The sequence below is a fragment of the Shewanella aegiceratis genome, from assembly GCF_019457495.1.
GTDB lineage: Bacteria > Pseudomonadota > Gammaproteobacteria > Enterobacterales > Shewanellaceae > Shewanella > Shewanella loihica.
Genome location: NZ_CP080416.1, coordinates 173,015 through 229,641, shown reverse-complemented (window position 1 = coordinate 229,641; position 56,627 = coordinate 173,015). Strand labels below are relative to the sequence as shown.

Here is a 56,627-nt window from a genome sequence, read left to right as displayed (position 1 = left end):
GGCGATGGCATAGGTAAGTGCTGTCTCGTCCAGCGACTTCAGCGCCTCGACGTTCTGCTCTAACCAACTGAAAAATGAGCCATCCCAGATGATGCCATACTTAATCACCTCGGCCATGCCAGCGGCAAATTCTCGGGCCGGTAAGGTATGCAGGCATGCCGTGTCTATCGCCACCATCTTAGGCTGATAGAAGGCACCTATCATATTTTTACCCATGGGATGGTTGACGGCAGTCTTGCCCCCCACGGAGGAATCGACCTGTGATAACAGAGTCGTTGGGATCTGAATGAAATCTACACCGCGTTGATAACAGGCGGCGGCAAAGCCTGTCATGTCACCGATAACACCACCACCCAGAGCAATCAATACGGAATCACGCCCCATGTTCTGCGCCAGCAGTGAGGTAAAAATCGCATCCATCTGCGACAGTGTCTTGTATTGTTCGCCATCGGGTAGGATGACAGGATCGGCACATTGGTAGGAAGCCAATAGCGCCTGTACCTTAGCGAGATACAGAGGCGCTATTGTGTCATTAGTCACGATAAGAATTTTTTTGCCTTGAAGATAGCTTGAGAAGTGTTCGCTATTTTCGAGGAGATTCTGGCCAATAAAGATAGGGTAACTGCGTACGCCAAGTTCAACCTGAATCTGTTCCATTCTACCGCCTAATGTTTAGAAGCCTAATTGGTCAATAATTTGATTTGCAACAACTTTTGCGCTTTGCTCGTCAGTTTTGACTATGACATCGGCAATCTCTTCGTACAGTGGATTACGGATCTCAGCAAGCTTTTCTAACACTTCTCTTGGGTCGTCAACCTGAAGTAGTGGACGACGCTTGTCGCGCTGGGTACGCGCAACCTGCTTATCGATAGTGGTTTCCAGATAGACCACGATGCCACGGGCAGACAAGTTGTTACGAATATCTTTACTCTGAATGGAGCCGCCGCCAGTCGCTAAAACAATGCCTTGTTTTTCGGTTAAATCGGCAACAACTTGTGTTTCGCGACGACGAAAACCTTCTTCGCCCTCAACGTCAAATACCCACGCGATATCAGCACCGGTACGGTTTTCAATCTCTTGATCTGAATCGTGGAACTCTAAATGAAGCATCTGCGCCAGATGACGGCCTATAGTGCTTTTGCCAGCCCCCATAGGACCTACTAGGAAAATATTACGTTTTTCAGCCATTGCTTTACGTCTGAATCTTATATGGAAAGTTTGCCTACGCCAGCCAAAAAATCAGGCCGACCTTAAATGTTACCTTGCTCTAATGAGACTTGACCACGGATTATCTCAGCTATCTCCCCCCAAAGGCAAGTAGGGTGAGTAAATTCTGTGAAATTATACTCAGGCACAAAAAAGCCAGCGTTCATACGCTGGCTTTATCGGATAGGTGCTTAGAACTAGAGTTGCTCGGAGATGATCTTAGGTGTCACGAAGATCAACAGCTCTTGGCGCTCATTCTTGTCGGTAGTGTTTCTAAAGAGGTAACCCAAGAAAGGAATATCCCCCAGTACAGGGACCTTACTGACACGATTGATCAATTGTTGCTGGTAGATGCCACCGAGCACAATCGTCTCACCGTGATCGACTAACACCTGAGTACCGATACGCTGAGTATCGATAGAAACCGCCTGACCAAGTGGTGTGTCGACCGTCTTACCCTGAGAATCCTGGGTGATCTCAAGATCTAAGATCACGCGATTATCAGGTGTGATCTGTGGCGTCACGCGCAGCGACAATACCGCCTTCTTAAACTGCACCGTAGCCGCACCACTGGAAGCCGATTCAACATAAGGGATCTCAACACCTTGCTCGATGTAGGCCGCCTTCTGGTTCGAAGTGGTAATACGTGGGCTAGCGATGATCTCACCCTTGCTCTCTTGCTCCAGTGCACTCAGCTCTAGATCCAACAAGGTACCGTCGGCCAACTTAGCCACATGGAAGGCAATACTGGTTGGGTTAGCTACCGCGGCCGGCAGGTTAACATTCAATCTGTCACCGATATCTGGCACGACACCATTGGCGATATCGTTTGCGCCTTCCAGACTACCAGAAGTTCCCTTACTGCCCTGCTGATCTGTGATCCCCCACTTGATACCGAGATCTTCAGACACGTCGTCCTTCACGGTCACCATACGAGATTCGATCAATACCTGACGAATCGGGATATCCAACACCTCCACCAAGCGGTGAATGTTTTCCAGACTCTCTTCGGTATCCTTCACCAATAGAGTGTTAGTTCTGTCGTCTACGGCAACTGTGCCTCGAGCCGATAACAGAGACGCATCGTCGCCTTTAAGCAACTCGGCAATATCTGTCGCCTTGGCATAGTTGATCTGTAGATACTCAGAATAGAGCGGAGCAAGTTCTTTCACTTCCTGTTGGTTCTTCAGCTCTTGGCTCTCGCGAATTGCGATCTCTTCGGCAGGTGCCACCATCAAGATGTTGCCTTCGATACGCTTATCCAGTCCCTTAGTCTGCAGAATCAGATCTAAGGCTTGGTCCCATGGTACATCGTCGAGTCTCAGGGTGATATCCCCTTCGACTGTATCGCTGGTCACCAGGTTGAAATTGTTATAATCGGCGATGATCTGCAGCACTGTACGTACCGAGATGCTCTGGAAGTTAAGAGAAAGCGAACGGCCTTCATACTTCTTCTCTTCTTTAACAACCGCAGCACGCTCAGCCTTACGCACGTTGAGTCTGAACAGGTTGCCTTCCTGCTTGTAGTTGTACTCGTATTGACCCGAGACATCCACCAATACGCGCGCCGTCAACTCATCCTTGAAGGTCTCAAAGCTCTTTACTGGCGTCGCAAAGTCTTGAACATCCATGACATAGAGAAGATCTGTGCCTATATCTGTGTTGTAAAGCTTAAGTTCTAGCTTGGCACCCACCTGTTCCACATTGGCGGCCACCGATGAGTTATTAAGTTTGACCAACAACTCGCCACCACCATCGCCGGTGCGGTGGAAGTCGATGTTTTTGATACCGTTAACAAAAGGATTTGCGGCGACGTCACTGCGACTGGCAACCTCATCGTTAATGGTCAGGCGATAGGTGTTACCCATCACCTTGCCTTGATAGGCCTTTACCTTAGCCAGATCCACCAGCACCTTAAGCTGTTCGCTTTCCTGCAGCGTGGACATGGACTTAACACCGACGTTATTGATCGGTAGGACATCTTTTTCCAGCCCAGATAAACTATCGTCGAATCCAAGGATGATCTGCGCCGGTGAAGCATTGAGATTGATCTCAGGCTCCTTCACGGCGTCCTCAAACACCAGTTGTAACTCTAACTGATGATCGACAATCGAGTGGTATTTGACATCAATCAGACGGTTCGCAGCTGAAGAATACGGCGCCACACCCAATAATAAAGCCAAGCCAAAGGCCACTTTAAACAGGGGCGACTTTTTTAATAAAACGCTTTTCGCGGCAGAAGATTCCATTATTCCCTCATCCTTCGCTTTGTTATTCACCAGTCAGTTCCATGTTGCTCATTCTTTCAGCCCAGCAACCTGTCCCATCTGGAATTAATTCAACTATTTCGACCATTTGCTGTGTAACTTTAGCAATTCGCCCGTGATACAAACCTACGTATTCGCCCACACCTAGACGATATACGCTGCCATCATTAGTCTCGATTAAGGCCCAAATATTCTTATCTTCGCTCAAGGTACCGCGCATCTTTAAATTGTCCAGCGCATAGGTTTCTAGACGGCCCTTGCGGCGTTGCAGATCTGGCTGTAGACAATCTTTGGTCGTATCGACCACCTCTTCGGTGAGTTCTCTCGAAGGCGGTACGAAGGGACTGCGCATCAACTCTGCCTGATAGGCAAAATGTTCAAACTTAGGGGGCTCCTTCAAGGGGGGCACGCGCGCGACATGTTGAGCCTTAGTGGTTGTCACAAATAACTCAAGATCGCTGCGATCCCCCATACAACCTGCTAGCATCAAGCCCACGAATAGCAAAGGTAGCTTCTTCATTTCTTCGCCCCCTTCGCCGCATTATCTTTCGGGAGCTGGGCTCCCTCTTTGAAACGATAGGTCTTGGCCAAGATCTCCATGGCGAGCTCACCGCTATCACTGCGCTTGATAACGAAGTCATGCAGGCTCACGATACGCGGCAATTTAGCCACGCCACTGACCAGGTGGCCCATCTCATGATAATTTCCCGTTACCGACATGCTGATAGGAAACTCAATATAGAAATCGCGCTGTATCTCTTCTTGCCACTCCAGGCTCTGAATCCCCAGTCCCGAATCAGTCGCGACAAAGGTTAAATCGTCGAGCAGGCCAGGCATCTCATTCTGCGACGGCAACATTTTTAGCAGCTCGGCAAACTGAACTTCCATGACTGCCAGTTGCTCCCGATACAACTTAAGATTAGCCGCTAACTGATATTTCGCTTTAAAATCATCCCGCAAGGTGATCTCTTTGTCTTGCTCACGCTTAAGCACATCGATGGCATCCGAGACAAAAAGAAAATATCCTGCGACGAAGATAATGATGGCCAGGAAAGACGCGAATACCACCTTAACCTGGGTAGGCCAACCGCCAATGTTCTCAAAATCGATATCATTGAATTCACTCAGATCGAGTTTCATTTGCTCGCTCCTTGTGTCGCTTTGGCATTATCTGCATCTTCTTCACCGATAGAGACCCTTAAACTGAAACGCTGTAGCTGACGCATCTCATCATTCTGCGAGACGATCGACTGCATGTTGGGATCGTGTAACCACATTGAGGCCTTGATCTTGCGCATCATGTTGGCGACGTTGTTGTTAGACTCACTACGCCCCTGAATCCACAGCAAGCTGCCCTTCTTTTCGATGCTGGAAAGATATATTCCCGGCGGTACGACACGCACCAACTCATCCAATACATGGGTGGGTAAGTTTCTTGCCTGTTGCAGGTTTAATATGATCTCGGTACGACGCTCGATATCTTTCTTGCGCTCGCGAATCTTTTTAATTTCGGCAATTTGTTTTTCTAACAGCTGAATTTCACCCTGCAGATAGGCATTTCTTCCTCTCTGCTCCTCGGTCATCATATCGAGAACCGTTAAGGCTAAATAAACGACTAATGCCGCGCCGATAAATACAGCAGCTAATATGCCCAGATAATCGCGTTTTTGTTTTTCTCTTGCTTCTTCGCGCCAGGGCAATAAGTTTATGTTCGCCATTGAGAGTAACTCCTCAGCGCTAATCCACACGCGACCATGTATTTATTAATATTGGGCTGTAGTTGTGTCTTCACTTGCTCGTCCGCATGCAAGCAACCCAAGAAAGGGTCGGCAATGATGGTATGAACGCCGAGTTCATTCGTGAGCAGATTAGCCATGCCTTCCAGCTTTGAGGTGCCACCACACAAGACAATATGATCCACCTTATCCTTGCCACTCGAAGTACAGTAAATCTGCAAGGTGCGCTTAATCTGTTGTAGCAGTTGCGTCTGGAAGGGCGAGAGTACCTCGAACATATAGTTGCGTGGCAAATCGCCTTCGAGCTTGGCCTTCTCGGCCTGCTCGTGCGACATGCCGTAGAAAGATAGGATGGACTGGGTAAACTGCTCACCACCAAAGGCCTGTTCGCGGATAAAGGTCGTCTCGCCCTTCTCCACCACGGCAAAGGTAGTCATGTTCGCGCCGATATCAACCAGCGCAACCACCTTATCTTCGGCGCCATCGGGCAACTGAGCGGCGACCAACTCGAAGGAGCGTCCCAGCGCATACCCTTCAACATCAATCACTTTGGCTTCGAGATTGATATCGTCTAGGCTATCGACTCTAGCATCGATATTCTCGGTGCGACAGGCACTCAGCAGCACATCCACCTTGGAGGGGTCGGCGCTGTTAACACTTAGTGTTTCAAAATCTATGCTGACTTCATCAAGCGAATAGGGGATAAGGTTGTCGGCTTCGATCTCGATCTGGGTCTCCATCTCCTCTTCACTCAGTGAAGCATCCATGTAGATCACCTTGGTCATCACAGCCGATCCCGAAACCGCAGCCGCCGCATATTTTACGCTCTTAGGCAAAGATCGTTTGATCAATCTTAAGGACTCCAAAACTGCGTCTGAATCTCTTATCTCATGATCATTAACGGCGCCTTTTTTAACGGGCACCGCTGCGTGACTCAAAATTTTATAACCATCAGCAGTCTTACTCAGCAGTATTGCTTTTATCTCGTGGGAACCGATATCGATCCCGACCATCTGCGGAGCCTGACGCTTCCATAAATTTGAAAGCATAGTCCATCGTCACTTTTGTTATAGTTTCAGGAATTAGATTAGCACAAAATCAACTCGTTATAGATATTTGTACAAAATGTTTGTAACTTTTACAATTGCCATTTTTTTGACAACCATTTTTGCTTCACCAATAGCTGCTCGCCTTATATACTATTGTGCCTGCTAAATTTATTGGAATTATCTGGTGAAGTGGTTTAAACGAATTACCATCGCTCTATTTAGCCTAGCCCTTTTGGGAATAGGTGCAATTGCTGCGGCCTATTTTTATGTGCTGCCGGACCTTCCCGATGTTACCACTCTTAAAACCGTAAAATTGCAAACTCCATTACGAATTTACAGCGCTGATGGCAAATTAATTTCACAATTTGGCGAAAAACGCCGCATTCCAGTCGAATATGAGCAGGTACCGCAACAATTGATTAATGCGGTGCTCGACACAGAAGACGCACGCTTCTTCGAACATAAGGGGATCGACCCCATCGGCATCATACGTGCCGCAGTGATTCTGGCTACCACAGGTAAGAAGAGCCAGGGAGCGAGTACCATCACCCAGCAGGTTGCCCGCGGCTTCTTCCTCTCCAGAGAGAAGACCTACATTCGTAAGATAAAAGAGATCTTTCTGGCCCTGAAAATCGAACAGGCCCTGAGTAAGAAAGAGATCTTAACCCTCTATCTCAACCGCTCTTTCCTGGGTAACCGCGCCTACGGTGTCGGCGCCGCCGCACAGGTCTACTATGGCAAGGAACTCGAAGAGCTTACCCTGCCAGAGATGGCCATGATTGCCGGTCTGCCACAGGCGCCTTCTGCCGCCAACCCTATACGTAATCCGGCCCGCGCGATGAATCGTCGCAACTGGGTACTCAGCCGTATGCTGGAGAAAGAGAACATTACCCAGGACGAGTACCAGGAAGCGATAAGAGCGCCTATCACCGCCAAGTACCATGGTGCCGAGGTAGAGCTCTATGCACCTTATATCTCAGAAATGGCTCGCGACTATCTGGTCGAAAAACTCGGTGAAGAGGAAGCCTATACCGGCGGTTACAACGTCTATACCACTGTCGACTCTCGCCTGCAGATGCTGGCCCAGGATGCACTGCGCAACAACGTCTACGCCTATGACGAGCGCCACGGCTATCGCGGCGCGACTAAGGTGTTATGGGACGCAGAAGGCGCGAGCAAGCTAGATGAGGCCCAAATCGTCACGCAGCTAAAGCAGACTCAAAGCTTCCAAGGGCTCGAGCCCGCCGCCGTGATCGAGGTTGCCGAGCAGAGCGTCAAGGTCATCAATGCGAAGGGCGAAACCCTCACCCTAGAGTGGGAAGGACTCAAGTGGGCGCGCAAGTTCATCAGCAACAAGCGTCAGGGCAAGGCGCCTAAGACGGCTGGCGAGATCCTCAAGGCAGGCGAGCAGGTCTGGATCCGCAACAACGGGAACATCTGGCAGCTATCGCAAATTCCTGAGGTGGCCAGCGCCATCGTCTCGCTGGATCCTAAGGACGGTGCCATCAGGACCCTAGTGGGCGGCTACAGCTTCCACACCAGTCAATACAACCGTGTCACCCAGGCCAAGCGTCAGCTAGGCTCCAACATCAAGCCCTTCATCTATACAGGTGCGCTGGAGAAAGGCTATACCCTGGCGACGCTGATCAACAACGCGCCGATCAACAATGCCGACATACGTCAGGGCACAGCATGGCGACCCAAGAACTCGCCCGACAAGTATACTGGGCCGACACGCCTGAGAGTCGGTCTAGCACAGTCTATTAACGTCATGTCGGTACGCGCCATGCGCTATACCGGGCTAGAAAGTGCTATCGACACCCTAGTCAAGTTCGGTTTCGACCGCGACGATCTGCCACAAAACGAGTCCCTGGCGCTGGGCTCACCTTCGGTGACGCCGCTGCAGGTGGTCACCGCCTTCTCGGTATTTGCAAATGGCGGCTACCGCGTCGAGCCTTACTTTATCGACCATATCGACAATGCCTACGAGCAGACGGTAGAAGAAGCTAGCCCTACGCTAGCCTGCACACCTGAGTTAGCCGAGCCACAGACGCTGCCAACTGACGATCCTTTCGCGGCGATGGCGCAGGAACTGCCTAAGCACGAAGTGGCAAATCAAGAGGAAGAAGGCCTAGAAGTCGCGAGCCAGGAGGCTAACGCCGAAGATCCTAGCTGTCCGAGCACGGCTCGCCACGCACCGCAGATCATCAGCAAACAGACTGCCTTCCTGATCACCGAAGCCTTGAAGAGCGTTATCTGGGGCGGCGGCGACTGGAGCAAGGGCACCGGCTGGAACGGCACCGCCTGGCGCGCCGCCCGTGTGGTGAACCGCCACGATATCGCGGGTAAGACAGGTACCACCAACGAATCGAAAGATACCTGGTTCAGTGGCTTCACACCGACGCTGGCAACTACCGTATGGGTCGGCTTCGACGATCACAGCATCGAATTGGGCCGCACCGCCTGGAACACCAACGGCGCGAAAGATCAGATCTCGGGCGCCGAGGCCGGTGCCAAGACCGCCGGCCCAGGCTGGAACGAGTTTATGAAAAACGCCCTCCAAGGCACGCCTGAGCTACCTTCTCCTCCACCGGAAGGGATAGTCTCGGCCCGTATCGACCTGGCCACAGGCAAGTTAAGCCGTAAGACAGACTACACCACCAAGTTCGAGTATTTCATTCAGGGTACCGAGCCGAAGGAGTTTGCCACCGAGGCGCAGACTCAGGAAGATATCTTTATCGACGATTCGGTCGAAGATCTGTTCCAATAGCCTTCAGATGGGCTGGTGTCACTCACCACCAGCCCAGTCAATTCCACTGGCCTTTCGCTATTTTTCAGTGAATTCATAGCGCCAATTTTTTGGTGCGAATAAAACTTTAGATGTAAAAAAACCTGCGACTGCAGGTTTTTTAATCGATTGATTAGACAGAATTTATCTAAACTAGCCCTTGGCAGCCAACGCAGCCTTCACCTGACTGAGTGAGGTACCACCCAGAGCCTCACGTTTAGCCAGGCAAGAGTCTATTGTCAGACATTGATATACATCTTCCTGGATGACACTGGCGAACACCTGCAGGCTAGCCAACTCAAACTCTTCGATAGGCTTCTTCTGGGCGATCGCCTCGACCACGACCTCACCCACCACATGATGCGCCTCTCTAAACGGCATGCCTTTGGCTACCAGGTAATCAGCAAGCTCGGTCGCATTGGCATAACCCTGCTGGGCCGCCGACAGGGTATTCTCTCTGTTGACCTTTAAGCCAGACAGCACCAGAGCGGCCATCTCCAAACAGATAGACCAGCTGTCCATCACGTCAAACAGGCCTTCTTTGTCTTCCTGCATATCCTTGTTATAAGCCAGAGGCAGAGCCTTCATGGTGGTCAGTATACCCATCAGGCTGCCATAGACACGGCCCGTCTTGCCACGGATCAGCTCGAGTGCATCCGGGTTTTTCTTCTGCGGCATCAGCGATGAACCCGAGGTAACCTGATCGTCCAATTCGATAAAGCCCGCCTCACCACTGTTGAAGAAGATCAAATCTTCGGCCATGCGGCTCAGGTGCATCATGCTGATGGCAGCGTCTGAACATAACTCGATAACATGATCCCTGTCAGACACAGAATCTAAGCTGTTAAGAGTTGGCGAGGCGAACCCCAATGACTTAGCCAGCGCGTATCTGTCCATGGGATAAGCGGTACCAGCCAGCGCGCCCGTGCCCAGCGGACAGCTATCGAGACGCTGCAGACAGTCTTGCAGACGGCTGATATCACGCTCAAACATCTCCACATAGGCCAGGCACCAGTGACCGAAGGCCACAGGCTGTGCCCGCTGCAGATGGGTATAACCCGGCATGACGGCGTCCAGCTCACGCTCAGCAAGTGACAGCAAGGCTGCCTTTAACTGTGCTAGCAGTTCGAGCAGGGCCTGACCCTCCTTCTTGCACCAGAGCTTAAGATCGGTCGCCACCTGGTCGTTACGCGAACGGCCTGTATGCAACTTCTTACCCAGGTCACCGACCTTGGCGATCAAGGCTTGCTCAACGAAACTATGAATATCTTCGGCGCCGGAGGCCAGGATGGTCTCAGGCTTATCCTTCACCTCGGCCAGCAGTTCCTGCAATGCCTGTTTGAGCGACTGACACTCTTGCTGGGTGAGAATGCCCACACCTGTGATGGCATCGGCCCAGGCAATGGAACCAACAATATCTTCTTCCACCAGCCGATAATCGACCGGCAGGGAATCGTTGAAAAGTTTAAACAGTGCGCTGCTCTCTTGGCTAAATCTTCCGCCCCATAACGCCATCTCACTATCCTCTATAATCAGCTCTTAATTCAGCTCGTAAATCTGCTCTTAAAATAAAGGAGCGTTCGCCGCTCCTTTATTAGCTAGTCGACTCTACTTAACGTTTAGCGCCCGGATACGGCTCGCCAATGAATAGAGACGAATGAAGCCTTCCGCATCTTTCTGGTTATAGACTTCGTCTTCACCAAAGGTAGCAAACTCCTCGGAGTACAGGCTATTAGGAGAACGTTTCTTCACCGCCTGTGCCTGGCCCTTATAGAGCTTCAGCACCACTTCACCGTTCAGCAGGTTCGCCAGTGGCTGAGAGGCGCCCAGCAGCGATTCACACAATGGGGTAAACCAACGACCGTCATACACCAGATGCGCCATCTTGGCACCTACCTGCTCACGCCATTCGCGGCTGGTCTTGTCCAGTACTAGCTCTTCGATCGCTCTGAGCGCGGCAAACATTACCGTGCCGCCAGGAGTTTCGTAACAACCACGAGACTTCATGCCCACCAGACGGTTTTCGGTGATATCGATACGACCCACGCCATGGGCGCCGGCAATCTCATTAAGGGCCATCAGGGCACCATAAGGAGTGTATGACTGGCCATTAACCTTAGTAATACGACCGGCTTCCATCTCTACCGACACATACTCAGGCTCATCGGGCGCGTCTTCCGGCGCAACCGTCATGGTCCATACTTCTTTGCTTGGCTCGTTCCACGGATCTTCCAGCTCACCACCTTCGTGGGAGATGTGCCAGGCGTTGGCGTCACGGCTATAGATCTTAGTGGCCGATGCTGTGGTCTTGATGTTGCGCTCTGCCAGATAGTCCAGCAGATCTTCACGGCTCACCATGCTCCACTCTCGCCAAGGGGCGATCACGGTCAGATCCGGTGCCAGGGCGGCGAAACAGCCCTCAAAACGCACCTGATCGTTACCCTTACCGGTACAACCGTGACATACGGCGTCGGCGCCCACTTTACGTGCCACTTCCACCTGAGCCTTGGCGATGATAGGTCTAGCCATAGAGGTGCCCAGCAGGTAGGTGCCTTCGTAGATGGCGCCTGTGGCTATGGTGGGATAGATATAATCGGCCACCAGCTCCTCTTTCAGATCCACGATATAGCACTCAGACGCACCCGAGGCGATCGCCTTCTCATGCAGCCCTTCAAGCTCGGCCTCGCCCTGACCCACGTCGGCGCAGAAGGCAACTATCTCACAGTTATCATAGGTCTCTTTCAGCCAAGGAATGATCGCCGATGTATCCAGACCACCCGAGTAGGCCAGTACCACTTTTTTCACCGATGCTTTGTTGTTTTCGATAGACATTTCGTTTTCCTAAATACTCAATTCGTTGGCCCAATCACCATTGGGAAGATTCGTTAACTCAGTAGGGTCACTAACACGGCATTTTGCGCATGCATGCGGTTCTCTGCCTGTTGCAAGATCAGTGAGCCGGCCCCATCGACCACCTCTGCAGCCACCTCAACACCACGATAGGCGGGTAGGCAGTGCATAAAGAATTTGGCTCCCGCCTTGTTCATCATGTCGGTATCTACATGATAAGGCGCAAATTTGGCTTTGATCTCATCTAGACTGGCCTTGTCTCCCATGGAGATCCAAGTATCAGTATAGATGGCATCATGGCCGGCGATCGCCTCGACATCTGAGCTCAATACCAACTCACCACCGTGGGCCTCGGCAATGGCTTGTGCCTCGAGCACCACTTTGCCGTCGGGGAAGTGGCCCTGCGGGCAGATCACCGTCATCTTGGCACCCAACAGCGCCGCGCCATACATGAGCGAGTGGGTCACGTTGTTACCATCGCCAACATAGGCCAGCTTTACCTTGCTGACATCATCGAACTGCTCCGCCAGGGTCAGAAAATCCGCCAGCCCCTGACAGGGGTGGTACATATCCGACAGCGCGTTGATCACAGGCACAGTGCCATGTTCGGCGAGCTGCTCTATGGTCGAATGGGCAAAGGTTCTCGCCACGATGGCATCGGCCCAACAAGAGATGTTGGCGGCAAAGTCAGATACCGGCTCACGCTTGCCTAGGGCACCATTTTGCTGATCCAGGTAGAGACAATGACCACCTAACTTATTGATACCGATATCGAAGCTTACGCGAGTTCGCAGCGATGGCTTCTCGAATAACATCACCACACTCTTACCGTCGAGTGCCTTGCGATAGTCTTCTGGGTTGGCCTTGATCGTCTTCGCCAAGGCGAGTAAGTCGATCAGCTGCTGCTGGGTAAGCTCTTTTATCGATAGTAGGTGATTCATATATCTACTCCTAGATGAATACTCTTCTCATGTTCCGTTTAATTAATGTGGCATAACCTGTGTGCCGATAGACTCGCCCTTCTCCAGCGCGCTCAACTGCTCGGCGTCGCGCCATGAGGCGACCTGTACCGGTTGTCCCATCCACTGGGCAACCTCTAGTGCCGCCTCTACCTTGACCTTCATCCCCTTCTCGATGACGCCTAACTTGGTTAGTTCATCGGCGTGGGCCTTATCCAGGGTCTTGATCAGCTGTCCCTTACCGTCGAGCACACCGCTCACGTCGGACAACAGCACCAACTGGCCTTCCACCAGCTTAGCAATAACGGTCGCCGCCTGATCGGCGTTGACGTTCAGCAAGTTGCCCGCATCATCTACGGCAATCGAACTGACAATCGGCATCCAACCTTGGGCCAACAGGAAGTTCAGATAAGTCGGGTCATTGGGCGACACTTCACCCACGAAACCGAGCTGCTCATCTTTGATGCTGCCTTTCACAATGGCACCATCACACAGGCTCATGCCCACACTCGTGATACCCGCCTTGATGGCACTGGCCTGCAAGATCTTGTTAGAGGTACCCGCCAGCGCGCCCACCACAATTGGCACCTGCTCTTCGGGGGTGACACGCAAACCGTCCAGCTTGACCGTCTCCATGCCATTGGCCTTGAGCTGCTCGTCTACCAGGCAACCGCCACCATGAACCAAGATGACAGATTGGCCCGACTTAATGATGTTGGCCGCGCTCGCCATCAGGCGTGCCAGCCCCATCTCACACTGCATCAGGGCGCCACCCACTTTAAGCACTAAGGTTTTCTTATTCGCCGACATAGCTACTTCTCTCTCACAGGTGACAATATTAATAATTGAAATGAATCTTTATGCATTGATGCGCCTGACTGGCAGCACCTTTCATCAGATTGTCGATAGCGCTCGCCACCACCAGGTAGCCATTGAGGGGATCGTACTTCCATCCCAGCAGGCAGTTAGGGGTATGCACCACGTCGTCAACCTTAGGAAATTGATTATGGTACACATTCACCAGAGGTGCCGACTCATACACTTCATAGGCCTTGGCAATATCGGCTTCGCTCACCCCGGGCTTCATCTGCACGGTAATGGTAGCCAGGATGCCACGCTTAAAGTTGCCCAGGTGAGGGGTGAAGATCACCTGCTGCCCCAGCTGAGTCGCGATCTCAGGTTGATGTCTATGACCCAGGACACCGTAGGGTGTCAGGCTCACCTCGCAGAAGCTGGTGTGCAGCTGCGCCTTTCTGCCTGCACCGGTCACACCACTGACGGCGTTGATCACCGGCAGGCTGTCTGTCATCAGATCTTTCAGGGGTTTTAACGCCGTAAGTGAAGCCGTGGGATAACAGCCAGGCACGGCAATCATCTTGCTGGCGGCAATCGCCTCGGTGTTCCACTCCGCCAGGCCATAGACAGCCTCGGCCAACACCTCTGGGTAGATATGCTCGAAACCATACCATTTGGGATACTGTTCGCTATCGGAAAAACGGTAGGCGCCGGAGAGGTCGAACACCGCCAGACCCGCCTGATAGAACCAGGCCGCCAGGTGCAGGCTCACGCCATGGTCCGTCGCCAACACCACGGCATCGGCCTCATCGACTATAGTCTGCTTAGCCTGTTCGGTCAGTGGCGCCAGACTAAGATCGATATGGCTGTAAACCGGATACAAACTAGCCAGAGTTTTGCCTTTATCCAGACTGTTTTCAGAAACATAGAGGCCTTGAATCTTAAGCTGATCATCGGCCTGGATCAGTGAAGTAACCTGAGCACCTGTGTAACCACTGGCGCCAATTATCGCTATGCTTTTCATACTTTATGACTTCTATATTGTGTTAACGGTAAAAAAGAGAGGGGCACTGCTTAAGCCCTGGTATAGATACCAATATGACAAGATTATCGTCGCAGGAAGTGATTACAGCTAACCTTATATGCAAAAAGTAAGAAGAAATTGTTCATTTTTTATCTCTAAGTTAAGCCTTTAATAATGGCGCTCGTTTTAGCTGTTTGATAGACTAACACAACAAACTAATTATGCAATAATATTGAATAGATATTTTTAAATAAAATTGGTGATTTGAGTCAAATGATGAAAACCTTTCCCGACATCAAGCAATCCTTCCGCGAGCTGATCGCCACGCCGTCCATCAGCGCCCTCGAAGCCGAACTCGACATGAGCAACCAAGGCGTGGTGACCCTGCTAAGTCAGTGGCTCACCGATCTGGGCTTCGACTGCCAGATGCAGGCCGTCCCCGACACCCGTGGTAAACACAACCTGCTGGCCAAGATAGGTCTGGGGCGCGGTGGACTGCTGCTGGCGGGACATACGGATACCGTCCCTTTCGACGAGGGACGCTGGAGTCAGGATCCCTTTACCCTGACCGAGAAGGATAATCGCTGGTATGGGCTAGGCAGCTGCGATATGAAGGGCTTCTTCGCCCTGATTATAGAGGCGGTGCGCCAGATGCCGACCCAAGACTTCGTGCGGCCGCTCTACATACTCGCCAGCGCCGATGAAGAGACCACAATGAATGGCGCCAAAGCCTTCGCCAAGTCTAAGGCCATCGCCCCCGAATACGCTTTGATCGGCGAGCCCACCGGCCTTAAGCCTGTCTACATGCATAAGGGACACCTGGCCCAGGGCATCCGCATCACGGGGCGCAGCGGTCACTCTTCGGATCCGGCTAAGGGACTCAACGCCATAGAGATCATGCATCAGGTGATCGGCCAGCTCCTCAAGCTGAAACAACACCTGGCGGAGCACTACCGCGAAGAGGCCTTCAGCGTGCCCTACCCCACCATGAACTTTGGCCATATTCACGGTGGCGACGCCGCCAACCGCATCTGCGGCTGCTGCGATCTGCACCTGGATATCCGCCCCCTGCCCGGCCTGCCGTTAGAGGTCTTGGAGCAACTACTGACCCAATATCTGGCCGAACTGAGTCAGCGCTATCCAGGGGCCATCAGCATAAGCCAGCTCTATCCCGGTTCTCAGCCCTTCGCGGGACAGGCGGATGCTCAATGGTCACAGCTGGTCGCACAACTGTCGAATCAGGCTCCCGAGGTGGTCAACTATGCCACCGAGGCCCCCTATATTCAGCAGCTGGGCTGTCAAACCTTGGTCTGGGGACCTGGCAGCATAGAGCAGGCACATCAGCCAGATGAGTACCTGGACACCGCCTACATCAACAAAACCGTCGACTTGCTAAAACAGCTGATTTACCACGCCTGCATAAAGGCGCCATAAAAAATTCATGCAAGGTGATATAGAACACATAAGCATACGATATGAAGATATGCCGTATTGACCTAAACCTGATAGCCTAGGTATGGTGATTGATTAACTCGTGGGTATGGAGCATTTATGACAGATATGTACGCGTCGCTGCGATCCAATGTGGGCACATTAGGCCAAATATTAGGCGATACTATTCGCACACACATGGACGAGCCCTTTTTAGATAAGATTGAACAGATCAGACACCTGGCCAAGAGCTCACGCCAAGGCAACGATACCGCCAGGGAACAGATGCTTACCCTACTGGCCGCCTTACCCGACGAAGAGTTGGTACCATTTGCCAAGGCCTTCAACCAGTTTCTCAACCTGGCCAATATCGCCGAGCAGTTCCATACCATCAGCCGCAACTGTGACGAGCTGGTCTGCGTGCCCGATCCTGTGGATCAACTCCTGGGGCGCATGCTCAATGGGCGCATTGACCAAGATAAGATGCTCGAGTGTCTGCAGACACTGGATATCGACCTTGTGCTTACGGCGCACCCGACCGAGATCTCGCGTCGCACCCTGATCCAGAAATACTCCGCTGTGGTCGATTGTCTCGCCACCATGGAAAACCCACAGCTCACCGAGCGCGAGAAGAAACAGAATCACCTCAGACTCAGACAGCTTATCGCCCAGATCTGGCACACCAACGAGATACGCCACGAGCGTCCAACACCGGTGGACGAGGCCCGCTGGGGATTGAGCACCATAGAGGCCTCACTCTGGCAAGCCATTCCCGACTTTCTGCGCCAGCTCAACGAACAGGTCGAAGAGCGCACCGGCAAGCAGCTACCCAGCGACATAGCCCCCATCCGCTTCTCCAGCTGGATGGGCGGCGACCGCGACGGCAACCCCTTCGTCACCGCCAAGGTTACCCAGGAAGTATTGGATCGCAACCGTCACACGGCGGCGCGCCTCTATCTCAAGGATGTGGTCTTGCTGGTCAACGAACTGTCGATGGAGGAGGCCAACGAAGAACTGCTGGCCCTCACAGACAACAGCCACGAACCATACCGCGTGGTGCTGCGGGAGCTAAGACAGAAGCTACGCGACACCATAGATTACCTAAATGCCCGCCTCGAGGGGCATTCACCCGAGGTGGATCTCGATAGCCTTATCTGGCACGAGGATGACCTCAAACAGCCCTTGACCCTGCTCTATCGCAGCCTGACCGAATCGGGTATGAGCCTGATCGCCAATGGTCTGCTGCTGGATATGCTGCGTCGTCTGGCCTGCTTCGGCATCCATATGCTGCGCCTGGATATCCGACAGGATGCCCAGCGCCATAGCGATGTCATCGCCGAGCTGACCCGTTACCTGGGCCTTGGCGACTTCGACCACTGGGACGAGCATGAGAAGCAGGCCTTCCTGCTGCGGGAACTGAGCGGTAAACGCCCGCTGATCCCCCATAACTGGGAACCGAGTGCCGAGGTCGCCGAGGTGATCAGCACCGTCAGATTGATCGCCAGCCAGTCGCCTAAGGCCCTGGGCTCCTATGTTATCTCCATGGCCAGTCAACCGTCGGACGTGTTGACTGTGCTCCTGCTATTGAAAGAGGCGGGATGTCAGCATCCGATGCGGGTTGTGCCACTGTTCGAGACCTTAGAAGATCTCAACAACGCCGCCAGCTGTATCTCGGCGCTGTTTGCCATCGACTGGTACCGCGGCTACTGCAAGGGCAGCCAGGAGGTGATGATAGGCTACTCAGACTCGGCTAAAGATGCCGGCGTGATGGCGGCCGCCTGGGCACAATACAGTGCGCAGGAAAAACTGGTTAAGGTCTGTAACCAGGCAGACATCAAACTCACCCTGTTCCACGGTCGTGGCGGCACCATAGGCCGTGGCGGCGGACCAGCCCACAAGGCAATTCTGTCGCAGCCACCCGGCTCGGTAGATGGCCGCATCAGGGTGACGGAACAAGGCGAGATGATCCGCTTCAAGTTCGGCCTGCCTAAGCTGGCGGTGCAGAGCCTAGCGCTCTATACCTCGGCCGTGATGGAGGCCACCCTGTTGCCGCCGCCAGAACCTAAGCCAGAGTGGCGTGAGGCGATGGAGCGACTCGCCAGTGATTCGGTTACTGCATACCGCGCCATAGTGCGTGAGGAGCCAGATTTTGTCGCCTACTTCCGCGCGGCCACCCCTGAAGTCGAGCTAGGCAAGCTACCGCTAGGTAGTCGCCCCGCGAAGCGTCGGGTGGATGGCGGTATTGAGAGCCTGCGTGCGATCCCCTGGATCTTCGCCTGGTCGCAAAACCGCTTGATGCTCCCCGCTTGGCTGGGCGCCGGCGAGGCGCTGCAACAGGCTGCCGACCGTGGCGAACTCGCCCTGTTAAGGGAAATGGAGCAGCAATGGCCCTTCTTCGAGACACGCATCTCCATGCTAGAGATGGTCTACGCCAAGGCCGAGCCTAACCTGGCGAAGTACTATGAGACCTGCCTGGTGCCGAAAGAGCTACATCACCTCGGCGAAGCCCTACGTAGCCGTATGGCAACAGGGATCAAGGTGGTCTTGGAGCTGACCCAGTCCGACGCCCTGATGTCGCATACCCCATGGAATCGTGAGTCGGTAGAGCTGCGCAATCCCTATATCGACCCGCTCAACTTCCTCCAGGCCGAACTCCTGGCGCGTACCCGTAAGGAGCAGGCGGGATCAAGCAATGTAGAGCTGGCACTGATGCTCACCATCGCCGGTGTGGCGGCGGGCATGAGAAACACGGGTTAATGAGAAGCCTAGCCCTAATAGGCGTGCTGATGCTGAGTTTGACTGCATGTGTCAGTCAATACAGCATCAGCGAGCGCCAGCTCACCAACTACCTGAACGACGAGATGCATTTCGAGGTCAAAGAGGGCAATCGCTTCTTTGGCATAGAGATGAAGATCAATGATGTGAAGGTTAAGCTTGGCCATAAGGCCGACACCATGGCGATCACGGCGAGCAGTCTGATCAAGGTGGCCAACCCGCTAATGCCGCTCAATGCCACCATGACGGCCGAGTTTGAAGCCAAGCCTTGGTATGATGCCGACCAGCACAGCCTCTATCTTAAGGACCTTACCCTAGTCAGCCTGAGATCTGATCCTAAGGATCTCGAGCAGGCCATAGGCCAGGTGAGTCCTCAGATCATGGGATTCATGACCCACTTCCTCGAGACCCAGCCCGTGTATGTGCTCGATACCCAAGAGGGTAATCAGGCGCTTGTCGCCGAGATGACCAAACGTATCCAGGTCGTTCCGGGCAAGATTAACCTTATCTTTAAAGATTAACCTCACCACATAATCAACTCTATTTAAGGCGCCATTATGCTTGGCGCCTTATCTAGTCTATCTTGCAAATCGCGGATAAGAGGAATAGTCCACGAGAACGGGCGACTCCTGCAGCTCACGCCTTAGCATATCCAAGGCAACAGCCGTGCTCAGCTGCCGCACCAACTCGCGGGAACGCGCCGGGAACTTAAGCATCTGGCTATAGACGCCTTGCCGAGTCGCCAGGGCGATCGCCACAGTGCCAACCGGCTTTGCCTCGCTGCCGCCATCGGGCCCGGCAATGCCACTGGTCGCCAGCGCATAGTCGCTGTCCAGCAGGCTTCTTGCCCCCTTGGCCATCTCCTCAACCGTGGCAATAGAGACCGCCCCGTGGTCATCCAGAGTCGCAGCTTTAACCCCCAATACGCGCACCTTAGACTCATTGCTATAGGTCACCAGCCCCTGATCCAGGTAATTGGAGCTGCCGGCAAAGGCCACCAGGTTGTTGGCGATCATGCCACCAGTACAGGACTCGGCAATACTCAAACGCTTACCCGAAGCCAGCAAGCCGTTGTGGATCACCTGTGCCAGTGAGGTAACGTTGTGGCCGACCACCGCATCGCCTAGACGAGCGAACACCTCGCCCTTCACCCTGTCTAATTCGCCAATGGCTGCTTCCCCTCGGGCAAACAACTTGATCTCGATATAGGGCATGAAGGAGCGATAGCCCAGGGTCATGCCATCCGGTAAAGGCATACCCTCGAGCTTATCGGCCAGTGCCGATTCCCCCTGACCTATGGTCAGTAGCTTCTGCACCTCGACTTCGACATGGCTATCGGCGATCTGCTCCACAAAAGGAATGAACTGCTCGGTCACCATCTTCTTAAATTCGAAAGGTACACCGGGAGTAAAGAAGAGCCAGGCGCGATTGAGCTGCACACGAAAGCCACAGGCCGTGCCCACAGGATTGTCGACCATGATAGCCGATGCGGGTAACATCGCCTGTTTCAGATTGCTCTCTGGCATGTGTCGACCGTTACGGGTGAACCACTCTTGAATACGCTCCCGCCACAGGGTGCACTCAACTAGAGGTTCGCCCTTGGCAATCGCCATCGCCTCGGAAGACATATCATCGCTGGTCGGGCCGAGCCCGCCATTGACCAAGATGACATCTGCGTGCTCGCTACGCTGACGAAACACCTCGACCAGATCGTCCAATCTATCGCCTACCGTGATCCGCTGCTGCATCTCTATGCCATGGTCCATCAAGGCATTTGCCGCCCATGCCGCATTGGTATCGACTATCTGTCCGGATAACACCTCTTCACCGGTGCAGATCATTTCTATTTTCATATCCATCCCTTGAAACTAAGCCATTTCACTTGGGCATAAGGTAGGTAAGGCCGCATGGAATAGCAATAGACAAACTGGCGGCTCGCTCGATATTCATGCTACTGGGCGTTATGCGGTGTTTACAGATTCTTTAGTTCTAAGCAAAAACGAACTCATCTCTAAATGCAAACTAGACTCAATAAACACTTAACCCAACTCGGCAATAGGTAGAATGATCATGTATAAACTCGCGGCCATGGGCCTATTAGCGCTCAGCTCCTTCACGCTGAACGCGGCTACGGATATGTTTCTCAAGATAGATGGCGTCGATGGCGAGAGCCTGGACGCGCAGCACCGCAACGAGATCGATGTACTCGCCTGGTCTTGGGGAGCAAGCAGCGATATGCGACGCACCTGCATTCAAGATATCAGTGTGACCAAGTATGTGGATAGCGCCTCACCCCAGCTTCTCATGAACCAGATGAGCCACATGCAATACCCTAGAGCGACACTGACGGTGCGCAAGGCGGGTGGAACGCCCCTGGAGTATATAGTGATCGAATTACGCGACGTATGGGTCTCTAGCCTGTCTACCGGCGGCTCTGGCGGCGAAGATCGTCTCACCGAGAACATCACCCTAAATTTTGAAGAGCTCAAATATCAATATACTCCGCAAAAGGCAGATGGCAGCGGCGGACCAGCGATCTCGGCCACCATCACAAGCGAGAAATGCAGATAGGCGATGAGATACTGTATTCCTATGGCTTAGTGCATGAGCATTTTGAAAAGACAGAAACGAAAAAAAGCCTCTGCACTCTTATGTACAAGAGCATGCAGAGGCTTTCGTCTAAATGTTGGTGGGCGCACATCGCAAAGCGATGTGCTCATGCACGCGAAGTGGAACGAGCTGGGGAGGACGGGACTCGAACCCGCACTCTTGCTTTCTATTGAGACAGAACCTAAAACTCCATGGAAGGAGTGAATGCTGTAGATTATCTGGAATTCTGCTCTCGACCACAGGCTTTTTGCACACAACGAAAAAAGCCTCTGCATTGCTGCAGAGGCTTTCATCTTAATGTTGGCGGAGCGGACGGGACTCGAACCCGCGACCCCCGGCGTGACAGGCCGGTATTCTAACCAACTGAACTACCGCTCCTTTAGTAACACGCTTTCGCGGGATACTAAATTAGGCGCCTGGAAATGACCTACTCTCACATGGGGAGACCCCACACTACCATCGGCGCGATTGCGTTTCACTTCTGAGTTCGGGATGGGATCAGGTGGGACCACAATGCTATGGTTTCCAGACAAATTCTTACTGGTTAATTCTTCGTCTGACGGCATTGTTTCCTTGCTACAGTGCTCATGTACTCTAGTACACTCCGCGCTTCGCTTCGTTACGGCTTTGTCAGCCAAACAATTACCTGCGTAATTAACCAAAATAGTAAATTTAGAAAGCTGCTTGAATTCGCACTTCAATCAAGTACTTTTGTATTCTTTTGATTACGTAAAACCATCGTACGAAACCCTTTTGGGTTGTATGGTTAAGCCTCACGAGTCATTAGTACAGGTTAGCTCAACGCCTCACAACGCTTACACACCCTGCCTATCAACGTCCTAGTCTCGGACGGCTCTTTAGAGACCTTAAAGGTCTAGGGATGACTCATCTTAGGGCTCGCTTCCCGCTTAGATGCTTTCAGCGGTTATCGATTCCGAACGTAGCTACCGGGCAATGCCATTGGCATGACAACCCGAACACCAGCGGTTCGTCCACTCCGGTCCTCTCGTACTAGGAGCAGCTCCCTTCAATCATCCAACGCCCACGGCAGATAGGGACCGAACTGTCTCACGACGTTCTGAACCCAGCTCGCGTACCACTTTAAATGGCGAACAGCCATACCCTTGGGACCGACTTCAGCCCCAGGATGTGATGAGCCGACATCGAGGTGCCAAACACCGCCGTCGATATGAACTCTTGGGCGGTATCAGCCTGTTATCCCCGGAGTACCTTTTATCCGTTGAGCGATGGCCCTTCCATTCAGAACCACCGGATCACTATGACCTGCTTTCGCACCTGCTCGACGTGTATGTCTCGCAGTTAAGCTGGCTTATGCCATTGCACTAACCGTACGATGTCCGACCGTACTTAGCCAACCTTCGTGCTCCTCCGTTACTCTTTGGGAGGAGACCGCCCCAGTCAAACTACCCACCAGGCACTGTCCTCAACCCCGATTCAGGGGCCAGAGTTAGAACATCAACACTACAAGGGTGGTATTTCAAGGATGACTCCACGAGAACTGGCGTTCCCGCTTCAAAGTCTCCCACCTATCCTACACATGTAGGGTCAATGTTCAGTGCCAAGCTATAGTAAAGGTTCACGGGGTCTTTCCGTCTAGCCGCGGGTATACGGCATCTTCACCGCAATTTCAACTTCACTGAGTCTCGGCTGGAGACAGCGTGGCCATCATTACGCCATTCGTGCAGGTCGGAACTTACCCGACAAGGAATTTCGCTACCTTAGGACCGTTATAGTTACGGCCGCCGTTTACCGGGGCTTCGATCATGAGCTTCTCCGAAGATAACCCAATCAATTAACCTTCCGGCACCGGGCAGGCGTCACACCGTATACGTCATCTTGCGATTTTGCACAGTGCTGTGTTTTTGATAAACAGTTGCAGCCACCTGGTATCTGCGACTCCCGTCAGCTTAGAGAGCAAGTCTCATCACCAACAGGAGCGTACCTTCTCCCGAAGTTACGGTACCATTTTGCCTAGTTCCTTCAGCCGAGTTCTCTCAAGCGCCTTGGTATTCTCTACCCGACCACCTGTGTCGGTTTGGGGTACGATTCCTGCTAACCTGAAGCTTAGAAGATTTTCCTGGAAGCATGGCATCAACTACTTCATCACCGTAGTGACTCGTCATCAACTCTCAGTATTAGGTGCCCGGATTTGCCTAAGCACCCTACCTACAGCCTTAAACGCGGACAACCAACGCCGCGCTAGCCTAGCCTTCTCCGTCTCTCCATCGCAGTTAGCAGAAGTACGGGAATATTAACCCGTTTCCCATCGACTACGCCTTTCGGCCTCGCCTTAGGGGTCGACTCACCCTGCCCCGATTAACGTTGGACAGGAACCCTTGGTCTTTCGGCGAGGAGGTTTTTCACCCCCTTTATCGTTACTCATGTCAGCATTCGCACTTCTGATACCTCCAGCGTGGGTTACCCCTTCACCTTCAACGGCTTACAGAACGCTCCTCTACCGCACCAGCGCAAGCGCTAGTACCCATAGCTTCGGTGTATTGCTTAGCCCCGTTATATCTTCCGCGCAGGCCGACTCGACTAGTGAGCTATTACGCTTTCTTTAAATGATGGCTGCTTCTAAGCCAACATCCTAGCTGTCTAAGCCTTCCCACATCGTTTCCCACTTAGCAATAACTTTGGGACCTTAGCTGATGGTCTGGGTTGTTTCCCTTTTCACGACGGACGTTAGCACCCGCCGTGTGTCTCCCGAGTAGTACTCATTGGTATTCGGAGTTTGCAAAGGGTTGGTAAGTCGGGATGACCCCCTAGCCTTAACAGTGCTCTACCCCCAATGGTATTCGCTCGAGGCGCTACCTAAATAGCTTTCGAGGAGAACCAGATATCTCCCGGTTTGATTGGCCTTTCACCCCCAGCCACAAGTCATCACCGCATTTTTCAACATACGTGTGTTCGGTCCTCCAGTTGATGTTACTCAACCTTCAACCTGCCCATGGCTAGATCACCGGGTTTCGGGTCTACACCTTGCAACTAAACGCGCAGTTAACACTCGGTTTCCCTACGGCTCCGCTATTCGCTTAACCTCGCTACAAAATGTAAGTCGCTGACCCATTATACAAAAGGTACGCAGTCACGGTCTCAAGAACCGCTCCCACTGCTTGTACGTATACGGTTTCAGGTTCTATTTCACTCCCCTCACAGGGGTTCTTTTCGCCTTTCCCTCACGGTACTGGTTCACTATCGGTCAGTCAGGAGTATTTAGCCTTGGAGGATGGTCCCCCCATATTCGAACAAGATATCACGTGTCCCGTCCTACTCGTTTTCACCTAAAGTTAGTTTTCATGTACGGGGCTATCACCCTGTATCGCTGTGCTTTCCAACACATTCCACTAACACCCTCTAGGCTTAAGGGCTAATCCCCGTTCGCTCGCCGCTACTAGGGGAATCTCGGTTGATTTCTTTTCCTAAGGGTACTTAGATGTTTCAGTTCCCCTCGTTCGCCTCACTAAGCTATGTATTCACTTAGTGATGACACCTTATGGTGCCGGGTTTCCCCATTCGGACATCGTTAGCTCAAATGCTTGTTACTAGCTCGCCAACGCTTTTCGCAAGTTACTACGTCCTTCATCGCCTCTGACTGCCAAGGCATCCACCGTATACGCTTAGTCACTTAACCATACAACCCAAATGAGTTTCATCTGAGTCGCATCGCAACTAACGGTTTCTACTTTCGCCAAAAGAATACTCAAGTCACTTGATTAAAGTGTGTTTTGAGAACTCAATTATTTTTCGCAATAACCTTTCGGTTATTACTATCAGCTTTCCAAATTTTTAAAGAACAAGCATCGCCGCTCGGACGTGCCACTCGCTCTAACAAGAACAAGTTATCTGTGTGAACACTCAACAAATATCAGTCAATCGTATAGGTAAGGAGGTGATCCAGCCCCAGGTTCCCCTAGGGCTACCTTGTTACGACTTCACCCCAGTCATGAACCACACCGTGGTAAACGCCCTCCCGAAGGTTAAGCTATCTACTTCTGGTGCAGCCCACTCCCATGGTGTGACGGGCGGTGTGTACAAGGCCCGGGAACGTATTCACCGTGGCATTCTGATCCACGATTACTAGCGATTCCGACTTCATGGAGTCGAGTTGCAGACTCCAATCCGGACTACGACCGGCTTTGTGAGATTAGCTCCACCTCGCGGCTTCGCAACCCTCTGTACCGACCATTGTAGCACGTGTGTAGCCCTACTCGTAAGGGCCATGATGACTTGACGTCGTCCCCACCTTCCTCCGGTTTATCACCGGCAGTCTCCCTAAAGTTCCCGGCATTACCCGCTGGCAAGTAAGGATAAGGGTTGCGCTCGTTGCGGGACTTAACCCAACATTTCACAACACGAGCTGACGACAGCCATGCAGCACCTGTCTCAGAGTTCCCGAAGGCACCAATCCATCTCTGGAAAGTTCTCTGGATGTCAAGAGTAGGTAAGGTTCTTCGCGTTGCATCGAATTAAACCACATGCTCCACCGCTTGTGCGGGCCCCCGTCAATTCATTTGAGTTTTAACCTTGCGGCCGTACTCCCCAGGCGGTCTACTTAATGCGTTAGCTTGAGAACCCAGTGTTCAAGACACCAAATTCCGAGTAGACATCGTTTACGGCGTGGACTACCAGGGTATCTAATCCTGTTTGCTCCCCACGCTTTCGTACCTGAGCGTCAGTCTTTGTCCAGGGGGCCGCCTTCGCCACCGGTATTCCTTCAGATCTCTACGCATTTCACCGCTACACCTGAAATTCTACCCCCCTCTACAAGACTCTAGTTGACCAGTTCGAAATGCAGTTCCCAGGTTAAGCCCGGGGCTTTCACATCTCGCTTAATCAACCGCCTGCGTACGCTTTACGCCCAGTAATTCCGATTAACGCTTGCACCCCTCGTATTACCGCGGCTGCTGGCACGAAGTTAGCCGGTGCTTCTTCTGCGAGTAACGTCACAGCTAACGGGTATTAACCGTTAACCTTTCCTCCTCGCTGAAAGTGCTTTACAACCCGAAGGCCTTCTTCACACACGCGGCATGGCTGCATCAGGCTTGCGCCCATTGTGCAATATTCCCCACTGCTGCCTCCCGTAGGAGTCTGGGCCGTGTCTCAGTCCCAGTGTGGCTGATCATCCTCTCAGAACAGCTAGGGATCGTCGCCTAGGTGAGCCATTACCTCACCTACTAGCTAATCCCACCTAGGTACATCCAATCGCAGAAGGTCCGAAGATCCCCTCTTTTCCCCCGTAGGGCGTATGCGGTATTAGCAGTCGTTTCCAACTGTTATCCCCCTCGACTGGGCAGTTCCCTAGGCATTACTCACCCGTCCGCCGCTCGTCAGCAAAGTAGCAAGCTACTTCCTGTTACCGCTCGACTTGCATGTGTTAGGCCTGCCGCCAGCGTTCAATCTGAGCCATGATCAAACTCTTCAATTAAAAGTTTTTTTGCTTCACTCTTTATTCAAAAGGAAGCGACTCAATGAATTCTGATTCACATAAATGACTCGGAAGAATCATCTACATGTTTGTACATATTGCTATGAACACTCATCGTTGCATTGAGATTTAAATCGTTTTCGATTAACTCAATACCTGTGAGTGTCCACACAGATTTCTTGTTTTATCTTGTTAAAGAACGTTTGCCTCATACTGGACTCCAGCGGGCTAGGGCTGCGTATTCTACGCTTCTCCCTGTCGGCGTCAAGCGCTTTTTTCAAAAGATTTTTAAGTGGTTAATTACTGTGCTTTCGCGTTGTAACTACCGGCTTAAAAACTCGAACCGCTTATCACCTTGACTCGACATTCGTTACTTACTCACTTGGTAAGTAGCGCCGTTTGCCGTGTCAGTGGGAGCGCATTATAGGGAGCCAAATCTTTTGCGCAAGGGCTTTTTACAAAAAAAAGATCGCATGCCGATCTTTTAGGCAATTGCGATCTTTTTCGTATGATTTACGGCCAATATTGCCGTGTTTTACTGTTTTTGAGTCTCTGACGCGATAAAGCTCTCGATCAATTTCACCGCTTTCTCATCATCCCAGTCGACAAATGTTCTGACGAAGGCGATCAATTCGCCCTGCTGATTGAGAATAAAGGTCGCCGGTATCGTATCTAAGGGGAAGACCTGACCCAGCTGCTGCTGCGGATCATAATAAGTCTCGAACTTATCCATCCCCAACGAGGCCAGGAAGGGTTCGACCTTCTCCTTGCCATTCATATCGATCGATATTGGCAGTACACGAAACTGTTTAGGATCGAATTTGCCTTTAAAGCGATCTATGGCAGGCAGCTCACGCACACAAGGGGGACACCAGGTGGCCCACATGTTGACCATCACTACCTGGCCGCGATACTGGCTAAAGTCGATAGCCTTTCCTTGGGCATCCTTAAAGGGCACAGGATCTATCGGGTAGGCTTTTGGCAACACGTTGATCAGATCGACACTCGACTGCACCTCACCGCCTTGCTTCTTCTGCATGCCGGGATAGGCTTGCACGCTGGAGGCATATCCGCCTAAGGCGAGAGCCGCCGACAGCAGCGCCGTGGCTAACTTAGAGTTCATTTATCGTCTCGCTTGAGCAGTCTATCCAGCTCGGCTTGCTCCTCGGCGCTGATCTCCTGATCGACGGCGTTGCTGATACGCTGCTGTCTAACGAAGATAAAGCCGATCACTAAGCCCACCAGCAATAGCGCGATTGGCCCTAGCCATAGGATGTAAGTCTTGGCTTCCATGCGTGGCTTATAGAGGACGAACTCACCGTAACGGCTAGTCATGAACTCGATAATCTCTTCGTCGCCCTTACCGGCATCGACCATTTGATAGACTTCGAGTCGCAGATCTTGCGCCACAGGTGAATTGGAATCGATCAGGTTCTGGTTTTGACACTGAGGACAACGCAGCGAGTGAGCCAGTTCGAGGGCTCGTTTCTGGTTATCTACCGACTTAAACTCATAGGTATCCACTGGGGTCGCCATCGCGGCGCCCACCAGCGAGAAAGATAACAGTATTGCGGTAATAAACCCGACTAAGGTCTTCATTAAGATGCTCCCTCAGCTTTAGCCTGTGCCTGTAACTCTTGAATCATGGGATAGAGTGTCTCATTCCAGACACGCATATCGATAGGACCGGCATAACGGAAGCGGATGATACCGTTGTGATCCACCAGATAGCTCTCGGGCGCACCGTACACCCCAAGATCCAGACCTAAACGTCCGTCATGGTCAAAGATATTCTTGGTGTAAGGATCGCCCTCGCGGCTCAGCTCACGGATCGCCATGGCACGCTCGTCACGATAGTTGATGCCATAGATAGGCAAGATGTTCTGTCTTGCCAAACGCATCAGATAGGGATGCTCATACTTACATGAAGGACACCAGGTGGCCCACACGTTCAGCAGTGAGACCTGACCCTTGATGCTGTCATTGGTAATGATCTCGTTGGCATCTTCAAGCTTTTGCAGTTGGAAAGCCGGTATCGGCTTTCCTTCTAATGCAGAGTCCAGCTGCTGCGGATTCAGGAAGAGTCCCTTATAGAGGAACACTCCCATCACCAAAAACAGAATCAAAGGAATAAATAATACTAGCCTTTTCTTCATACTTGCCCCAATTCAAGTTATGCGGTTGCTAATTTTGCTTGTTTGGCTTTTTCGCCGACGGTTTCGGTCGCCTTGGCTCTGCGGTAACGCTTATCAGACGCGGCGAACAGACCACCTACCATCATGAAGATGCTACCGAACCATAACCAGCGCACGAATGGCTTGTAGTTCAGACGCACGGCAAACTCGGTGCGGCTGATCGGATCGCCCATGGTGATATAGAGATCGCGGAACAGTCCCCAATCGATGCCCGCCTCTGTCATGTCCATGGTACGTACGTTGTACTGACGGCGATCTGGCTTGAGCAGAGTGATGAACTCACCGTCTTTGGTCACTTCGACCTGACCCTGCTGGGCGGTATAGTTAGGACCGACGACATTCTTGGTCTCGATGTAGTGGAAGCTATAGCCCGCCAGCTCCTGGGTGATACCAGGGCCCATGCGAACACTCTTCTCGATAGAATAGTTAGACACCATAGTCGCGCCGACCACAGAGACGGCGATACCTAAGTGAGCGATGATCATACCCAGCTGGCTGCGCCCCATACGCGCCAGGCTAAGGCCATCTTTAGACTGCATGATGTCGTAGGCGGCGCGCAGTGTCGCAACTGTCACCCAAACGGCCAGGCCGATACCGAACATCACCCAAGCATTAAACTTGCCGTCCACCAGGAAAGGCGTCACTACACCGATAACCGCAGAGACGATGGCAGGCACCAGCAGCTTGGCCTTGAGTTCACCGGCCTTGGCGCGCTTCCAGCGGATGCTAGGGCCAATACCCATGAAGGCAAACAGTACGAGTGCGATCGGCACGAATACCGCGTTGAAGTATGGTGGGCCTACAGAGATTTTACCCATGTTCAGGGCATCGATCAGCAATGGGTAGAGTGTACCCAGCAGCACGGTACCACAAGCTACGGTAAGCAGAATGTTACCCACCAGCAGCATGGTTTCTTTCGACATCAGGTCGAAACGCGCAGGGCTCTTCATGTCGCTTGCGCGGAAGGCAAACAGCGTCAGCGATCCGCCGATGGCGAGACCCAGCAGCAAGAGGATGAACATACCACGGCTAGGATCCGCCGCGAATGAGTGCACCGAGGTCAGTACGCCAGAACGCACGATGAAGGTGCCTAGCAGACTCAAAGAGAATGCGAAGATAGAAAGCAGTACCGTCCAGTTACGGAAAGTTGCACGCTTCTCGGTCACGATCACTGAGTGCAGCAGTGCGGTACCGATCAGCCAAGGCATGAATGAGGCGTTCTCGACGGGATCCCAGAACCACCAGCCGCCCCAGCCTAGCTCGTAATATGCCCACCAAGAACCGAGTGAGATACCGCCGGTCAGGAAGATCCACGCAGCCAGGGTCCAAGGACGGCTCCAACGTGCCCAGGCAGAATCGAGGCGTCCGCCCATGAGCGCGGCGATGGCGAAGGCAAAGCTCACCGAGAAACCAACATAACCCAGGTACAGCATAGGTGGGTGGAAGATGAGTCCCACGTCCTGCAGCATAGGGTTAAGGTCGCGCCCCTCCATAGGAATCGGGAACAGACGCTCAAATGGGCTAGATGTCAGTAGCATGAAGAGACAGAAGCCTATTACTATCATCGCCAAAATGGCGAGTACACGAGCGGTGAAGACCTCTTCTAACCCCTTACTGAAGAAGGCAACCGATGCCGTCCAGACAGACAGGGCAAACACCCAGAAGAGTAATGAACCTTCATGACCACCCCATACCGCGGCGATCTTGAAGAAGATCGGCAACTGAGAATTTGAGTGGTGTGCAACATAGGCTACAGAGAAATCGTCAACGGCAAAGCTATAACCTAGGACGATGACAGAGAGAGCGATAAAGAAAAACATGCCGTAACTCAACGGCCAGGCATAACGCACCAGATATTGATCTTTGCGAGCAACACCGATTAAGGGGACGCTGGCCAATAGAAAGGCGAATGCCAATCCTATTATCAACGAAAAGTGTCCTAATTCAGGGATCATGGGGTTTCCTCAGTCCTATATGAGAACCAGTTGAAGCATTAGCTTCACCTAATTCACCAGAGTTTGCAATTCACACTACTCAAGGTACAAAATTTGAGTCATTTTAGTATTTGCTATTGTATCTGTCTGCCTCTTTCGCACAATTCTGGGTGACCTGTCTCATTCTTGCGAACAGAAACGCAGGGTTACAATTGTTATAAACTGGCAGATTTTATGCTCTGACCCTTGTTTGAAACTTAAGTTTCAGCCAATTTTTGAAAATAGAATCGAACTGTGAACCAGTGCAAAAGTATCAGTATTTAACGGCTGGAAACCCTTATATTACTGTTCAATGAATAATCTTTCCGTATAATCTGATCCCTATATCGCGCGGCACTCCCGCATTCCTGCAACTAATGTGAAAAAGAAATAATGACCACACTCTGGATTTTTATTGCGCTTTTTGTATTAGTCAGCCTTGTGCTGATTTGGTTTCCACACTTCCGCCAGCAAAAGATGCTGCAGGCCGAAGAAGCCGGTGTGCGTAAGGCCACCAACCTCGAACTTTTTAACAATCGCCTAGCGACCCTAGAGAAGGAACTTGAGGATGAGCTGCTGGATCAAGATGAGTTTAACGCGCTAAAGAAAGAACTCGAGATCAGCCTGCTTCAGGACATGAAGCAAGGTGAAGATGAATCTCTGGTCGGTCAGATCAAGCCTAAGAGCCTACTCTGGCCAACATTGATGTCTGTGGTGGTATTAGGTGTTTCTGGCTACTTCTATGCCAACCTAGGTGCGTATGCCAACCTAGACAAGGCGGTTCCCGACAATCCACACGCAGGAATGGATGCCGCTCAGATCATGACCCAGCGCATTCAGATGATGGAATCACAGGTGCAAGCCGAGCCGGAAAACAGCCAGCTGCTGTTTAGCCTTGGCCATGCCTACATCAGCGCCAACCGTTATGATGATGCGGTAAAAGCATTCGACAAGGCGATGGAGCTAGTGGGTACCCACGCCGAGCTGCTTGGTCCTAAGGCGACAGCCATGTACTACAAGGCCAACCAAAGAATCACCCCTGCGGTACAGGCCATTATCGACCAATCATTGGCATTAGATCCTGAAGATCCTTCAACCCTACTGCTTGTCGGTATGGATGCCTTCTTCAGTGCTCAATATAAGAAGGCGATCGATGCCTGGCAGATCATTCTCGATAGCGACAGAAGCGATGTGGACCGTAGCGCCATCATCAATGCCATCGAGAGCGCCAAGATGAGAATGCAAGCCGAAACTGGCGAGATGCCTAACGACGCGACTCATCAGCAGGCCAAGGCCACTACCGGTAAGACGGTAACCATAGATGTGTCAATCGCACCCGAGCTGCTAGAGAATGTCAGCGGTAGCGATATGCTGTTTATCTTTGCCCGCAACACCCAAGGCCCTAAGGTGCCGCTAGCGGCGACTAAGGTATCGGCGAAATCTCTGCCTGTCTCTATCACCTTAGATGACAGCACCGGCATGGGCGGCGATATCAAGCTGAGCGACGCCAAACAGGTTGAAGTGATCGCCGTGCTCTCTAAGCATGGTTCGGTTAAGGCGCAGCCTGGCGATCTACAGGGCCGTCTGGAAACCATGGATGTGGGCTCAACCGCTAAGCTAGTGATTGATACTCTGGTTCAGTAATCTCGGTCCAATTTTACCGATTCAATAAACCAGGTTCCGTATCGCACAGAAAAGCCGGCATTAGCCGGCTTTTTTATTGCTCCCCCCTGCTTTCTTACAAGCATCACTTTATAATGCGACCTACCGAGAAGCAGGCATAAAAAAACCGACCATAAGGTCGGCTTTTTTCAACGAAGTCAAATTACTTAGACATGAACTCGATAGCGTTCTTGTAATCTTCGTCGGTACAATCTGTGCACATACCACCTGGTGGCATAGCGTTCAGACCAGTCTTAACACTACCTAGTAGTGCGTCTAGGCCTTTCGCTAAACGAGGCTCCCATGCAGCTGCATCATGAGCTTTAGGGGCACCGGCGACACCCATACTGTGGCATACATGGCATGCCTTGTTATATACAGCTTCACCTTCTTGTGCAAAAGTGTTTGCAGACAAGGTCAATGCAGCCACTGCAGACAATGCTAACAGTTTTTTCATGTTCAATGTTCCTAATGCAAATATTAACAGAGCTCTATGCCACCCTAAACTGGGGCAGACTTATTCTATAGCGGCCCTAGGATACATCAAACTTCAACAAATCTCACCTTTTTGTGATTAATATCAGAATTTGATGGTTCAACATGTTATAGGTGCCCGAGTTACCTGATACATTAGCAATTGTTGAAAAAGTTCAATCTCAATGACGAAAAGGTTTTACTTTTTGGAAGCATATCAAATTGCTGACACTAATCAGATAGCAAGACTAAACCCCTCAAGGGGATTATGTTAATATCGCTTATGTTTACATCAGGCTTGAGATAGAGGGTTCAGTGGTAGAAGAAAAAACAGCAACAACACTGGTATCAGCCGATAACTTGACTTGTATCCGCGAAGAGCGAATTCTCTTCGACGAGCTGAGCTTTGATATCCAAGCGGGTGAGATCGTTCAAATCGAAGGCCCTAATGGCGCGGGTAAAACCAGCCTACTGAGGATCCTCGCCGGCCTGTCACGTCCCTATGCGGGCGAAGCCAAGTACAAGGGTACTGACATCACCCGCTGCCGCGACGAATACAATGACGACCTTTTGTATCTGGGCCACCTTGCAGGTGTAAAAAGCGAGTTAACCGCCGAAGAGAATCTTAACTTCAATTTAAGAATCAGCGGGTATGATGATTTCGAGACCAACCAGATCCTTGCAAAGGTAAACCTCTCTGGCTTCGAAGAGGCTTTGGCCGGCCACCTGTCGGCGGGTCAACATCGTCGTACCGCCCTAGCCCGACTCTGGCATACTAACTGTAAGGTCTGGCTACTGGACGAACCATTTACTGCAATCGATAAGAAAGGCGTCGAAGAATTGGAACACCTGTTTTTACAACATGCTCAAAACGGCGGCTGTATCATCATGACTACCCACCAGGACATGAGCATTATCGGTGACGATATTCTCCGTAAGATTCGCCTCGATTACCGCTTTATTTAAAGGTGCAGTGAATGAATAAAGGTATCAGTTTCACCCAAGCGTTTTTCACCCTGCTTAGACGCGATCTTAAGATAGCGATTCGTCACAAGGGTGACATCTTCAATCCCTTACTGTTTTTTATCCTGGTGGTCACCCTCTTCCCACTGGGCATTGGCCCCGAGCCGCAGGTACTGACTCGCGTAGCACCTGGGATAATATGGGTAGCCGCCCTGCTGGCATCTATGCTGTCGCTCGAGCGCCTGTTTAAGGCGGACTTCGTCGACGGTAGCCTGGAGCAGATGCTGCTTAGCCCACAGCCATTGTCACTCATGGTATTGGCAAAAGTGCTGGCCCACTGGATATTGACCGGCGTGCCACTGATATTGGTTGCCCCGCTACTGGCCGTGCTGCTGCATCTTGAAGCCAACAGCTATGGCGCACTAATGGCCACCCTAGCACTGGGCACGCCCGTACTCAGCCTGTTGGGCGCAATTGGTGTCGCGCTTACCGTCGGCCTGCGTAAAGGCGGCGTGCTGCTGAGCCTGTTGATCCTACCGCTTTACATACCGGTTCTAATTTTTGCAACCAGCGCCATCGATGCCGCTGGTCTAAATCTACCCTACAGCGGCCATCTCGCTATCATAGGCGCTATGCTGGTCGGTTCGTTAATATTGGCACCTTTTGCAATTGGTGCCTCATTAAGAGTGAGTACTAACTAATATGTGGAAATGGCTACATTCTTACGCAGACCCTCAAAAAGCCTATAACCTCTCCGGCAGGCTATTGCCTTGGTTTGCGACGCTTGCAATCGCGTTTATTGGTGTGGGTTCTATCTGGGGTCTGTTGTTTGCGCCGGTAGATTACCAGCAGGGTGACAGTTACCGCATCATCTTCATCCACGTACCCGCGGCTTCTATGTCGATGTCGGCCTACATGGCGATGGCAACCTCGGCCTTTATCGGCCTGGTATGGCAAATTAAGTCTGCCGACTGGGCGGCAGCGGCCATTGCGCCTATCGGTGCGGTCGTTACCTTTATCGCCCTCATCACAGGTGCTGCCTGGGGCAAGCCTATGTGGGGCACCTGGTGGGTGTGGGACGCTCGCCTGACATCAGAACTTGTGTTGCTGTTCCTCTACCTGGGTGTGATCTCCCTGTACGCCTCTTTCGAAGATAAGGTACTCGCCGCTCGTGCCGCCGGTATTCTGGCCATCGTGGGCGTGATCAACATTCCTATCATCAAGTACTCGGTAGAGTGGTGGAACTCACTACACCAGCCTGCGACCATCAAGATCACAGAGAAGTCATCTATGGCACCTGAGATGTTATATCCACTGCTGATCAACATCTTCGGTTTCGGCCTGATGATAGGCGCTATCACGCTTATTCGTTTCAGAGCCGAGATACTTGCCAGAAACGGTATGCGTCCCTGGGTCAGGGAACTCGCGCAAGCTGAAGGAGTCAAATAATGCAGTTCGATTCATTAGCAGATTTTTTTAACATGGGTGGCTACGCCTTTTATGTGTGGCTATCTTACGGCATAACCGCCTTCGCACTAGGAACCTTAATCGTGGTAAGTCTGCGCCAGAAGCGCAAGATCCTTACCGAGATATCCAAGAAGATGCAACGCGAAGAACGCCTCAAAGCCAACCGGAGTAAAGAACAGTGAACGCCAGACGTAAGAAAAGACTCGCCTTAGCAACCGCCCTGATTGGTGGCGTAGCCGCCATCGCGTCCTTGCTACTTTATGCGCTCAATTCAAACTTGAACCTTTTCTATACCCCAACAGAGATCGTTCACGGTAAAAAAGACACAGGTGTTAAGCCGGAAATCGGTCAACGTATTCGTGTCGGTGGCATGGTCACTGTGGGTTCACTGGTACGCGATCCAGAGAGCCTACACGTTGAGTTTGCCGTACATGACGCCGCAGGTGGCGAAGTCATGGTGACCTATGATGATCTATTGCCAGACCTCTTCCGTGAGGGCCAAGGTATCGTCGCCCAGGGCGTACTGATCGAAGGTGGTAAGCTGGAAGCGACCGAAGTATTGGCCAAGCATGACGAAAACTACATGCCGCCAGAAGTTGCCGAGGCCATGGGCCAGACCCACGAGAAACTCGACTACGACTCTACACAGAAATCCGGTTACTAGACTGCATATTCTTAGCGTGAAAACCTAAAGGCCTCAATCGAGGCCTTTTTTATTGCCTGTGCACTACTTAGGAGCAAGATCGACTATAACTATGTAAAAGACTTTGGGGTGAAAGCTTTAAGGGAAATCCATCCATGCGAATACTTGCCTGCCTCCTACTCCTCTGGGCCAGCCTACCCGCATCGGCCGCCAGGCTGATGTTCATTCACAGCTATCATGAGGGCTACCCCTGGGTGAAAGACTATCGCCAGGCGATATTGGAAAACATTAGCGAGCCGACCAAGATGACGGAGATCTATCTCGACTCCAAGCGTCTCCCCCGTGATGTCTATGTCAAACGCGCTGACGACGCCTGGGAAGCAATTAAACGCGACAAGCCAGACATCATCATACTCGCCGACGACAACGCCATCTCACTGCTGAGCGAGCGCATCGCGACCACCCAGACCCCAGTGGTGTTTCTCGGCCTCAATACTAACCCCAGAGATCATGGCCTGCAGGGCTATCGGCAGTTTACCGGCATACTCGAGCGGCCGCTGTTCAAGCGTTCCCTACTCTTGGTCGACTGCCTACTGCCTGGGAAAGAGACCAAGAAGCTTTTGATCCTTTCTGACAATAGCGCGACCTCCCGCGCGGCCTTCAGCCCTATCAGCGCCGACTTTAAACCCATACAGATAGGCAAGCTAACCATTGCCTTCAGCCTGACTAATTCGGCCAAGGAGTGGCAACAGGCGGTGATCGACGCCAAGAAGGCAGGCTACCAGGGGATATTTACCGGGCTCTACCACACACTAACCAAAGATAGTGGCGACTATATGGACGCGAGTGAGATGATCGCCTGGACGGCAGACCACGCCCCAGTACCCCATTTCGGCTTCTGGGACTTTACCGTTGGCAGACATGCCAACCCAGGCGGTTATGTGCTTAACGGCTATGAACATGGCCTACTGGCCGCCAAATTGATTAATCGACTGTTAGCCGGCGAGCAGGCCAGCAGTTTAGGGTATATCAGTGACAGCAAGGGGGCGTTTCGATTCAGCCTGTCTGGCGTGGCCAAATGGCATCTGTCGATCCCTAAGGAGATCGCCGAGAAGGCAGATTGGGTAGAATAGATTTGAAGCAATAAAAAAGCCGGGCAATGCCCGGCTTTTTACAATGAACTTAAGTGTTACTCAGCAGCTTCTTCAACAGCTTCAGCAGCTTCTGGACGACCTACTAGTTCGATATACGCCATAGGCGCCTTATCACCAGTACGAAGACCGCACTTAAGGATACGGGTGTATCCACCAGGACGTTCCTGGTAGCGTGGACCCAATTCATTAAATAACTTACCTACGACTTCAGCGTCGCGAGTACGTGCAAATGCCAAACGACGGTTTGCAACACTGTCACTCTTAGCAAGTGTTATTAGAGGTTCAACTACGCGACGCAATTCTTTCGCTTTAGCTACAGTAGTCTTGATCACTTCGTGACGGACTAAAGAGCTTGCCATGTTACGGAACATAGCTTGACGATGACTGCTGTTACGGTTTAGTTGACGACCACTCTTACGATGGCGCATGACCTAATCCTTATTACCTAAATCTGTACAAACTAGGACTTATAGGTCGTCTGCTAAACTGGCTGGAGGCCAGTTTTCTAGACGCATACCTAATGAAAGTCCGCGAGAAGCCAACACATCCTTAATTTCGGTAAGAGACTTCTTACCCAAGTTAGGCGTTTTAAGTAGCTCAACCTCAGTACGCTGTACCAGATCTCCGATGTAATGAATCGCTTCGGCTTTCAAACAGTTAGCCGAACGTACAGTTAGCTCTAGATCGTCGACAGGACGCAACAGAATTGGGTCGAACTCTGGTTTCTCTTCTTTCTGTTCTGGCTCAGTGACATCACGAAGCTCAACAAACGCATCCAGCTGTTCAGCTAGGATGGTTGCAGAACGACGAATCGCTTCCTCAGGATCGATAGTGCCGTTAGTGGTCATATCGATAACGAGTTTGTCTAAGTCAGTACGCTGTTCAACACGTGCTGCTTCAACATTGTAAGCAATACGCGCGACAGGTGAGAAAGATGAATCCACAAGCAGACGGCCAATTGGGCGATCGTCGTCTTCAGTTTGTGCACGAGCCGAAGCTGGTACATAACCACGACCACGCTCAACGCGGATACGCATGCTAATGTCATTGTTACCAGTCAGATGACAGATAACATGATCAGGATTCATAATAGTAACATCACCATCGTGCGTGATATCTGCTGCGGTAACAGGGCCTGCGCCTGACTTGCTTAAAGTAAGCATAGCCTCGTCTTTACCCTCGATAACCACTGCTAAACCTTTAAGGTTTAGTAGGATCTCTAGGATATCCTCTTGTACGCCTTCCTTGCTGCTGTATTCGTGCAGTACACCATCAATCTCGACTTCGGTAACCGCGCAGCCGGGCATAGACGACAATAGGATACGACGCAACGCGTTACCTAAAGTATGACCAAAACCACGCTCAAGCGGCTCCAGTGTAACCTTGGCACGTGTTGGGTTAACCTGCTCGATATCAACGAGACGCGGTTTAAGAAATTCTGTAACAGAACCCTGCATTGTGTCCTCTCTTGTTTATTAGCTTTACTTAGAGTAAAGCTCGACGATCAGCTGTTCGTTAATATCCGCAGATAAATCGCTACGCTCAGGCAGACGCTTGAAAGCACCTTCCATCTTAGCGGCATCTACTTCAACCCATGTTGGCTTTTCGCGCTGAGAAGCAACCTCTAGAGCAGCTTTGATACGAGCTTGCTTTTGAGACTTCTCACGAACGCTAATTACATCATTCGCAGACACTTTGAATGATGGAATGTTAACAACGCGGCCGTTTACCATAATTGACTTATGGCTAACTAGCTGACGTGCTTCAGCACGGGTAGCACCAAAACCCATACGATAAACAACGTTATCTAAACGAGTTTCCAAAAGAGTAAGCAGGTTTTCACCAGTGTTACCTTTTAGACGTGCAGCGTCTTTGTAGTAGTTACGGAATTGCTTTTCAAGCACACCATAAGTACGACGAACTTTTTGTTTTTCGCGCAGCTGAACGCCGTACTCAGACAAACGAGCTTTACGAGCGCCGTGTTGTCCAGGTGCAGCTTCAAGCTTACACTTCGAATCAATTGCTCTCACACCGCTTTTCAGGAAAAGGTCAGTACCTTCTCGGCGAGTGAGCTTGAGCTTTGGACCCAAGTATCTTGCCATGTTCTTTCTCCAACTATCCTATTAAAAACGGGGCGATTACACGCGACGTTTCTTAGGAGGACGACAACCATTATGAGGGATCGGCGTCACATCGGTAATGTTGGTTATCTTGTAACCAACCGCGTTCAGCGCTCGAATAGCTGACTCACGTCCTGGACCTGGACCCTTCACGAAAACTTCAAGGTTTTTAACACCGTAGTCCTGAGCAGCAACACCTGCGCGCTCAGCAGCTACCTGTGCAGCAAATGGGGTAGATTTACGTGAACCACGGAAACCTGAACCACCAGAAGTTGCCCAAGAAAGTGCATTACCTTGACGATCTGTAATGGTGATAATGGTGTTGTTGAAAGATGCATGGATATGAGCCATGCCATCAGCAACCTGTTTACGTACGCGCTTGCGCGTTGAACGTGACGGAACTTTAGCCATATTGGTTTACCTTCCCGTTACTTTCTAATTGGCTTACGTGGACCTTTGCGAGTACGCGCATTGGTCTTGGTACGTTGCCCACGAAGGGGCAGGCTACGACGGTGGCGGAGACCACGATAACAACCAAGGTCCATCAGACGCTTGATGTTCATAGAGATCTCACGACGCAAGTCACCTTCTACAATGTATTTAGCAACTTCTTCGCGTAGTGTGTCTATTTGAGCTTCGCTCAATTCCTTGATCTTAGCATCTTCAGCAATTGAAGTAGCCGCGCAGATTTGTTGTGCGCGAGTTAGTCCAATACCGTAGATAGCAGTCAATGCAATGACTGTGTGCTTCTGATCAGGAATGTTAATGCCAGCGATACGGGCCACTATGCACTCCTCATAAGTTAAAGGCCATCTGTGAAAAGCCCGGTAGGATACTCGACAGATGACGATTTTGCAAATAATATTTTGACCAGCTCAGAAACTGAGCTGGTCAAAAAGTTTTTAGCCTTGACGCTGTTTGTGTTTTGGTTCAACACAGATAACGCGTACAACGCCGCTACGCTTTACGATCTTGCAGTTACGGCAGATCTTCTTCACGGAAGCTCGAACTTTCATTTCATCACTCCGTAAAGCTACTTAGCGACCAAAGCGATCTAAGTTCGCTTTATTCACTAGGTTAGCTTTCTTCATCACAGACTCATACTGATGTGACATCATATGGGTCTGAACCTGAGCCATGAAGTCCATGATCACGACTACCATAATTAGTAGTGAAGTACCGCCAAAATAGAACTGTACTTTCCACGCGATTAACATGAACTCCGGAATTAAACAGATAAAGGTAATATACAATGCACCGGCCAGTGTTAGGCGGGTCATTACTTTATCTATATATCGCGAAGTCTGTTCTCCAGGACGGATCCCGGGAATAAACGCACCACTCTTCTTCAAGTTGTCTGCTGTTTCACGTGGGTTAAATACCAACGCAGTATAGAAGAAACAGAAGAAGATAATCGCTGTTGCATACAACAATGAGTAAAGCGGCTGACCTGGCGATACTGCAAGTGAAAAATCACTTAACCAAGACAAGCCTTCATTCTGACCAAACCACTGAGCCAGTGTGCCTGGGAACAAAATGATGCTTGACGCAAAGATTGGTGGAATCACACCTGCCATGTTGACCTTAAGCGGTAAGTGAGTGCTCTGCGCGGCAAACACCTTACGGCCCTGCTGACGCTTAGCATAGTTAACAACGATACGACGCTGTCCACGCTCAACAAACACAACAAAATAGGTCACAGCAAATACGATCACTGCAATCAACAATAATACTAGTACGTTCAAGTCGCCTTGACGCGCCTGCTCGGCCGTTTGGCCGATAGCAGAAGGTAGACCGGCTACAATACCTGCGAAAATAAGAATCGAGATACCGTTACCTATGCCTCGTTCGGTGATCTGTTCGCCCAGCCACATCAGGAACATGGTTCCTGTGACCAAACTCACTACAGCAACGAAGTAGAAACCAAATCCAAGGTTTACAACTAAACCAGGAACCAGGTTTGGCAGACCCGTTGCGATACCGATCGCTTGGAATGTACCCAAGACCAGTGTGCCATATCGAGTATACTGACTGATCTTCTTACGTCCTGACTCGCCTTCCTTTTTCAGTTCGGCCAGAGCAGGATGTACCACAGTCAATAGCTGCATGATGATCGATGCCGAGATGTACGGCATGATACCAAGAGCAAAGATAGAAGCACGTTCAAGGGCGCCACCAGAGAACATGTTGAACATGCCTAAGATGGTACCCTTCTGCTGATTAAACAGCTCTGCTAATACAGCTGCGTCAATACCAGGAATTGGCACGAACGAACCGGCTCTAAAGACGATAATCGCACCAATCACGAACAGTAGGCGGGATTTCAATTCTGATAAACCGCCCTTCGCGCTTTTTAAATCAAGTCCTGGTTTTGCCATCGACGTATTATTCCTCGATCTTTCCGCCGGCAGCTTCGATAGCTGCACGTGCACCTTTGGTTACCTTCAGACCTTTAATGGTCACTGGGCGTTCAATGGTACCTGAAAGAACGACTTTAGCAAACTGTATGTTGCGAGTAACAAGATTCGCATCTTTCAGTGCATTCAAGTCGACAACATCACCGTTAACTTTAGCCAGTTCGCTTACACGAATTTCGGCAGTTACCATCGCTTTACGCGAAGTAAAACCAAACTTAGGCAAACGGATCTTAAGTGGCATTTGACCACCTTCGAAACCGACGCGAACACCGCCACCAGAACGTGACTTCTGACCTTTGTGACCGCGACCAGCAGTCTTACCTAGGCCAGAACCGATACCGCGACCTACACGCTTAGCTGCTGATTTTGCACCTGCAGCAGGTGATAGAGTATTCAATTTCATTGATTAATCCTCCACCTTAACCATGTAGTAAACCTTGTTAATCATACCGCGAACAGCAGGAGTATCTTCCAGCTCAACGGTGTGATTAATACGGCGTAGACCTAGACCAGTCAATGTGGCGCGGTGCTTAGGCAGGCGGCCAATTGAACTCTTAGTCTGAGTTACTTTTAATGTTTTAGTAGCCATGGTGCTTAACCTCGAATTTCATCAACATTCAGGCCACGCTTAGCTGCGATTTGAGCTGGTGACTTCATGTGCACCAACGCATCTACAGTTGCGCGAACGATGTTGATCGGGTTAGTAGAACCGTATGCTTTTGACAGAACGTTATGAACGCCTGCTACTTCCAATACGGCACGCATCGCACCACCGGCAATAATACCAGTACCTTCAGAAGCTGGTTGCATGTAAACACGCGAACCAGTGTGACGGCCCTTAACAGGGTGGTGCAAAGTACCATTTACAAGTTCAACAGAAACAATGTTACGGCGAGCCTTTTCCATTGCTTTCTGGATAGCGGCAGGTACTTCACGCGCTTTACCATAGCCATAGCCGACTTTACCGTTACCGTCACCCACTACAGTCAGTGCAGTGAAGCTAAAGATACGTCCGCCTTTAACTACTTTAGAAACACGATTTACTGCAACTAACTTCTCTTGCAGATCGTCTTTTTGTGGAGCTTCAAATTTAGCCATTTTTAATCATTCCTTAGAACTGTAGGCCAGCTTCACGAGCAGCGTCTGCCAGGGCAGCTACGCGTCCGTGATACTTAAAGCCGGAACGATCGAATGCAACTACAGTTACGCCTTTCTCGATAGCACGCTCAGCAATAGTCTTACCTACTGCTTTAGCCGCTTCTACGTTACCTGTGTATTTAAGCTGCTCTGATACCGCTTTTTCAGCAGTAGAAGCTGCCGCCACAACTTGCGCGTTGGCATCAATAACCTGTGCGTATGTGTGACGTGGTGTACGATGTACAACCAGACGGTTAACGCCCAGCTCTTGGATCTTCTTACGGGCGCGAGTCGCGCGGCGTAAGCGAGATGTTTTCTTATCCATATCGCGTTACCTACTTCTTCTTAGCCTCTTTACGGCGTACTTGTTCATCAGCATAGCGAACACCCTTGCCTTTGTAAGGCTCTGGTGGACGGTAGCCACGAATTTCTGCTGCAACCTGACCAACAAGCTGCTTATCAGTACTCTTAAGTACGATTTCAGTTTGTGATGGACACTCAGCAGTTACGCCGTCAGGAAGCTGGTGTACTAGAGGGTGTGAGAAACCTAGAGTCAGGTCGATACCGTTACCAGCAATTTTTGCACGGTAACCAACACCAACTAGAGTCAGCTTTCTTTCGAAACCTTCGTTAACACCAACAACCATGTTGTTGATTAGTGCTCGAGCTGTACCAGCTTGTGCAGCGCTAGTTACGCCTTCAGCTGGTGAACACTTGATTTCGTTGTTTTCAACAACAACAGAAACGTCAGCGTTGATTACTCGAGTCAAACTACCTTTAGCACCTTTTACGGTGATAGTTTGTTCGTTTAAAGTCACTTCTACGCCTGCAGGGATAGCGACTGGTGCTTTTGCGACACGAGACATTGCTAGCTCCTTATGCTACGTAGCAGATAACTTCTCCACCCATGCCTTGTTGGCGGGCGGCACGATCAGTCATCAAACCTTTAGAAGTGGACACGATTGCGACACCCAGACCGCCCATCACCTTTGGTAGATCGTTTTTACCTTTGTAAATACGAAGACCAGGACGACTTACGCGCTGGATAGTCTCAACGACTGGTTGGCCTTGGAAATACTTCAAAGTGATTTCCAAAACCGGCTTGGCTTCGCCTGCTACGGTGTAGTCAGTGATGTAACCTTCTTCTTTAAGCGTCTGTGCGATAGCAACTTTCAGCTTAGCAGAAGGCATAGATACTGATACTTTGTTAGCAGCTTGGCCGTTACGAATGCGAGTTAACATATCCGCAATTGGATCTTGCATGCTCATATTAGCTTACTCCGTGACAAGTATTACCAGCTGGCCTTACGCAGACCAGGAACTTCACCACGCATGGTAGCTTCACGCAATTTGATACGGCTTAGGCCGAACTTGCGTAGGAAACCATGTGGGCGACCAGTTTGACTACAACGATTACGCTGACGCGCAGCACTTGAGTCACGTGGTAGACCTTGCAGCTTAAGAACTGCATCCCAACGATCTTCATCAGAAGTAGTTGGATTGCTAATGATAGCCTTAAGAGCTAGACGCTTTTCAGCATACTTAGCCACGAGCTTGGCACGTTTTGCTTCACGTGCTTTCATTGAACTTTTTGCCATTTCGCTACCCTTATTTCTTGAATGGGAAGTTAAAGGCGTCTAGTAAAGCACGGCCTTCTTCGTCATTCTTCGCAGTAGTAGTGATAACAATATCCATACCGCGGATCTTATCGATTTTATCGTAATCGATTTCCGGGAAGATGATTTGCTCACGTACACCCATTGCGTAGTTACCACGTCCGTCGAACGACTTAGCGCTCAGACCACGGAAGTCGCGGATACGCGGGATTGCGATATCAACTAAACGCTCAAGGAATTCCCACATGCGTTCACCACGCAGGGTAACCTTGCAGCCAATCGGGTAGCCATCACGGATTTTAAAACCAGCAACTGATTTACGAGCAACAGTTACAACTGGCTTTTGACCAGCGATAGCAGTCATGTCACGAAGCGCGTGCTCCATAACTTTCTTATCTGCTACAGCTTCGCCAACACCCATGTTAAGGGTGATTTTCTCAATCCGAGGGACTTGCATGACACTGGTATAACCGAACTTCTTAGAAAGCTCAGCGATAACAGTCTCTTTATATTTATCATGCAGTTTCGCCATCGTTTACTCCAATTACTTAACGAGTTCACTGTTCGACTTAAAGAAACGGACTTTTTTGCCGTCTTCAAATCGGAAACCAACGCGATCAGCTTTGCCAGTGGCAGAGTTGAAAATCGCTACATTTGATGCTTGTATTGGCGCTTCTTTCTCAACGATACCACCAGTCACACCCATTTGTGGGTTAGGCTTCTGGTGCTTCTTGATCAGATTGATGCCTTCTACAATTAATTTACCAGTTGGTAAAACTCGAGAAACCTTACCGCGTTTACCCTTGTCTTTACCTGCTAGTACAATTACTTCGTCTTCACGACGGATTTTAGCTGCCATTTTGAAGCTCCTTACAGTACTTCTGGTGCCAGAGAAACAATTTTCATAAATTGTTCTGTACGCAGTTCACGCGTCACTGGTCCAAAGATACGAGTACCAATCGGTGCAAGGTTTGCGTTTAGCAATACCGCTGCATTGCGATCGAAGCGAATGACAGAACCATCTGGACGACGTACGCCTTTCTTAGTACGGACTACCACCGCGTTATACACGTCACCTTTCTTCGCTTTACCGCGAGGAATTGCTTCTTTTACAGAAACCTTGATGACGTCGCCGATACCGGCATAACGACGATGAGAGCCACCCAAGACCTTAATACACTGAACTCTACGAGCGCCACTGTTACAGGCGACTTCTAGAGTCGATTGCATTTGGATCATTTTAAGTGCTCCGCTATCGTTACTTCACTAATCCCATATTTGGGGCATTTTTAAACCATTCTAGACCAAATAACGTCTAAAATGGCGCGCAAGTATAACACCGCAAAATAGGAATAGATAGTATTAAAAATAAAAACGGCCCCAAATCTAGGAGCCGTTTCGCTAATCACCTAATTAAATTAGGCTTTTGTTACTACTTCAACCAGAGTCCAAGACTTAGTCTTAGACAGCGGACGGCATTCGCGAATAGTCACGATATCGCCAGCATTACACTGATTTGTTTCGTCATGTGCATGGATCTTAGTAGTACGCTTGATAAACTTCCCGTATAGAGGATGCTTAACCTTACGCTCAATAGCTACAGTGATAGACTTGTCCATCTTGTTGCTAAGTACACGACCTTGCAAAGTACGGATTTTATCAGTCATTATGCACCCGCCTTAGAAGTAATAATGGTCTTAACGCGCGCAATGTTACGACGCACGATTTTGAGCTGGTGAGTCTGAGTCAACTGACCAGTGGCGTGTTGCATACGCAGATTAAACTGCTCACGCAGCAGACCAAGCAGTTCAGCGTTCAGTTCTTCAACGCTCTTCTGAGTTAGTTCGCTCGCTTTCATTACATCACCGTCTTAGTTACGAAGGTAGTCTTAATAGGAAGCTTGGCAGCAGCAAGAGTGAAAGCTTCACGAGCCAACTCTTCTGATACACCATTCATCTCATAAAGAACCTTACCAGGTTGAATCTGGCAAACCCAGTATTCAACGTTACCCTTACCTTTACCCATACGCACTTCAAGAGGCTTAGAGGTGATTGGCTTGTCAGGGAAAACGCGGATCCAAATTTGACCTTGACGTTTAATGTGACGTGTCATAGCACGACGCGCAGATTCGATTTGACGAGCAGTCAGACGGCCACGTCCAACAGCTTTCAAACCGAACTCACCGAAGCTTACTTCAGTGCCGTTCGCCAGACCGCGGTTACGGCCTTTGAACATTTTACGAAACTTCATTCGTTTTGGTTGCAGCATTGCCAGCTCTCCTATTTACCGCGAGGCTTACGCTTCGGCTGCTGTTTCGGCTCTTCTAGCGCAGGAACAACGCCGTCTAGAACTTCACCTTTGAAGACCCAAACTTTAACGCCGATCACACCGTATTGAGTGTGACTTTCTGCAGTAGAATAATCGATATCAGCACGCAGTGTATGTAGAGGCACACGACCTTCACGATACCACTCTGAACGCGCAATCTCAGCACCGCCTAAACGGCCGCTCACTTCAACTTTGATACCCTTAGCACCTAGACGCATAGCGTTCTGTACCGCACGCTTCATAGCACGACGGAACATTACACGACGCTCTAGCTGAGAAGCGATGCCTTCGGCAACCAGCTTCGCATCTAGCTCTGGCTTACGGATTTCAGCGATGTTGATTTGAGCTGGAATACCAGTCAACTTAGCAACTTCGTTGCGCAGCTTTTCAACATCTTCGCCTTTCTTACCGATCACAACACCTGGACGGGCAGTGTGAATGGTAACGCGAACACTCTTAGCTGGACGCTCGATAACAATCTTAGAGACTGAGGCTTGCTTAAGTTTCTTTTCTAGAAACTTACGCACTTCCCAGTCGCTGCTTAGATTGTTGGCATAATCTGATTTATCAGCGTACCAAGTCGAGATCCAAGGCTTAGTGATACCCAGACGGATACCATTAGGATGTACTTTCTGTCCCATTGCTAACTCCTAGCGATCTGACACAACCACAGTGATGTGGCTGGTACGCTTGATAATACGATCAGCACGGCCTTTAGCACGTGGCATGATACGCTTCATAGTTGGACCCTCGTCTACAAAGACTTTTCCAACTTTCAGCTCGTCAATGTCAGCACCTTCGTTGTGCTCAGCATTAGCGATAGCAGAGTCTAGTACTTTCTTAACAAGTACAGCTGCTTTCTTAGGGCTGAAAGTCAAAATTTCAAGAGCCTTAGCAACAGGCAGTCCACGAATTTGATCTGCAACCAAACGACACTTTTGAGGCGACGTACGGGCAAAACGATGTTTAGCTAAAACTTCCATCTCGAGTCTCCCGTATTAACGCTTCTTCGCTTTCTTATCAGCAGCATGGCCGCGATAAGTGCGAGTTGGTGAAAATTCACCAAGCTTGTGGCCGATCATCTCGTCAGTTACGAACACAGGTACGTGCTGACGACCATTATGGACAGCGATGGTCATTCCAATCATGTTAGGAATGATCATTGAGCGGCGAGACCAAGTCTTGATAGGCTTCTTGTCACCCGCTTCCATCGCTTTCTCTACCTTCTTCAGCAAGTGTAGGTCAATGAATGGACCTTTCTTGAGAGAACGTGGCATGGCGAATCCTCTTACTTTTTGTTACGACGACGTACGATGTACTTGTCGGTGCGTTTGTTACTACGGGTCTTATAACCCTTAGTTGGGACACCCCATGGAGTCACTGGGTGACGGCCACCAGATGTACGGCCTTCACCACCACCATGTGGATGGTCTACTGGGTTCATTGCAACACCACGAACTGTTGGGCGTACGCCTCTCCAGCGCTTAGCACCTGCTTTACCCAACTGGCGTAGCATATGCTCGGCATTACCAACTTCACCTAATGTCGCGCGGCAATCTACTGGCACTTTACGCATTTCGCCAGAGCGAAGACGTAGAGTGGCGTATGCGCCATCACGAGCTACAACTTGTACGTAGGTACCTGCTGAACGAGCTATCTGAGCACCTTTACCAGGCTTCATTTCAACTGCGTGAACAACGCTACCTACTGGGATGTTGCGTAGTGGCAAAGCGTTACCCGCTTTGATTTCAGCATCGATACCAGACTGGATTTGATCACCAGCTTGCATGCCTTTAGCAGCAAGGATATAACGACGCTCACCATCAGCATACAAAACAAGTGCGATGTTAGCGGTACGGTTTGGATCATATTCCAAACGCTCTACTTTAGCAGGGATACCGTCTTTGTTGCGCTTGAAGTCAACAATACGGTAGTGCTGCTTGTGTCCACCACCTACGTGACGAACAGTAATACGACCGGTGTTGTTACGGCCACCGCTCTTAGCTTTTTTCGCCAACAGGCCAGCAAAGGGTTTACCCTTATGCAGATCGCTGTTCACCACTTTAACAACGTGGCGACGACCAGCAGAGGTTGGCTTACACTTAATAACTGCCATGATAATTCTCCTTTGCTTACTCAGCGCCGACGAAATCGATGTCAGCACCAGCAGCTAAAGTCACATAGGCTTTTTTCCAATCGCTACGACGGCCAGTACGGGCACCGTGACGCTTAGTCTTACCTTTGTTAACCAAAGTGCGAACTGAATCTACTTCAACTTCGAACAACTTAGCTACTGCAGCTTTAACTTCAGCTTTAGTCGCATCGATAGCTACACGGAAAACGACCGTGTTGTTATTTTCAGCGCAAACAGTACTCTTTTCAGAGATGTGTGGCGCTAGAATAACTTTTAGCAAACGTTCTTCGCTTATCATCCCAGCATCTCCTCGATTTGCTTAACAGCATCGGCAGTAACCAGTACTTTTTCGAACGCGATTAGGCTTACTGGATCGATACCAGCAACGTCGCGAACGTCAACTTTGTACAGGTTGCGTGCAGCTAAGAACAAGTTCTCGTCAATCTCTGGAGTAACAATTAATACGTCTTCCAGCTTCATGTCTTTCAGCTTAGCCTTCAACTCTTTAGTCTTAGGAGCTTCAACACCGAATGACTCAACAACAACAAGACGATCTTGACGTACTAATTCAGACAGAATGCTCTTAAGCGCTCCGCGGTACATCTTCTTGTTTACTTTTTGGCTGTGATCTTGGGTTTTAGCAGCGAATGAAACGCCACCGCCACGCCAGATTGGGCCTTTAACAGTACCAGCACGAGCACGGCCAGTACCTTTTTGGCGCCATGGCTTTTTGCCAGAGCCAGTTACTTCTGCGCGAGTCTTTTGAGCACGAGTACCCTGACGCGCGTTTGCAGCGTATGCTACAACTACCTGATGAACCAGTGCTTCATTAAAGTCACGGCCGAAGGTAGTTTCGGAAACTTCAAGAGCACTCTGTGCGTCTTTCAATACCAATTCCATTACTATCTCCTCAGACCTAAGCTTTAACGGCAGGCTTGATGATCAGGTCGCCATTAGTAGCGCCTGGAACTGCACCCTTAACCAATAGCAGGTTACGCTCAGCGTCTACACGTACAACGTCTAGATTCTGGGTAGTAACACGCTCTGCACCCATGTGGCCAGACATTTTCTTACCTTTGAAAACGCGACCAGGTGTTTGGTTTTGACCGATAGAACCGTTAGCTCTATGTGCCAATGAGTTACCGTGTGTTGCATCTTGAGTACGGAAGTTCCAACGCTTGATACCGCCTTGGAAACCTTTACCCTTTGATTGACCAGTAACATCAACTTTCGCTACGTCAGCGAAGATATCAACATTAAGCTCAGCACCTACTTCGATGCCTTCGCCTTCACCGTCAGCCAGACGCATTTCCCACAAACCACGACCAGCTTCAACGCCAGCCTTAGCAAAGTGACCTGCTTCTGGTTTAGTGATGCGATTAGCTTTTTTGGTACCAGTAGTAATTTGAAGTGCACGGTAACCGTCAGTTTCTAAAGTTTTCACTTGAGCAACGCGGTTAGCTGCAATTTCAATTACTGTTACAGGTATTGACGCACCATCTTCAGTGAAGATGCGAGTCATACCTACTTTACGACCGATAAGACCGATAGCCATCTCTCAAACCTCTTCTAAGGATCTCAATTAACCTAAGCTAATTTGAACGTCAACACCTGCCGCCAGATCTAGACGCATAAGTGCATCTACAGTCTTTTCAGTCGGCTCTACGATGTCAACAAGACGCTTATGAGTACGAAGTTCGTACTGATCACGCGCATCTTTATTAACGTGTGGAGAGATCAAAACGGTATAACGCTCTTTACGCGTTGGTAGTGGGATTGGACCACGTACCTGGGCGCCTGTGCGCTTAGCAGTTTCAACGATTTCCGCGGTAGATTGATCGATCAGACGATGATCAAATCCTTTGAGGCGGATACGGATTCTTTGGTTCTGCATTGACCAGAGCTCCTAAAATGGACACATAAAAAATCACCCTCTAGCTTCTTCCTTACTGGAAAAGCAGAGCGAGATGATTTAACCGTTCGACTCCAAATCGGAGTCGCTGTATTATTTTACGTCGGTTTCGAGAACCGACAAACTTCGCCTAATGGTTAAGGCGAGGGGCCATTATACTGATCTAAAGTTTAAGATCAAGCCCGTTGAACGAATTAACAGCAGTTATGCGTTAACTCTCAAAGTGGCGAGTATTATACTTATCCAGATCAGAAAAGCTAGCCCCCCCTCTTCCAACAAATCGCCGGCAATAAAAAAGGCAGCCTAAGCTGCCTTTTTCAGTGTGTTTGTAAAATCAAATGCTATTAAGCGATGATCTTAGCTACAACACCAGCACCAACTGTACGGCCACCTTCACGGATAGCGAAACGTAGACCTTCGTCCATCGCGATTGGGCAGATCAGAGTAACAACCATCTTGATGTTGTCACCAGGCATTACCATTTCAACGCCTTCTGGCAGCTCGATAGTACCGGTTACGTCAGTTGTACGGAAGTAGAACTGTGGACGGTAGCCCTTGAAGAATGGAGTGTGACGACCACCTTCTTCTTTTGACAGTACATATACTTCTGATTCGAACTGAGTGTGTGGAGTGATTGAACCAGGCTGAGCCAGTACTTGACCACGCTCAACTTCATCACGCTTAGTACCACGTAGTAGTACACCACAGTTCTCACCTGCACGACCTTCGTCAAGCAGTTTACGGAACATTTCAACACCAGTACAAGTAGTCTTAGTAGTTTCTTTGATACCTACGATTTCTACTTCGTCACCAACTTTAACGATACCACGCTCAACACGACCAGTTACTACAGTACCACGGCCTGAGATTGAGAATACGTCTTCGATTGGCAGAATGAATGCACCGTCGATAGCACGCTCTGGCTCTGGAATGTAAGAATCTAGAGCTTCAGCTAGTTCTAGGATCTTAGCTTCCCACTCTGGCTCGCCTTCTAGGGCTTTCAGAGCTGAACCTTGGATAACTGGTAGGTCATCACCTGGGAAGTCGTATTCAGATAGCAGTTCACGAACTTCCATCTCTACTAGTTCTAGCAGCTCTTCATCGTCAACCATGTCACACTTGTTCATGAATACGATGATGAAAGGTACACCTACCTGACGAGAAAGCAGGATGTGCTCACGAGTCTGTGGCATTGGACCGTCAGTAGAAGCTACTACTAGGATAGCGCCGTCCATCTGTGCAGCACCAGTGATCATGTTTTTAACATAGTCAGCGTGGCCTGGGCAGTCTACGTGTGCGTAGTGACGAGTTGGAGTGTCGTACTCGATGTGAGAGGTATTGATGGTAATACCGCGCTCACGCTCTTCTGGAGCGTTATCGATCTGTGCGAAATCTTTAGCTTCACCACCGTACGTCTTAGTCAGTACGTGAGAGATAGCAGCTGTAAGAGTTGTTTTACCATGGTCAACGTGACCGATGGTACCAACGTTAACATGGGGTTTACTACGTTCAAATTTTTCTTTAGCCACGATATATTCCTTTCTTTTCAGAAATACTCAGCCTTGCTGAGTAATAGCATTCAATTATGAGTTATAGACTAGTTTGCGGTTATCCGCGCGCTTCTATAACTGATTTTGCAACATTCTGCGGCGCATCCGAGTACTTCAGGAACTCCATAGAGTATGAGGCACGTCCTTGGGTAGCACTACGCAAGTCAGTTGCGTAACCAAACATTTCAGATAGAGGTACTACAGCTCGAACGATTTTGACGCCGCCAATGCCGTCGTCCATACCTTCGATCATGCCGCGACGTCGGTTCAAGTCGCCTACTACATCCCCCATGTAATCTTCAGGAGTGGTTACTTCAACCTTCATACAAGGTTCGAGTAACACAGGGTCTGCTTCGAGAGCACCCTTCTTGAAGCCCATGGAGGCGGCCACCTTAAACGCCATCTCGTTCGAGTCGACATCATGGTATGAGCCGTCGAACAGCGTTACTTTGACGTCCAGAACAGGGAAACCGGCGAGTACGCCATTCTTCATCTGTTCCTGGATACCTTTATCTACTGCAGGGATGTATTCTCTTGGAACAACACCACCAACAATCTCGTTGACAAATTCATAGCCGAAACCTTCTTCTTGAGGTTCAAGCTTCAACCAAACGTGACCAAATTGACCTCGGCCACCAGATTGACGAACGAACTTGCCTTCGACTTCTACACTCGAGCGAATAGTCTCACGATACGCTACTTGTGGCTTACCTACGTTACATTCGACACTGAATTCGCGACGCATACGGTCGACGATGATGTCTAAGTGCAACTCGCCCATACCAGAGATCAGGGTTTGACCCGATTCTTCGTTGGTCTCAACGCGGAAAGAGGGATCTTCTGCAGCAAGTTTCTGCAGCGCAATACCCATCTTATCTTGGTCGGCTTGAGATCTAGGCTCCACGGCAATCGTGATTACGGGCTCAGGGAACTCCATACGTTCGAGAATAACTTTATGGTCAGCATCGCATAGGGTGTCACCAGTGGTAACATCCTTCAGACCAATAGCCGCCGCGATGTCACCAGCACGGACTTCTTTGATCTCTTTACGGTCGTTTGCATGCATCTGCACCATACGACCAATACGCTCACGCTTTTGTTTGACCGAGTTATATACGCCAGAACCTGCTTCCAATACGCCTGAATAAACACGCACGAAGGTCAGTGTTCCTACGAATGGGTCTGTCGCAATCTTAAATGCTAACGCAGAGAATGGCGCGTTGTCGTCCGCTGGACGTTCGACTTCATTCTCATTTTCGTCAATACCCTTAATGGCGGGTACTTCGACTGGCGATGGCAAATAATCGATAACAGCATCGAGTACCGCCTGCACACCCTTGTTCTTAAATGCAGAACCACAGGTAGCCAGCACGATCTCGTTAGCCAGAGTTCGCTGACGTAATGCTGCCTTGATCTCTTCTTCCGATAGCTCACCTTCTTCAAGGTACTTGTCCATCAGTTCTTCAGAGGCTTCGGCCGCACTCTCAACTAGGTATTCACGCATCTCAGCGGCCTTGTCGGCCAACTCTGCGGGAATTTCTTCATAATTGAAGGTCATACCTTGATCTGATTCGTTCCAGTTAATGGCCTTCATCTTGATCAGGTCAATGACACCCTTAAACTCTTCTTCTGCACCTATGTTCAATTGAATAGGTACACAAGTCGCTCCCAGACGGTTACGTATCTGTCCAACGACGCGTTCAAAGTCAGCACCAGCGCGGTCCATCTTATTGACAAACACTAAGCGCGGGACGTGGTACTTGTCCGCTTGTCGCCATACAGTTTCGGACTGAGGTTCAACACCAGATGAACCACAGAACACAACTACTGCGCCATCGAGTACACGTAGCGAACGCTCAACTTCAATAGTGAAGTCAACGTGGCCAGGGGTGTCGATGATGTTGATACGATGCTCGGTAAATTGAGCATCCATACCGCGCCAGAACGTGGTCGTTGCCGCCGAGGTGATAGTAATACCACGCTCCTGCTCCTGTTCCATCCAGTCCATGGTGGCTGCGCCATCATGCACCTCACCGATCTTGTGAGACATACCGGTATAGAAGAGAACACGTTCTGTAGTTGTGGTTTTTCCTGCGTCAACGTGAGCACAGATACCGATATTACGGTAGCGCTCAATTGGAGTTGTACGAGCCACGATTAAACCCTCTTTACTAAGGTAGGCACCTTAGTGATGTAAAACATGGTGCAGGCAATCGCCTGCACCAAAAGATTACCAGCGGTAATGAGCAAACGCTTTGTTTGCTTCTGCCATACGATGCACGTCTTCGCGCTTCTTAACAGCAGTGCCTTTGTTTTCGGCAGCATCTAGCATTTCACCTGCTAGACGTAGAGCCATAGATTTTTCACCACGCTTACGTGCAGCTTCAACTAACCAGCGCATCGCTAGTGCGTTACGACGCACTGGACGAACTTCACATGGTACCTGGTAAGTAGAACCACCAACACGACGAGACTTAACCTCGACAGTTGGGCGTACGTTATCCAGGGCTGCTTCAAGGATCACTAGGTGCTCTTCGCCTTTTTTCTCAGCGACAACGTCTAGTGCCTTGTAAATGATTTTTTCAGCAGTCGACTTTTTGCCGTCCTGCATAATGACGTTGATGAACTTAGCCAGCAACTCACTATTAAATTTTGGATCTGGTAGGATTTTACGTTGTCCTACAACGCGACGTCTTGGCATAACAATTTCTCCGTATGCTTCAGGGACCCCAAAACTGGAATCACATTTATCTCTAGCTTGGCCTTACTTAACGGAAAACGTTAAGACTTAGGACGCTTAGCTCCGTACTTAGAACGTCCTTGACGACGCTCACTAACACCAGCACAGTCTAATGCGCCACGAACAGTGTGATAACGAACACCTGGTAAGTCTTTAACACGACCACCACGGATTAGAATCACGCTGTGCTCCTGCAGGTTGTGGCCTTCACCGCCGATGTACGAAGTAACTTCGAAACCGTTAGTTAGACGCACACGAGCTACTTTACGTAGTGCAGAGTTAGGTTTTTTAGGTGTGGTTGTGTACACGCGAGTACAAACACCACGCTTTTGTGGACACGCATTCAACGCAGGCACGTTAGTCTTGATGACTTTTGGCGAGCGAGGCTTACGTACCAACTGGTTTACAGTTGCCATGTATAGCTCCGAATCAGTTGATTAAACTCAACAGTAAGGTGTGAAAAATCTATATCCCACAGGTGTGGGACGCGAAATTTTAGAAAGGTAAGGGGTCGCTGTCAAGAAATAGCCAACTTTTTACCCAATTTAAGTAAAAAAAAGGCACCTGAGGTGCCTTTTTTACAATCTATTTACCGACTAGCACTGATTATTCAGGGCTGCCCGCCAGGTTCAATAGATCGGCAAGGTTTTGCTCTGCTTCACTGGCACTGATTGCCGGCACTTCTTCTGCCGGGCCATTCTGTGCAGCCTGGTTACGGCTGGTGTGGTACGCATAACCTGTACCGGCCGGGATCAGACGACCCACGATCACGTTCTCTTTCAGGCCACGTAGCTTATCGCTCTTACCGCCTACGGCAGCTTCGGTCAATACGCGAGTGGTTTCCTGGAACGATGCGGCCGAGATAAATGACTCGGTCGCCAACGAGGCCTTGGTGATACCCAGTAGTTCACGCTCGAACTTAGCAGGTTCTTTGCCTTGCGCTTCAAGTTCGCGGTTAGCGATCTTGACGCGAGACACTTCAACCTGTTCGCCCGGTAGAAACTCACTGTCACCGGCTTCGGTGATCTCACACTTACGCAGCATCTGACGGATGATCACTTCGATGTGCTTATCGTTAATCTTCACGCCTTGCAGACGGTAAACGTCTTGCACTTCGTTAACGATGTAGTTAGCCACCTTGTGAATACCACGTAGACGCAGGATGTCGTGTGCAGCTTCTGGACCGTCGGCGATAACTTCGCC

Annotated in this window: 63 protein-coding genes, 1 tRNA gene and 3 rRNA genes (2 of these 67 running past the window's edge); 12 read left to right on the top strand and 55 right to left on the bottom strand. The window is 50.4% G+C overall.

From position 1 onward, the window contains the following. From aroB to K0H80_RS01095, 7 genes are all read right to left on the bottom strand, one after another. Window positions 1-657, bottom strand: partial view of a 3-dehydroquinate synthase gene (gene aroB, locus K0H80_RS01125; RefSeq protein ID WP_220043907.1) — the 5' portion only. The gene continues 420 nt to the left of window position 1, outside the view; 657 of the gene's 1,077 nt are visible here — the first part of the coding sequence; the start codon lies at window positions 655-657; the stop codon falls past the left edge of the window. 15 nt (window positions 658-672) lie between these two features. Then, window positions 673-1,188 carry a shikimate kinase AroK gene (aroK, locus tag K0H80_RS01120; RefSeq protein ID WP_144203903.1) on the bottom strand — a complete coding sequence of 172 codons (516 nt, stop codon included), beginning with the start codon at window positions 1,186-1,188 and terminating at the stop codon, window positions 673-675. A 215-nt stretch (window positions 1,189-1,403) separates the two neighbouring features. Beyond that, the gene (locus K0H80_RS01115) at window positions 1,404-3,455 is read right to left on the bottom strand and encodes a type IV pilus secretin PilQ (RefSeq protein ID WP_220073891.1); all 2,052 of its coding nucleotides are present in this window, start codon (window positions 3,453-3,455) and stop codon (window positions 1,404-1,406) included. 22 nt (window positions 3,456-3,477) lie between these two features. Beyond that, complete coding sequence (locus K0H80_RS01110) at window positions 3,478-3,993, bottom strand: pilus assembly protein PilP (protein ID WP_220043906.1); 516 nt, start codon at window positions 3,991-3,993, stop codon at window positions 3,478-3,480. Then, window positions 3,990-4,613: a type IV pilus inner membrane component PilO gene (locus tag K0H80_RS01105; protein WP_011864017.1), complete on the bottom strand. Its 624-nt coding sequence runs from the start codon at window positions 4,611-4,613 to the stop codon at window positions 3,990-3,992. Before K0H80_RS01105 ends, K0H80_RS01110 begins: the two co-directional genes overlap by 4 nt. Then, window positions 4,610-5,191 carry a PilN domain-containing protein gene (locus K0H80_RS01100; protein ID WP_011864016.1) on the bottom strand — a complete coding sequence of 194 codons (582 nt, stop codon included), beginning with the start codon at window positions 5,189-5,191 and terminating at the stop codon, window positions 4,610-4,612. Before K0H80_RS01100 ends, K0H80_RS01105 begins: the two co-directional genes overlap by 4 nt. Next, the gene (locus K0H80_RS01095; protein WP_220072800.1) at window positions 5,179-6,258 is read right to left on the bottom strand and encodes a pilus assembly protein PilM; all 1,080 of its coding nucleotides are present in this window, start codon (window positions 6,256-6,258) and stop codon (window positions 5,179-5,181) included. Before K0H80_RS01095 ends, K0H80_RS01100 begins: the two co-directional genes overlap by 13 nt. Before the next feature lie 184 nt (window positions 6,259-6,442). Here K0H80_RS01095 and K0H80_RS01090 point away from each other — a divergent pair, with 184 nt between their 5' ends. Further along, complete coding sequence (locus K0H80_RS01090) at window positions 6,443-9,028, top strand: penicillin-binding protein 1A (protein ID WP_220072799.1); 2,586 nt, start codon at window positions 6,443-6,445, stop codon at window positions 9,026-9,028. Between the two features lie 171 nt (window positions 9,029-9,199). On the opposite strand, the gene argH is transcribed toward K0H80_RS01090, so the two are convergent. The 5 genes from argH to argC form a co-directional block, all read right to left on the bottom strand. After that, complete coding sequence (gene argH / locus K0H80_RS01085; RefSeq protein ID WP_220072798.1) at window positions 9,200-10,561, bottom strand: argininosuccinate lyase; 1,362 nt, start codon at window positions 10,559-10,561, stop codon at window positions 9,200-9,202. A gap of 93 nt (window positions 10,562-10,654) precedes the next feature. Further along, window positions 10,655-11,878, bottom strand: a complete 1,224-nt coding sequence (locus K0H80_RS01080; RefSeq protein ID WP_011864012.1) for an argininosuccinate synthase — start codon at window positions 11,876-11,878, stop codon at window positions 10,655-10,657. A 53-nt stretch (window positions 11,879-11,931) separates the two neighbouring features. After that, window positions 11,932-12,837, bottom strand: coding sequence for an ornithine carbamoyltransferase (locus tag K0H80_RS01075; RefSeq protein ID WP_011864011.1), 906 nt, complete (start codon window positions 12,835-12,837; stop codon window positions 11,932-11,934). A 42-nt stretch (window positions 12,838-12,879) separates the two neighbouring features. After that, complete coding sequence (argB, locus tag K0H80_RS01070; protein ID WP_220072797.1) at window positions 12,880-13,665, bottom strand: acetylglutamate kinase; 786 nt, start codon at window positions 13,663-13,665, stop codon at window positions 12,880-12,882. A 28-nt stretch (window positions 13,666-13,693) separates the two neighbouring features. Continuing rightward, a complete protein-coding gene (gene argC, locus K0H80_RS01065; RefSeq protein WP_220072796.1) occupies window positions 13,694-14,674 on the bottom strand; it encodes an N-acetyl-gamma-glutamyl-phosphate reductase in 981 nt (326 codons plus the stop codon). Between the two features lie 276 nt (window positions 14,675-14,950). Between argC and argE the strand changes: the two genes are divergently transcribed. From argE to K0H80_RS01050, 3 genes are all read left to right on the top strand, one after another. Further along, entirely contained in the window at window positions 14,951-16,108 is a 1,158-nt protein-coding gene (argE, locus tag K0H80_RS01060) for an acetylornithine deacetylase (RefSeq protein ID WP_220073890.1), read from the top strand. Between the two features lie 117 nt (window positions 16,109-16,225). Beyond that, the gene (gene ppc, locus K0H80_RS01055) at window positions 16,226-18,862 is read left to right on the top strand and encodes a phosphoenolpyruvate carboxylase (RefSeq protein WP_220043898.1); all 2,637 of its coding nucleotides are present in this window, start codon (window positions 16,226-16,228) and stop codon (window positions 18,860-18,862) included. Further along, window positions 18,862-19,401, top strand: coding sequence for a YceB family lipoprotein (locus K0H80_RS01050; RefSeq protein WP_220043897.1), 540 nt, complete (start codon window positions 18,862-18,864; stop codon window positions 19,399-19,401). The genes ppc and K0H80_RS01050 overlap by 1 nt, the downstream gene beginning before the upstream one ends. 57 nt (window positions 19,402-19,458) lie before the next feature. Here the strand turns inward: K0H80_RS01050 and K0H80_RS01045 are convergent, their stop codons facing one another. Further along, window positions 19,459-20,733 (bottom strand): CinA family nicotinamide mononucleotide deamidase-related protein, encoded by a 1,275-nt coding sequence (locus K0H80_RS01045; RefSeq protein WP_220072795.1) that lies wholly within the window; start codon window positions 20,731-20,733, stop codon window positions 19,459-19,461. 217 nt (window positions 20,734-20,950) lie between these two features. Between K0H80_RS01045 and K0H80_RS01040 the strand changes: the two genes are divergently transcribed. Continuing rightward, entirely contained in the window at window positions 20,951-21,451 is a 501-nt protein-coding gene (locus K0H80_RS01040) for an Hcp family type VI secretion system effector (RefSeq protein WP_011864004.1), read from the top strand. 340 nt (window positions 21,452-21,791) lie between these two features. Here K0H80_RS01040 and K0H80_RS01035 read toward each other — a convergent pair. The 8 genes from K0H80_RS01035 to K0H80_RS01000 all read right to left on the bottom strand — a co-directional run bounded on the left by K0H80_RS01035 (window position 21,792) and on the right by K0H80_RS01000 (window position 31,089). Then, window positions 21,792-21,868: transfer RNA gene (locus K0H80_RS01035), tRNA-Asp, on the bottom strand. Between the two features lie 36 nt (window positions 21,869-21,904). Beyond that, a 5S ribosomal RNA gene (rrf, locus tag K0H80_RS01030) occupies window positions 21,905-22,020 on the bottom strand. Window positions 22,021-22,252: 232 nt separating this feature from the next. Beyond that, window positions 22,253-25,145, bottom strand: a 23S ribosomal RNA gene (locus K0H80_RS01025). A 251-nt stretch (window positions 25,146-25,396) separates the two neighbouring features. After that, window positions 25,397-26,939, bottom strand: a 16S ribosomal RNA gene (locus K0H80_RS01020). The 16S, 23S and 5S rRNA genes sit together here with 1 tRNA gene alongside, the layout of an rRNA operon. A 535-nt stretch (window positions 26,940-27,474) precedes the next feature. Further along, the gene (locus tag K0H80_RS01015) at window positions 27,475-28,062 is read right to left on the bottom strand and encodes a TlpA disulfide reductase family protein (protein WP_220072794.1); all 588 of its coding nucleotides are present in this window, start codon (window positions 28,060-28,062) and stop codon (window positions 27,475-27,477) included. Further along, a complete protein-coding gene (gene nrfF, locus K0H80_RS01010; RefSeq protein ID WP_144204447.1) occupies window positions 28,059-28,538 on the bottom strand; it encodes a heme lyase NrfEFG subunit NrfF in 480 nt (159 codons plus the stop codon). The genes K0H80_RS01015 and nrfF overlap by 4 nt, the downstream gene beginning before the upstream one ends. Next, window positions 28,538-29,095, bottom strand: a complete 558-nt coding sequence (locus K0H80_RS01005) for a DsbE family thiol:disulfide interchange protein (protein ID WP_011864001.1) — start codon at window positions 29,093-29,095, stop codon at window positions 28,538-28,540. The genes nrfF and K0H80_RS01005 overlap by 1 nt, the downstream gene beginning before the upstream one ends. A gap of 17 nt (window positions 29,096-29,112) precedes the next feature. Next, on the bottom strand, window positions 29,113-31,089 hold the full coding sequence (locus tag K0H80_RS01000) for a heme lyase CcmF/NrfE family subunit (protein WP_220072793.1): 1,977 nt from the start codon (window positions 31,087-31,089) through the stop codon (window positions 29,113-29,115). 411 nt (window positions 31,090-31,500) lie between these two features. Between K0H80_RS01000 and ccmI the strand changes: the two genes are divergently transcribed. After that, window positions 31,501-32,751: a c-type cytochrome biogenesis protein CcmI gene (ccmI, locus tag K0H80_RS00995; RefSeq protein ID WP_220072792.1), complete on the top strand. Its 1,251-nt coding sequence runs from the start codon at window positions 31,501-31,503 to the stop codon at window positions 32,749-32,751. A gap of 181 nt (window positions 32,752-32,932) precedes the next feature. Here ccmI and K0H80_RS00990 read toward each other — a convergent pair whose 3' ends face one another. Next, window positions 32,933-33,226: a c-type cytochrome gene (locus K0H80_RS00990; RefSeq protein WP_011863998.1), complete on the bottom strand. Its 294-nt coding sequence runs from the start codon at window positions 33,224-33,226 to the stop codon at window positions 32,933-32,935. Window positions 33,227-33,558: 332 nt separating this feature from the next. Here K0H80_RS00990 and ccmA point away from each other — a divergent pair, with 332 nt between their 5' ends. From ccmA to K0H80_RS00960, 6 genes are all read left to right on the top strand, one after another. Further along, complete coding sequence (ccmA, locus tag K0H80_RS00985) at window positions 33,559-34,209, top strand: cytochrome c biogenesis heme-transporting ATPase CcmA (RefSeq protein ID WP_220072791.1); 651 nt, start codon at window positions 33,559-33,561, stop codon at window positions 34,207-34,209. 11 nt (window positions 34,210-34,220) lie between these two features. Continuing rightward, a complete protein-coding gene (gene ccmB, locus K0H80_RS00980) occupies window positions 34,221-34,907 on the top strand; it encodes a heme exporter protein CcmB (protein WP_011863996.1) in 687 nt (228 codons plus the stop codon). Window position 34,908: 1 nt separating this feature from the next. Beyond that, a complete protein-coding gene (locus K0H80_RS00975) occupies window positions 34,909-35,655 on the top strand; it encodes a heme ABC transporter permease (protein ID WP_011863995.1) in 747 nt (248 codons plus the stop codon). Next, window positions 35,655-35,855, top strand: coding sequence for a heme exporter protein CcmD (gene ccmD / locus K0H80_RS00970; protein ID WP_011863994.1), 201 nt, complete (start codon window positions 35,655-35,657; stop codon window positions 35,853-35,855). The genes K0H80_RS00975 and ccmD overlap by 1 nt, the downstream gene beginning before the upstream one ends. Then, a complete protein-coding gene (ccmE, locus tag K0H80_RS00965) occupies window positions 35,852-36,337 on the top strand; it encodes a cytochrome c maturation protein CcmE (protein ID WP_220072790.1) in 486 nt (161 codons plus the stop codon). The genes ccmD and ccmE overlap by 4 nt, the downstream gene beginning before the upstream one ends. A 134-nt stretch (window positions 36,338-36,471) precedes the next feature. After that, window positions 36,472-37,449 (top strand): ABC transporter substrate-binding protein, encoded by a 978-nt coding sequence (locus tag K0H80_RS00960; protein WP_220072789.1) that lies wholly within the window; start codon window positions 36,472-36,474, stop codon window positions 37,447-37,449. A gap of 56 nt (window positions 37,450-37,505) precedes the next feature. Here K0H80_RS00960 and rplQ read toward each other — a convergent pair whose 3' ends face one another. The 33 genes from rplQ to rpoC all read right to left on the bottom strand — a co-directional run. Continuing rightward, a complete protein-coding gene (gene rplQ, locus K0H80_RS00955) occupies window positions 37,506-37,898 on the bottom strand; it encodes a 50S ribosomal protein L17 (RefSeq protein ID WP_011863991.1) in 393 nt (130 codons plus the stop codon). Window positions 37,899-37,937: 39 nt separating this feature from the next. Beyond that, entirely contained in the window at window positions 37,938-38,927 is a 990-nt protein-coding gene (locus tag K0H80_RS00950) for a DNA-directed RNA polymerase subunit alpha (protein WP_011863990.1), read from the bottom strand. A gap of 24 nt (window positions 38,928-38,951) precedes the next feature. Next, a complete protein-coding gene (rpsD, locus tag K0H80_RS00945; RefSeq protein WP_011863989.1) occupies window positions 38,952-39,572 on the bottom strand; it encodes a 30S ribosomal protein S4 in 621 nt (206 codons plus the stop codon). A 36-nt stretch (window positions 39,573-39,608) separates the two neighbouring features. Beyond that, window positions 39,609-40,001: a 30S ribosomal protein S11 gene (gene rpsK / locus K0H80_RS00940; RefSeq protein ID WP_011863988.1), complete on the bottom strand. Its 393-nt coding sequence runs from the start codon at window positions 39,999-40,001 to the stop codon at window positions 39,609-39,611. 17 nt (window positions 40,002-40,018) lie between these two features. Continuing rightward, window positions 40,019-40,375 (bottom strand): 30S ribosomal protein S13, encoded by a 357-nt coding sequence (gene rpsM / locus K0H80_RS00935; protein WP_011863987.1) that lies wholly within the window; start codon window positions 40,373-40,375, stop codon window positions 40,019-40,021. 117 nt (window positions 40,376-40,492) lie between these two features. Continuing rightward, complete coding sequence (rpmJ, locus tag K0H80_RS00930) at window positions 40,493-40,606, bottom strand: 50S ribosomal protein L36 (protein WP_006083579.1); 114 nt, start codon at window positions 40,604-40,606, stop codon at window positions 40,493-40,495. A 21-nt stretch (window positions 40,607-40,627) separates the two neighbouring features. Continuing rightward, the gene (secY, locus tag K0H80_RS00925; protein ID WP_144204441.1) at window positions 40,628-41,968 is read right to left on the bottom strand and encodes a preprotein translocase subunit SecY; all 1,341 of its coding nucleotides are present in this window, start codon (window positions 41,966-41,968) and stop codon (window positions 40,628-40,630) included. A 7-nt stretch (window positions 41,969-41,975) separates the two neighbouring features. After that, window positions 41,976-42,410, bottom strand: a complete 435-nt coding sequence (gene rplO, locus K0H80_RS00920; RefSeq protein WP_220072788.1) for a 50S ribosomal protein L15 — start codon at window positions 42,408-42,410, stop codon at window positions 41,976-41,978. Window positions 42,411-42,413: 3 nt separating this feature from the next. Further along, window positions 42,414-42,596: a 50S ribosomal protein L30 gene (gene rpmD, locus K0H80_RS00915; protein WP_011863984.1), complete on the bottom strand. Its 183-nt coding sequence runs from the start codon at window positions 42,594-42,596 to the stop codon at window positions 42,414-42,416. Between the two features lie 5 nt (window positions 42,597-42,601). Further along, window positions 42,602-43,105, bottom strand: a complete 504-nt coding sequence (gene rpsE / locus K0H80_RS00910; RefSeq protein WP_011863983.1) for a 30S ribosomal protein S5 — start codon at window positions 43,103-43,105, stop codon at window positions 42,602-42,604. A gap of 13 nt (window positions 43,106-43,118) precedes the next feature. Beyond that, window positions 43,119-43,469 carry a 50S ribosomal protein L18 gene (gene rplR, locus K0H80_RS00905; protein WP_011863982.1) on the bottom strand — a complete coding sequence of 117 codons (351 nt, stop codon included), beginning with the start codon at window positions 43,467-43,469 and terminating at the stop codon, window positions 43,119-43,121. Window positions 43,470-43,479: 10 nt separating this feature from the next. Continuing rightward, on the bottom strand, window positions 43,480-44,010 hold the full coding sequence (gene rplF, locus K0H80_RS00900) for a 50S ribosomal protein L6 (RefSeq protein ID WP_011863981.1): 531 nt from the start codon (window positions 44,008-44,010) through the stop codon (window positions 43,480-43,482). A gap of 10 nt (window positions 44,011-44,020) precedes the next feature. Then, window positions 44,021-44,413, bottom strand: a complete 393-nt coding sequence (gene rpsH, locus K0H80_RS00895) for a 30S ribosomal protein S8 (RefSeq protein WP_011863980.1) — start codon at window positions 44,411-44,413, stop codon at window positions 44,021-44,023. A gap of 23 nt (window positions 44,414-44,436) precedes the next feature. Continuing rightward, on the bottom strand, window positions 44,437-44,742 hold the full coding sequence (rpsN, locus tag K0H80_RS00890; RefSeq protein ID WP_011863979.1) for a 30S ribosomal protein S14: 306 nt from the start codon (window positions 44,740-44,742) through the stop codon (window positions 44,437-44,439). A 10-nt stretch (window positions 44,743-44,752) separates the two neighbouring features. Continuing rightward, window positions 44,753-45,292, bottom strand: coding sequence for a 50S ribosomal protein L5 (gene rplE, locus K0H80_RS00885; protein WP_011863978.1), 540 nt, complete (start codon window positions 45,290-45,292; stop codon window positions 44,753-44,755). A 12-nt stretch (window positions 45,293-45,304) separates the two neighbouring features. Continuing rightward, entirely contained in the window at window positions 45,305-45,619 is a 315-nt protein-coding gene (gene rplX / locus K0H80_RS00880) for a 50S ribosomal protein L24 (protein ID WP_011863977.1), read from the bottom strand. 11 nt (window positions 45,620-45,630) lie between these two features. Continuing rightward, window positions 45,631-45,999 (bottom strand): 50S ribosomal protein L14, encoded by a 369-nt coding sequence (rplN, locus tag K0H80_RS00875; protein ID WP_011863976.1) that lies wholly within the window; start codon window positions 45,997-45,999, stop codon window positions 45,631-45,633. Between the two features lie 179 nt (window positions 46,000-46,178). Next, window positions 46,179-46,427: a 30S ribosomal protein S17 gene (gene rpsQ, locus K0H80_RS00870; protein WP_011863975.1), complete on the bottom strand. Its 249-nt coding sequence runs from the start codon at window positions 46,425-46,427 to the stop codon at window positions 46,179-46,181. After that, window positions 46,427-46,618: a 50S ribosomal protein L29 gene (rpmC, locus tag K0H80_RS00865; protein ID WP_011863974.1), complete on the bottom strand. Its 192-nt coding sequence runs from the start codon at window positions 46,616-46,618 to the stop codon at window positions 46,427-46,429. Before rpmC ends, rpsQ begins: the two co-directional genes overlap by 1 nt. Further along, window positions 46,618-47,028, bottom strand: coding sequence for a 50S ribosomal protein L16 (rplP, locus tag K0H80_RS00860; protein WP_011863973.1), 411 nt, complete (start codon window positions 47,026-47,028; stop codon window positions 46,618-46,620). Before rplP ends, rpmC begins: the two co-directional genes overlap by 1 nt. Window positions 47,029-47,039: 11 nt before the next feature. Then, window positions 47,040-47,729, bottom strand: coding sequence for a 30S ribosomal protein S3 (rpsC, locus tag K0H80_RS00855; RefSeq protein ID WP_011863972.1), 690 nt, complete (start codon window positions 47,727-47,729; stop codon window positions 47,040-47,042). Between the two features lie 9 nt (window positions 47,730-47,738). Further along, window positions 47,739-48,071, bottom strand: coding sequence for a 50S ribosomal protein L22 (rplV, locus tag K0H80_RS00850; protein ID WP_011863971.1), 333 nt, complete (start codon window positions 48,069-48,071; stop codon window positions 47,739-47,741). A gap of 15 nt (window positions 48,072-48,086) precedes the next feature. Further along, window positions 48,087-48,365: a 30S ribosomal protein S19 gene (rpsS, locus tag K0H80_RS00845; protein WP_011863970.1), complete on the bottom strand. Its 279-nt coding sequence runs from the start codon at window positions 48,363-48,365 to the stop codon at window positions 48,087-48,089. A gap of 11 nt (window positions 48,366-48,376) precedes the next feature. Next, entirely contained in the window at window positions 48,377-49,204 is an 828-nt protein-coding gene (gene rplB / locus K0H80_RS00840) for a 50S ribosomal protein L2 (protein ID WP_011863969.1), read from the bottom strand. Between the two features lie 16 nt (window positions 49,205-49,220). After that, a complete protein-coding gene (gene rplW / locus K0H80_RS00835) occupies window positions 49,221-49,520 on the bottom strand; it encodes a 50S ribosomal protein L23 (RefSeq protein ID WP_011863968.1) in 300 nt (99 codons plus the stop codon). After that, window positions 49,517-50,122 (bottom strand): 50S ribosomal protein L4, encoded by a 606-nt coding sequence (gene rplD / locus K0H80_RS00830; protein WP_011863967.1) that lies wholly within the window; start codon window positions 50,120-50,122, stop codon window positions 49,517-49,519. The genes rplW and rplD overlap by 4 nt, the downstream gene beginning before the upstream one ends. 16 nt (window positions 50,123-50,138) lie before the next feature. Next, window positions 50,139-50,777 carry a 50S ribosomal protein L3 gene (gene rplC / locus K0H80_RS00825; RefSeq protein WP_011863966.1) on the bottom strand — a complete coding sequence of 213 codons (639 nt, stop codon included), beginning with the start codon at window positions 50,775-50,777 and terminating at the stop codon, window positions 50,139-50,141. 27 nt (window positions 50,778-50,804) lie between these two features. Continuing rightward, window positions 50,805-51,116 carry a 30S ribosomal protein S10 gene (rpsJ, locus tag K0H80_RS00820; protein WP_011070616.1) on the bottom strand — a complete coding sequence of 104 codons (312 nt, stop codon included), beginning with the start codon at window positions 51,114-51,116 and terminating at the stop codon, window positions 50,805-50,807. Between the two features lie 362 nt (window positions 51,117-51,478). Next, window positions 51,479-52,663 (bottom strand): elongation factor Tu, encoded by a 1,185-nt coding sequence (gene tuf, locus K0H80_RS00815; protein WP_011863965.1) that lies wholly within the window; start codon window positions 52,661-52,663, stop codon window positions 51,479-51,481. Between the two features lie 79 nt (window positions 52,664-52,742). After that, a complete protein-coding gene (gene fusA, locus K0H80_RS00810) occupies window positions 52,743-54,839 on the bottom strand; it encodes an elongation factor G (protein ID WP_220043890.1) in 2,097 nt (698 codons plus the stop codon). Window positions 54,840-54,914: 75 nt separating this feature from the next. After that, window positions 54,915-55,385, bottom strand: a complete 471-nt coding sequence (gene rpsG / locus K0H80_RS00805) for a 30S ribosomal protein S7 (protein WP_011863963.1) — start codon at window positions 55,383-55,385, stop codon at window positions 54,915-54,917. 80 nt (window positions 55,386-55,465) lie between these two features. Continuing rightward, window positions 55,466-55,840: a 30S ribosomal protein S12 gene (rpsL, locus tag K0H80_RS00800; RefSeq protein WP_011863962.1), complete on the bottom strand. Its 375-nt coding sequence runs from the start codon at window positions 55,838-55,840 to the stop codon at window positions 55,466-55,468. 190 nt (window positions 55,841-56,030) lie between these two features. Beyond that, a protein-coding gene (gene rpoC / locus K0H80_RS00795) for a DNA-directed RNA polymerase subunit beta' (RefSeq protein ID WP_220072787.1) crosses the window boundary here: on the bottom strand, window positions 56,031-56,627 show its 3' end. Its footprint extends 3,618 nt past the window's final position; the window shows 597 of its 4,215 coding nt (coding positions 3,619-4,215); its start codon lies off the right edge, out of view — the gene reads right to left on this strand; the stop codon is at window positions 56,031-56,033.

Coding starts and splice junctions, on each gene's coding strand:
- aroK (WP_144203903.1), bottom strand. CDS start 1,188: ATGGCTGAAAAACGTAATATTTTCCTAGTAGGTCCTATGGGGGCTGGC.
- K0H80_RS01115 (WP_220073891.1), bottom strand. CDS start 3,455: ATGGAATCTTCTGCCGCGAAAAGCGTTTTATTAAAAAAGTCGCCCCTG.
- K0H80_RS01110 (WP_220043906.1), bottom strand. CDS start 3,993: ATGAAGAAGCTACCTTTGCTATTCGTGGGCTTGATGCTAGCAGGTTGT.
- K0H80_RS01105 (WP_011864017.1), bottom strand. CDS start 4,613: ATGAAACTCGATCTGAGTGAATTCAATGATATCGATTTTGAGAACATT.
- K0H80_RS01100 (WP_011864016.1), bottom strand. CDS start 5,191: ATGGCGAACATAAACTTATTGCCCTGGCGCGAAGAAGCAAGAGAAAAA.
- K0H80_RS01095 (WP_220072800.1), bottom strand. CDS start 6,258: ATGCTTTCAAATTTATGGAAGCGTCAGGCTCCGCAGATGGTCGGGATC.
- argH (WP_220072798.1), bottom strand. CDS start 10,561: ATGGCGTTATGGGGCGGAAGATTTAGCCAAGAGAGCAGCGCACTGTTT.
- K0H80_RS01080 (WP_011864012.1), bottom strand. CDS start 11,878: ATGTCTATCGAAAACAACAAAGCATCGGTGAAAAAAGTGGTACTGGCC.
- K0H80_RS01075 (WP_011864011.1), bottom strand. CDS start 12,837: ATGAATCACCTACTATCGATAAAAGAGCTTACCCAGCAGCAGCTGATC.
- argB (WP_220072797.1), bottom strand. CDS start 13,665: ATGTCGGCGAATAAGAAAACCTTAGTGCTTAAAGTGGGTGGCGCCCTG.
- argC (WP_220072796.1), bottom strand. CDS start 14,674: ATGAAAAGCATAGCGATAATTGGCGCCAGTGGTTACACAGGTGCTCAG.
- argE (WP_220073890.1), top strand. CDS start 14,951: ATGAAAACCTTTCCCGACATCAAGCAATCCTTCCGCGAGCTGATCGCC.
- ppc (WP_220043898.1), top strand. CDS start 16,226: ATGACAGATATGTACGCGTCGCTGCGATCCAATGTGGGCACATTAGGC.
- K0H80_RS01050 (WP_220043897.1), top strand. CDS start 18,862: ATGAGAAGCCTAGCCCTAATAGGCGTGCTGATGCTGAGTTTGACTGCA.
- K0H80_RS01045 (WP_220072795.1), bottom strand. CDS start 20,733: ATGAAAATAGAAATGATCTGCACCGGTGAAGAGGTGTTATCCGGACAG.
- K0H80_RS01040 (WP_011864004.1), top strand. CDS start 20,951: ATGTATAAACTCGCGGCCATGGGCCTATTAGCGCTCAGCTCCTTCACG.
- K0H80_RS01015 (WP_220072794.1), bottom strand. CDS start 28,062: ATGAACTCTAAGTTAGCCACGGCGCTGCTGTCGGCGGCTCTCGCCTTA.
- nrfF (WP_144204447.1), bottom strand. CDS start 28,538: ATGAAGACCTTAGTCGGGTTTATTACCGCAATACTGTTATCTTTCTCG.
- K0H80_RS01005 (WP_011864001.1), bottom strand. CDS start 29,095: ATGAAGAAAAGGCTAGTATTATTTATTCCTTTGATTCTGTTTTTGGTG.
- K0H80_RS01000 (WP_220072793.1), bottom strand. CDS start 31,089: ATGATCCCTGAATTAGGACACTTTTCGTTGATAATAGGATTGGCATTC.
- ccmI (WP_220072792.1), top strand. CDS start 31,501: ATGACCACACTCTGGATTTTTATTGCGCTTTTTGTATTAGTCAGCCTT.
- K0H80_RS00990 (WP_011863998.1), bottom strand. CDS start 33,226: ATGAAAAAACTGTTAGCATTGTCTGCAGTGGCTGCATTGACCTTGTCT.
- ccmB (WP_011863996.1), top strand. CDS start 34,221: ATGAATAAAGGTATCAGTTTCACCCAAGCGTTTTTCACCCTGCTTAGA.
- K0H80_RS00975 (WP_011863995.1), top strand. CDS start 34,909: ATGTGGAAATGGCTACATTCTTACGCAGACCCTCAAAAAGCCTATAAC.
- ccmD (WP_011863994.1), top strand. CDS start 35,655: ATGCAGTTCGATTCATTAGCAGATTTTTTTAACATGGGTGGCTACGCC.
- K0H80_RS00960 (WP_220072789.1), top strand. CDS start 36,472: ATGCGAATACTTGCCTGCCTCCTACTCCTCTGGGCCAGCCTACCCGCA.
- rplQ (WP_011863991.1), bottom strand. CDS start 37,898: ATGCGCCATCGTAAGAGTGGTCGTCAACTAAACCGTAACAGCAGTCAT.
- K0H80_RS00950 (WP_011863990.1), bottom strand. CDS start 38,927: ATGCAGGGTTCTGTTACAGAATTTCTTAAACCGCGTCTCGTTGATATC.
- rpsD (WP_011863989.1), bottom strand. CDS start 39,572: ATGGCAAGATACTTGGGTCCAAAGCTCAAGCTCACTCGCCGAGAAGGT.
- rpsK (WP_011863988.1), bottom strand. CDS start 40,001: ATGGCTAAAGTTCCGTCACGTTCAACGCGCAAGCGCGTACGTAAACAG.
- rpmJ (WP_006083579.1), bottom strand. CDS start 40,606: ATGAAAGTTCGAGCTTCCGTGAAGAAGATCTGCCGTAACTGCAAGATC.
- secY (WP_144204441.1), bottom strand. CDS start 41,968: ATGGCAAAACCAGGACTTGATTTAAAAAGCGCGAAGGGCGGTTTATCA.
- rplO (WP_220072788.1), bottom strand. CDS start 42,410: ATGAAATTGAATACTCTATCACCTGCTGCAGGTGCAAAATCAGCAGCT.
- rpmD (WP_011863984.1), bottom strand. CDS start 42,596: ATGGCTACTAAAACATTAAAAGTAACTCAGACTAAGAGTTCAATTGGC.
- rpsE (WP_011863983.1), bottom strand. CDS start 43,105: ATGGCTAAATTTGAAGCTCCACAAAAAGACGATCTGCAAGAGAAGTTA.
- rplR (WP_011863982.1), bottom strand. CDS start 43,469: ATGGATAAGAAAACATCTCGCTTACGCCGCGCGACTCGCGCCCGTAAG.
- rplF (WP_011863981.1), bottom strand. CDS start 44,010: ATGTCTCGTGTCGCAAAAGCACCAGTCGCTATCCCTGCAGGCGTAGAA.
- rpsH (WP_011863980.1), bottom strand. CDS start 44,413: ATGAGCATGCAAGATCCAATTGCGGATATGTTAACTCGCATTCGTAAC.
- rpsN (WP_011863979.1), bottom strand. CDS start 44,742: ATGGCAAAAAGTTCAATGAAAGCACGTGAAGCAAAACGTGCCAAGCTC.
- rplE (WP_011863978.1), bottom strand. CDS start 45,292: ATGGCGAAACTGCATGATAAATATAAAGAGACTGTTATCGCTGAGCTT.
- rplX (WP_011863977.1), bottom strand. CDS start 45,619: ATGGCAGCTAAAATCCGTCGTGAAGACGAAGTAATTGTACTAGCAGGT.
- rplN (WP_011863976.1), bottom strand. CDS start 45,999: ATGATCCAAATGCAATCGACTCTAGAAGTCGCCTGTAACAGTGGCGCT.
- rpsQ (WP_011863975.1), bottom strand. CDS start 46,427: ATGACTGATAAAATCCGTACTTTGCAAGGTCGTGTACTTAGCAACAAG.
- rpmC (WP_011863974.1), bottom strand. CDS start 46,618: ATGAAAGCGAGCGAACTAACTCAGAAGAGCGTTGAAGAACTGAACGCT.
- rplP (WP_011863973.1), bottom strand. CDS start 47,028: ATGCTGCAACCAAAACGAATGAAGTTTCGTAAAATGTTCAAAGGCCGT.
- rpsC (WP_011863972.1), bottom strand. CDS start 47,729: ATGGGACAGAAAGTACATCCTAATGGTATCCGTCTGGGTATCACTAAG.
- rplV (WP_011863971.1), bottom strand. CDS start 48,071: ATGGAAGTTTTAGCTAAACATCGTTTTGCCCGTACGTCGCCTCAAAAG.
- rpsS (WP_011863970.1), bottom strand. CDS start 48,365: ATGCCACGTTCTCTCAAGAAAGGTCCATTCATTGACCTACACTTGCTG.
- rplB (WP_011863969.1), bottom strand. CDS start 49,204: ATGGCAGTTATTAAGTGTAAGCCAACCTCTGCTGGTCGTCGCCACGTT.
- rplW (WP_011863968.1), bottom strand. CDS start 49,520: ATGATAAGCGAAGAACGTTTGCTAAAAGTTATTCTAGCGCCACACATC.
- rplD (WP_011863967.1), bottom strand. CDS start 50,122: ATGGAATTGGTATTGAAAGACGCACAGAGTGCTCTTGAAGTTTCCGAA.
- rplC (WP_011863966.1), bottom strand. CDS start 50,777: ATGGCTATCGGTCTTATCGGTCGTAAAGTAGGTATGACTCGCATCTTC.
- rpsJ (WP_011070616.1), bottom strand. CDS start 51,116: ATGCAGAACCAAAGAATCCGTATCCGCCTCAAAGGATTTGATCATCGT.
- rpsG (WP_011863963.1), bottom strand. CDS start 55,385: ATGCCAAGACGTCGCGTTGTAGGACAACGTAAAATCCTACCAGATCCA.
- rpsL (WP_011863962.1), bottom strand. CDS start 55,840: ATGGCAACTGTAAACCAGTTGGTACGTAAGCCTCGCTCGCCAAAAGTC.